Origin of the sequence: Vibrio sp. Of7-15 (genome assembly GCF_022347565.1) — a bacterium.
Classification (GTDB): Bacteria; Pseudomonadota; Gammaproteobacteria; order Enterobacterales; family Vibrionaceae; genus NORP241.
Map to the genome: position 1 here is coordinate 1 of NZ_JAKRGH010000009.1, position 57,671 is coordinate 57,671.

The following is a 57,671-nucleotide window of genomic DNA, read 5'->3' on the forward strand; positions in this document are numbered from 1 at the left end:
TCCATCTTCATCTACTTTTTTTTCTAAAAGAGCTTCGTACACTTTTATATCGTAGCCAAGAAAATTATTCATATCTTTAAGAACATCTTGATGTACAACGAGCTTAGGTAAATGAAGAAGATCTAATAATATGTCAGGTTGTAAATCAGATATTATCTTTTCTTTTTTATTTTTTATAATATATTCATTAACATTAGTATACATTTATATTTCCTAGTTATCTTGTAACACACCAGTAATCCCAAGTTGACACTGGAACAAACCTCACTCCACTTATACCTAATTCTTCTATTCTCTCAGAGATAGAATGATGAATAGCAATTACCGGGCTATAGCCAACTCTAAAAATCAACCTTTCTTTTAGTGGTATATTATTTAATTCATCTAAAAATGATAGCGTCTCTACACTCACAACTTTACCATTTTCTTCTTTTAATTTAGATTTGCTTTTATCAATATAATCTATGTAATTTGCGACTCTTATCGAGTAATATTTACCCGTATAACCTAAAATTGAAGATAAAGAAAAATCTAGATAATTAAGCTTCAAGCCTAGAAAAAAATCATATAACTTCTCGCTAATTATCATATTTGGTTGATATATAACATCAGGAAGTTCTTTAGTATCGTCACCATAGTTAAGCTCAAATTTCAATGAGCTTTTATTTATTACTGTACTGCGTTTAAGTAATACATCTTCCGAGTACTCATCTAAAGCATCTAATAATCCATGATTATTTTCTGCAACCCAAATATAATATTCATCATTTATCATCAGTGACCAACCTTAAGTTTTCCTTTTTTAAATATCTTTCTATTTTTGTCGTGAAGGTGTGTTAAGTTATGACCATTACCTACTATATCCAACTTTCTATGCTTACAAGATATAACTGGCATTTTATCTTTTTCTGATTCATTTTTTACTACATTACGGCACCCAGGCTTCCCTTTATCATAATCAGTGCCTTTAGACGATATACTACATCTAAAACTATCGATTTTAGATAATATCTCTTTACTTTTATTATCAATTTTTATCACTATTTCTGACAAATCATCATCGCAGAGATCATCATTTGAGATACCTTCACTAATTTGCATCAATTCATTTCTGACCCCAAAAACATAATTCAAGTTACCTAGCCTTCCAGCATTATGTGGACCAGAATGTATCTGTACACCCAATTGGCATGCCAGCTTTGGTTGCATTGGAAGTACAGATAAATTACGCCAATGATTAATGTTATAACCTGTCACTTTGGCTATTTTTCCCCAACGTATCGATTTTTCCATGCATTCAACTGGAATAATATGATGAGCAGCTAAAGCACCAGAACCATAATACCAAGGATGATTTGTTTTATTTCTAGCACCATTAGTTGTATTGTGATAGGTAGTATTATGCTTATAAATGCTATCCCATGCATCACTATTACGTTGATTATCTCCTTTTTCAGGAGTACCTCTTTTCTTCTTTAAGCTTGCCGACGATATACCCATTAATGCCTACCTCTACAGAATTTTCGATCACCTTTAGGTGCATTTTTTTTCAAAATTCTTTTACACAGCTTACATTTTCTCTCTTTTTGCTCTTTCTGCTCATTAACTTTATCGTCATTCTTTCCATGTTGAGATGACTTACCTGTGTTATATTTTGTTTTTGCTGGAAATACTTTATCTGGTTTACCCAATACACGAGCAAATAAATCATCGAACTCTTTCATGGCTTGCTGAAGCTTATCTGACCCCATTTTGTCAAAGATCTTCAATTCATCTTGTAAACGAATAAAGTATTTAGATAATTCATCCGCTCCCATTCGATCAGCATAAGAAGCAAGCTCTGTAGCGACTTCCATACAAGGCTTTAAAACATCTGAGAGTATTTGGCTTGTTTGTTTTGCGTAATCGGCCCAATCCAGTGTACGCAAGAACTTTTCCGGATCGCCCTTACCTAAACCACGTAAAACTGCCAGCAACTCATCTTTTGGAGTATCTTTGCCAGCTTTCAATACAACCTTACAGGTACCTTTCATGGCACTACCAAAAGTTGGAATGCAACCGATTAGAGTCAGAGCCAAAGCAAGCCAGTTTTCCGACTTTTCTCTTTCTTTTTCATCCAATAATTTAAGAATATTGGCCGTTAAGTCTCGAACGTCTGCGGCTTGGTCTACCACTGGGATCATGGTTAATGCTGTATTGGCGATGATTTGCTCTACTGACGCATCATCATTAAAATCGCCCAGTACTACCCCCCAAATCCAGCTTGCAACGCCCGACATACGCTCCCATGCATTTTCCCAAAAACCGACTTCGCCGCGCTTTGCTTCTTCAATGATCGCTTGAGCATCCGCTTGGGGGTTAAATTTGGGGTTAGCCTGAGTTGGGTTATTAGGCGTGAACTCGCGAGTATCTTCCCCATATTCAATATGGAACTCACCCGGTGCAACACCGCCTACCGATGCTTTACCATCATTACCCAGGCTGCCTGAGAATTTTGCCCCGGTTTGATCCACCAGCTCATACGTTGCGCCTTGTACTGGATCACCATCAGAATAGGAAAGGAAGATATCTACCGTGTAAGTGCCTTCTTCATCTGCCGTAACAGAAACGGAAGGGTTTTGAGCGCCCCCCATACACATGGTATTGGCTTTGTTCATGGTCATTTGATCGGAAAGACGACAAACCCCTTTGCCTTCCATTTTTACGGTTGGAGAAGCTGAAATGAACTCTGCTTCAGCTTCAATGGTGCCTGACGCAACGCCTTTTTTATCACCACCCGCATCGCCTGTGCTTTTAGCAAATTTACTTCCTTTAATGGCAATGCTGTTACCACCATCAGCCGTAACCGTTGCGGTTCCATCGGCTAAATCGGCAGACTTTGCATTGTTACCATACGGAATAGGGACAACAGGAGGCCCCATAGTGGTAAGACATACATCCGGTAGCGTCGCATTTGCTTCCCCACCCGAACCTTGATGGACGATGCTCAGACCGTCCGCGTTGATAGTTACACCCATGGTCATTGCCAAATTCATTGAAAGATTGATGAATTATATCAATCGTTAACAATTGCAATCTCACTGAATAACTAGGTGAAATAACTATTTTTTTAATTTTGAACCACTCGCACAATTACCCTGAAATATCCCATTGTTTCTCTGCGCATCAAAAACCAAAACAGCACAGATAGAAAAGAAATACCGATCCGCACTTGGGGTAGGAAAAAGGGCTCTACCCTACTGCCGTGGTATTTGTATTAATGACCTTGATGGCCTGCTGGGGTTATATGCAGTGGTTAAAAACCATGCCACCAGCACCTCACGCCGCCAGCATGCATTAATAAAACCTTATTTCAGTGTTATTCTAAGCTGATAATATTAATCTTCTTATCCATGACGTATATTTACTTGGCTAAGAAGCTCTATTGCTGCACTGTCAGTCCGTTTCTCTGTTTTTCTTTTCAATACTTGAGTTCTTTCTATGCAAGATCGCGCCAGCCAAATGTTTATTTTCCATACTCTTGTAAACACTGGCAGTTTTACCGCCGCAGCCAAGCTGTTGGGGGTCTCGACTTCTCACGTTAGTAAACAGCTAGGTCAGCTAGAGGCTCAGTTACAAGTAAAATTAGTACAAAGAACCACTCGTAGTTTTACCTTAACTGAAGCAGGCCAACAATTTATGGAGCATTGCCAGCAATTGGTCAATAGTGTTGAATCTGCTGAGTTTGCGATGACAGGCATGCGAGATGAGGTTTCGGGTGTATTAAGGCTAGGCGTATCCCAGTCTTTTGGCACCATGCACATCATCCCGGCTATTGAACAACTTCGGCACCAGTACCCTGATCTGCAAGTGGAAATCAGCCTATTCGATCATAAAGCCAATATGGTGGAAGAAAAACTCGATCTTTGGATCACCAACTTTGAACAAATCCCAGAAGGCTACGTGGCCCAGCGGCTCGCCGATACCCGCTTTATTGTCGTGGCATCCCCAGATTATTTAATGAAACACCCAGCGCCGAGTCACCCGAAGGAGCTATGCCACCACAACTGCTTAACCTACCAAAGCCGACAACGTGATTACAGCAGTTGGTCGTTTAAGAAACGAGAAGACGCATTGATTGTGACCGTAGCCGGAAATTATCGTGTCGATTTAGCCGAGGCGGTTCGAGATGCAGCTATTTCAGGCTGGGGCGTGGCCTATTTAGCCACCTATTTACTCACCGATGAAATTCGAACAGGTAAATTAATCCAACTGTTGCCCGACTGGCAAGCAAACCAAACCATGCCCTTTTATGCCGTATACCCAAGCAGAAAGCACTTGCCCAACAAAATCGCCTCCACAATTGCCTTTTTTAAAAACTACATAGGCACAGAGCCCTATTGGGATAAAGCGCTGCTGCCGTCCGTAAAAATGGCAAAGTAACACCAACGCTTTGCGCTATAATCAAAATACTTTTTCCACATGGAAAATATCTCGCTCAGTAACCAGTTACTCTTTGATATATATGATTATTATTGTTCATGAATACGCCTTACCTCAAGCCATTACATTTTAGCAACATCCTGCTATTGCAGTAAAAAAGTAAGTTCATACAATACGCGCCTTCCTGTTTTTTATAACTTTATAGGTGCCAACCATGACCGCATTAATCGGGGTAATGGCTATTTTTTCGTTTGCTTTTTTGCTCTCAACAGACCGACGTAACATTCCAGTTAAAACAGTTGCTTGGGCTTTTGCATTACAAGTCAGCTTCGCTTTACTCGTGCTTTATGTTCCTACAGGAAAAAGTGCTCTCAATGCCATTTCACAGTCAGTAGCCAGCATTATTGATTATGGCCAAGTTGGGATCTCTTTCTTATTCGGCGGGTTAACCAGCAGCAATATTGGCTTTGTGTTTGCGATTAATGTGTTGTGCATCATTATCTTTTTCTCTGCTCTAATTTCCGGTTTGTATCACCTGGGGATCATGCCAAAAGTGATCAATATTATTGGCGCTGGCTTACAAAAGCTGCTGGGCACTGGTCGTGCAGAATCGTTATCTGCCACCGCCAATATTTTTGTGGGCATGTTAGAAGCACCGTTAGTGATCAAACCTTATTTAAAAAACATGACTGACTCACAATTTTTTGCGGTAATGACGGGTGGCCTAGCGTCGGTGGCTGGCGGTACGTTGGTGGGTTATGCATCGCTTGGTGTTGAGTTGAACTACTTAATTGCAGCGGCCTTTATGTCGGCACCGGCTGGGCTATTAATGGCGAAGATCCTAATGCCTCCTTCAGAAACGGTGATCCATAAAGATGAAATCACGTCGATTGAACTGCCGCGCTCTACCAATGTAGTGGAAGCCATGGCCGATGGTGCTATGTCGGGCTTACGCATTGCCGTTGCTGTTGGTGCTACTTTGCTGGCCTTTATCAGTGTTATCGCCCTTTTAAATGGCTTATTAGGTAAAATAGGAGATTGGATTGGGTTAACCCTGAGCTTTGAACTGATTTTAGGTTATCTGTTTGCTCCGGTGGCTTGGTTACTGGGTATCCCATGGGAAGAAGCCATTGTGGCAGGCTCACTGATTGGTAACAAAGTGGTTGTAAACGAGTTTGTGGCTTTTATTCAACTAATGGATGTACAAGCGCAGTTAAGTGAACAGTCACAGGCTATCGTTACTTTCGCGTTATGTGGTTTTGCCAATGTGTCGACCATGGCGATGCTCATTGCAGGTTTAGGTAGCCTAGCACCAGAGCGCAAAGAGTTTATTTCTCGTCATGGTTTTCGTGCCATTGCCGCAGGGGTACTGGCAAACTTAATGAGCGCTGCCATTGCTGGCTTGGTTTTGTCTCTATAATTCTAAGTGACGACAATGACCAATAAGCGTTAAGAATCCGCTTTAGGAACATGATGACTCTACCACTAACGTACCTTAGTAGTAGAGTCATCCAATTATTTATCGACCGTAAGTCGACACAATATATTCCTCAAAATCACTGCACATAGCGTGATCTGATTGGTTATTATGAGCCAACTCTTTCTCACCATCGATAATACGAATGGTCGCATTCAGTGATGCTACTTCAGCACGTTCTCGTGATGCTAAACCAGCGATTTTTTCCAGCTCCGCTTCCCATACTTGCTCAGCCGATAGATTACACTCATCCGCTAAGTATTTGGCGTTAAAGCCTTCACCCGTCAAACTCATAATCGTGGCATTGTGATTCACACTATTACCTGCATGCCAGTAATGCTTCGCCAGTAACGGGCCAATTTCAGGGTTATCCGTTAAGTAACCAAACTTATCCATAAAGAATGCTCTGGTTTGATACACCGCCATGTTCGCCAATAAATAGCCTTGATAAGCACACGCAGACTCATCGGACAGCAGATGCGGGATCGCCATAAGCGGCCTTGGACTGCTGTCTAAACCGAGAATGTTTTTCTCCATATCACGGGCAAGCTTGGTCACCGCCTCTGGCGTCAGCTCATCATCAGCTAACTGATACAATGCACGCTCAAAATACGGCACCACTAAAATGCTTCGTTCACTGTAGGCTCTGAATGGCTGACGGCTATCAATCATGCCTTTGATCACATCATTAGGTACGGCATTGCCTTGTGCATCACGCGCGTACTGTTTTAGCCAATCCGCATCGTTTAATAAGCTGTCACAGAACATGGATTGTGTTTCTGCATACGCCATGGACGTTGGCGCAAACTCTTGTGAAAAACACGGCGCGTTCATTTTTACATTGGCAAAGTGAGCCGCATGCCCCCCTTCATGGAATAAAGTATTGATACCATCAAAGCCACTGCCCACCTGATCAGGCTTTGCGTTACTGGTGAAATTCACTTTCGCTGGTACCCACTCACCTTCATCGTAAAAAGAAGGGGTTGGACCATGGCAGAAACCATTAGGGTATTTACCTTTACGATCCAGTAAATCCAACGTCAGCTCTGCGCCAGAGTAATCAATGTTCAAGCGACCAAATGACTCTACCCAACGGCGCAGTGATTGTGAAAATGGCACATACGGATCCAAATCACGAATCGAGTCTCCCGCAAATGAAAACACAAAGTTATGGCCTTCCACAGCCTGTTCGCCCATCTCTGCTGCTAAGTTCTGTATACTTTTAAAGTGGCTCTCTTTGGTTCTTTGCTCAAAATCATCCAAAATGGCAAAAAGATCATTGGTGGTCATTTGCTCCGTTTTCACAATGGAGTAGTCGAAGAAATTATCGTATCCCAGTGATTGAGCAAACTGATTGCGCAGTTTAACCAGCTCTAAAAAGCCATTGCCAAGTAACCATTGCTCTAGATCCAATAAGGCTTGATGCGACGTTTTACGAGTGATTTCGTGCTCACTGGCTCGAACATTAGCACCAAGAACAGGTAACGACCCTTCAGCCTGCTCGCCATTTTCATCCGTAAACGTCATGACGTGCTTTTGCTTTTTTTCAAATAAGTCTGCTTCAAACTTAATCAGCTCAGCTTTTAATGCTTGAGCTTGCTCCGACTCGATAGCGTGAGCCTGGAACGTCGCTAACCACCCTTTTAAACCAATCAATGTCTGATTTTTTTCATCCGAATCATCCAGCAATTGAACCGCTTCAATGTGCTTTTTCACTTCTTTGATTTGAGAAGCGGCACTTAAAAAATTCGCCCACTCTGTTTCCGCTTTAGTAGAACCGTCATGATCGTCACTCAACCCCATGTACGTATCCCAAAAGAAATTCTCTTTAGTTCGATGGATGGATAAGTAATCTTGGTTTAATGAATTCAGGTAATCAGTTGCTGTCATTTTCATCCCTATAAATGTAAAACACGTAGGCTTAAACGCCTAAACTGCATCAACTATCATGATGTACGCTAATAACGATACAGAGAGGCCAATAATATTGCGTTAGACGAAATCACTCTTTCGCCATTCGTAGATGAATATCCAAATAAAAATGGCTCTTCATCTCACTTTTATTACATAAAGTGCTGCTCTTTATTCTGCCCTGTAAACGGCGTATTAGATACTAAAAGTCCTATCGCTCCAAAATATGACACTGCAAAGACTAAATATAGCAGCAAAATTTATGGTGAAATAAGCCACTCTTAATCAAATCCACGCTTCTTTGACTTGGTATTAATTTATATAAACACCAATAACATAAATGACAATCACAGTTATTAATAAATTAATTAATGTGAATTAACGAGCCTGTCCCTTTCAACGTTTTTTCCGATCTTCTATCGTTCGCTCCCTCAAAACTAGGAGCACCTTATGAAAAACACATTACTTGCCTCTGTACTTGCTTTAATCAGCATGGCCTCTTACTCAGTACAAGCCAACCCAGACATCAATTACCTATCTGGTGGCTACCAACTGTCACTATTTGATGAATATATTCCTACCGACATTAATGAGACGAATAACTATCTGTCTGGTTATTATGCTCGTGCAAGCTGGGGCTTTACAGACAATGTTTTCCTAGAAATGCGCCGCGATCACACCGCTAAAAACCGACTTTCTAACACTCATGATGTGATGGGGCTAGGCTACCTGTACCCAATTCACTCTGATGTGTCTCTGTATGCTCTGGCTGGATTTAACCAAATAAGCTTAGAGTTTAGTGCCAGCAGTAACGACACTAACCTACTGCCTTCTAGCTCTGAAGCCTACATTGGCGTAAGAGATCACGCTTTTACCGCTGAGCTTGGTGCAAAGATCAACCTTCTTAGTGAGTGGCAAATAGAACCCGCAGTGCGAATGGCTACTTTTGATAACAACTTATATGAATTACGCTTAGGCAATACTTTCTCACTAACAGAAAGTTTAAAACTAGAAGCGAACATCGCTCACCGCTCTATTGATCAAATCAACCTTACAGAAACCAACTCCCAACTGGGCCTACGCTACGCTTTCTAAACGGTTCTAAAAAAAGCTAAAACTTCTTTTCTATCAATAGATAGACACATTTTCTTACAGGCTTTTTATGAAGGCGTTAATTCATGTGAATTAACGCCTTTTCTTCGTTTTCCTGACAATAAATCTGCTAGCTTTTTGCCACTGATTCGCAATAAGGAAATGACTCATGAAAATCTGGTTATCATCACTTTTACTGCTTTGCTCTACCTCAATATTTGCCCAAGAAGTGACTCTCATTAATCCATTTGTAGTCCCTCAAGAACATGAGCAGGCAGCCATTGAACATTGGGAAAAAGCACGAAATTTTCTTAAGAATCAACCCGGCTATATCTCTACCAACCTGCACCAAGCCATTCAGCCAAACAGTAAGTACTTTTTAATTAATGTCGCGAAGTGGGCATCCCAACAAGATTTTGAAAACGCCACAGCCCGTATGCGCCAAGAAATTCCGCCTCTGAAACTGGACGGTGTTTCTTTTTATCCGGGCCTTTATCAAGTCATTCGTAACTAAAAGTGGAAAATAAAATGAAAATACTAACCACAGCTCTGCTTGCATCTCTTAGTCTTTTTGCCTCACAAGCACACAGTGATGCATTTGGTGTCAGCCTAAAGTGGGCGACCACTAATTCCCAAGCGGTATTTGAAAACTTTGCTAACCAAAAAAGTGAATTTAACAAGCTGATCCAAGAGGGCAGTATCCACGATGTGTACATCAGCCAATCAAAAGTGGAGGGTAAAGACTTTCCGCTGATAAAATTTGTTATTGAAGCCGATAGCCAGCAAGCGGTGTTCGACAAGCTCAATACTCTGCCTTTCTACCAACAAGAACTTGTCGCCGTTGATCAAATTCGGAACATAGGCACTAAGTGGCTAGATAAAGAGCTTGTACAACAAAACTACTCGATGGAGCTGAGTTGGAAGCAACCACAGCAGCACCTAATCGTCGATGAAATATTAGGAAAAGATTTACAGCAAGTGGTAGATTGGAACAGCAAAGGCAAGGTCACCTCTACTTACCTTAATATTCAAGATGTTGGCGATAAAACAGTACGCCCAATCTACTCTATCGCTGTACTGGCCAATAATGTTCAAGAAGTACAACACATGGCACAACAACTGGAAGCCATAAACTCAGGTTATGCCTCCGTTCATATCATGCATTTGGGCTTTAAAATGAACATGAACACCTCTTCTGATACGCCCGTAAACCTCTAACCAAACTAACGAATGGCGCGCTGCTACACCTGCCATTCGTTAGCCACAGCTAAATAAACACAAGAGGTTATCTTCAGCCATAATAAATAAAAGCAGCGATGATATTGATCTTTAGTACACCGTTCAATTAGAATTCACTCAATTTTTGAACGGTAAAGGCAAGAGTATGTTAGAAACGTCCATTGTCATTGGTGGTTTTGAAATCGTACCAACAGAGCAAACTATTACTCGCCTATCCGATCAAAAAACCATCCGATTGTCGAAGTCTGAATGCCTGATTGTACGTACACTGGCCGAGCAGCCTAATACGACCATCAGTAGAGAGTATCTACTAACTAGTTGTTGGTCTGGAAAAGTGGTAACACACAGCTCCTTAACGGTAGCTATTAAACACATTCGTACCGCATTTTCCGACATTGGTGAGCCCAATATCATCATCACTGAACCTAAAAAAGGCTATAGCTTACGAGTACCCAATCAAGCGACCGATTTCACATCACCTTTATCCCCTAGACCTCAGTCACTATCGTCCAATAAGCCAACTCACTCAGTACCTAGATTCGCTTTATGGCAGCGCGATAGTATTACCGCAGCCAAACGCTATGGAGTACAGACTGGCTTTTTTTTCCTCACTTTACTGACTTTGGCTAAATATGGACTGTTTGTTGAAACAACGAACCTAAATGGCATTCCAACACGATACGATGGGATGCCTTTACCCCATCAAATCATCCAATCGATCACTGAATTAGATCTCAATGCCACCGAATTAATCATCTACCCACTTGGAGGGCTATGTTCTTCTTATCAAGTGCTCAGTGTATCCGAACAACACATCCAAGATTGGACTGCCTCTATCCCTCAAAGGGACTGTAAATAATGAACCACGCTATCCGAAAAGCCATCACTGGCATTATAGTCGCTTTGTTGTTTACGCTCAGCGTTGGGGTTGGCTCGGCACTCTTTACAAACCACGCATACGATTTTCGCAGTGAGTATGAGCAATTAGGGCGAGAAACACTGTTGGCTTCATTTAAAAGTGGCCGTACTAAACTTCAGTTTTATGCTTACAACAGCGATGAAAAGTTGATCATTTCAAAGCAATTTTTTGGCTATTTTCTTCGTTTTGGGTCTCATTACTTTATTATGGCAAGCGAGCAAGATACGGCGGATGAGCAACAGCAGCTCACCACCCGTAGCTTTTTTATTCGCACTTACGGTGACAATGCCTACATGATCTCCGATCAACGAGGCATTTTCATTACCAAAGATGGAAAACCGCTGCATTTAAACAGCGTGTTGATAGGTAGAAAGCGTTAACCTTTTAAACGCTGTCTACGATGGAACCCCATTAACCCAACTATGCCTATCCCCAGTAAAGCCATGCTACCTGGCTCAGGTACAATACTCGGTGGCAATACAGAGCCATTACGCACTTGGAACACATAACGACCATCAGTGGTTAAACCATTAGAATCAATAGCCAGTAAACTATCCAGTTCATGATTAAACAAAGAGAGAGGCCCAGGCGTCACAGAAGGAAAACCTGAGTCGAGAAAAGACCCACACACCCCCGATCCTTCTAGCTCAAAGCTATTACTGGAGCCATTTGACCACCCCGCTCGTGCACAAGAGCCATTACGACCATTTGCGTCTCCCCCACTAGCGGTGCCAGACTCCCACTGAATTTGATCGTAATTAAACTCAAAATCAAAGTCTCCGGCATTAATATCTGAACGGTCAATCATCACCAGCTGAAAAGAGTTAAAATTATCATGAGCCGCATTACTGCTAAAGTAATCCACATCCAGCCAGTTGACGCCAAACGCCGCCTGACCACCAATCTCACCTTGTCCATACGTAACAGGGCTTCCAGCAGAGCGTGTGTCTACATCACCAAAAAATGGCGCTAGGATCTCATTTCCTGTTGTCACCAAATTAAAAGGCGTGAATGTCGACAAAGCGTTATCCATGGTTAAGTTACCATTATTATTAATGTAACCACCATCTCGAGTATTACCAAAAAAGTTCACCGAAAAACCAAAAGGCACAAAACCTGTCGAGCTGTCATCATTGGGGGATAACGTCGATGTTAAAAAATCGGGGTTTGAACGAATAGCTCCAGCGTAAGCTTCGGCAGTGATAACGGTGCAACATAGCGCCAGTGCCGCCAGTGCCGCCAGTGTGTAGTTAGGCTTAAATATCTTGCTAGGTGTTAACAATGTTTCTCTCCAAAAGTAATTTCCTTTCCTCCCTGACATAAATAACAACCCTGCTGTCATGCAGCGATATTTAGACCACTCATTGGGATACGACTGAAGGTATCAAATGACAATCAAACCCCACTTAAAGCACGAATAATGCCACTCGCTCGTAAACCAATAAGTAACTAAGCTCTTGCTGTAATTTAGAGGCCATCACTAGAGAAATAAACGCCTTATGTAAAAGATAATGACAACCAAACTGGCACTACCTAACTGAAAACCAAGAAAAGTAGAGATTGAAAACAACATAATGTGGGATAAAGGTGTAAAAAATAGTGACAGTAGAATCACTCATACTGCCTATATTTCTTCACATTGAACATAAAAAACAATGAGGCGCTAGACAATATAAGGGCCACAAAGAATTCACCGCAAATCAAGACGGTGTAAAAAAGTCTGACACTTTCGAAGAAAAATGGCGTGGGTAATTATTGCATTATATATCAATAACCTAAAAACAGCTTAATGTAATAAACCGTTCTGTCATCTGTATCACCGGGCAACGCAAGGTAGCCAAATAGAAGTGAAGTATGACTGTTAGGTTATCTACCTAATAACACTTATGAAGATCAAAAAGCGATATCAGCCATGGCCCATAACTCGCTTTTAGAAAAGTTTATCCAAAAGTGTTTTGTCCATGGCTCAGTTATTTTATTACAAACCTATCTTATCGCAGTAAAGCAATGGCCGCTTCGATTTCAGAGTGAAGCTCAGCGTTTGTTAGTTTGCCTTCAGCAACATCAAAATTATCATAAAAACTTGGTACAGAAACCGCTGCTTTTACATCACCTGCAAAATACGGCGCAGAGCCTTTTGCGGCTGCCAATACAGATCCTGCACCACCAGAGCCTGGAGACGTTGCCAAAAGCACCATCGGCTTATCTTGGTACACTTTCATGTCAATGCGTGATGCCCAATCAAACAGGTTTTTAAACGCCACACTGTACGATCCGTTATGCTCTGCATAAGAAATCAATACCGCATCTGCCTCACCGATCTTCTGAAAAAAGCGCTTTGCTGGCTCTGGGTGGCCTAACTCTTTTTCTTTATCTTCGCTGAAAATTGGCATTTCATAGTCATTCAAATCCAAAACTTCAACGTCGGCATTACCAATTAAATTAGCAGCATAAGTCACCAGCTGTTTATTAATAGACGTTTTACTGCTACTTGCCGCTAAAGCTAATACTTTCATCATTGTCTCCGAGATTATTTATCCACATTTTAATTAAAGCAGCCACTCATTTAAAAAGCGCTATATCCTGCTCTGCTAACTAAGCAAGTACCGCGTTAGCGTCTGTAATTTCATAGCCACATGAGTGTAACCTGTCTATTTTTTGTCAACACCCATTAAAATCTTAAGGTTATTTGTTTGATTTATCTTCAAAATAACGCAGAAATGTAAGCTTGGCGGGTGCTCAATGATAGTCAGCCCCCCAGAATAGTTCGCTCCAATGATGTCTTTACACCCCAACTTACCGTAAAAACTTCGAGCTATCTCAAAATAACTTAGTCACAAACCATCAGGGGAAATCAATGTCGTTTGTATAATCAAGTAGCAAATGATGGAATACTCCACAAACAATCAGACAAAAGAATAAAATTCAGACAGACGTAACATTTTGCGTAATGACTGAACCTACTCACTTCCCCCTACGAAACGCCAAATCATTCACACTATTTATAAAATCATCATTACCATTTAAGAGGAAAGTCACAATATATAAACAAAACACTGCTCATCTTAGCTGTTTATAAAATAATCTATCGGCATTCCAATAACATATAAGAATATAATTATGCCAAAGAGCACTTTTACCAAATCCATAACAAAATCACTTCTTGCTACTTCCGTTGTTGTAAGCTTATTGCCTGCCTACGCACAGGCCGACACTATCTTGCATGCCTTTAACTGGAAATACAGCGACATTATCCACCAAGCAGAGCAAATTGCGCAAGCTGGTTATAAAAAAGTACTGATTTCACCGCCGCTGAAGTCCACAGGCCCACAATGGTGGGCACGTTACCAACCACAGGACATTCGAGTGATTGACTCCCCTGTCGGCAACAAGCAAGATTTACAAGCCCTCATTGCAGCCTTAAAGGCACAAGGCGTTGAAGTATACGCAGACATCGTACTCAACCACATGGCCAACGAAAGCTGGAAACGAGACGATCTGAACTACCCGGGAAGTGATTTACTTACCCAATACAGCCAAAATATGGCTTACATGAACCAGCAAAAATTGTTTGGAGATTTAGAGCAAAATCAGTTCTCTGCCAATGATTTTCACCCGGCTGGCTGCATTACTGATTGGAGTAACCCGGGGCATGTTCAATACTGGCGCTTATGTGGTGGTAATGGCGACACTGGGTTACCTGATCTTGATCCTAACTCGTGGGTGATCGATCAACAAAAACGTTATTTACGTGCTTTGAAAGACATGGGAATAAAGGGCTTCCGAGTTGATGCGGTAAAACACATGAGCGATTACCAAATCAACCAAGTGTTTACGCCAGACATCATCGCAGGCTTACATGTATTTGGTGAAGTGATCACCAGTGGTGGCAAGGGCAGCAATGACTACCACTCTTTTCTGGAACCGTATTTAAATAACACCAATCACGCCGCGTATGACTTCCCGCTATTTGCCTCTATCCGAAATGCATTTAGTTATCATGGCAGCTTGTCTCAATTACATGATCCACAAGCTTACGGGCAAGCACTTCCTAACGACAGAGCCATTACTTTCACCATCACTCACGACATTCCAACCAATGATGGTTTCCGTTACCAAATCATGGATCCAACCAGTGAAAAACTCGCGTACGCGTACATTCTAGGCAAAGATGGGGGTAGCCCACTTATCTATAGCGATGCTTTAGACCCAAGTGAAGATAAAGATAATGGCCGCTGGCGTGATGTATGGAACCAAGAATACATGGTTAACATGATCAGCTTCCACAACAAGGTGCAAGGTAAAAGCATGGAGGTCATGTACAGCGATCAATGCTTGCTGGTCTTTAAACGTGAAAAACAAGGCTTAGTCGGTATTAATAAGTGCGCTGAAAGCCGTACCTACACCATAGATACCCATCGTTTTGAATTTAACTGGTACCAACCGTACAACGACACATTAAGCCAGCACAGCGAGACCTTTAGCAGCCGTTATCATGCTCTGACCATTCCGGCGCAAACAGCACGAATGTTGGCGCTATAACGACTCATCTTCTTACAAACTCAATGACATGAAGAGCGAGCCACCACTCGCTCTTTCAGGTAGGATATCCCTTCCATATTGGTCATTGGTGTATTGTGATGAAAAAAAGATTCCTGCCTATTCCTTTAATTCTATTAATTCCCATTTTATTGCTGATAACCGTGATTATTGCGGGCGTGTATCGGTTCAGCCTCACCGATGAAGAAATATACCAAAAGCAAGGCCGAGCAATCCCAACCGCAGTAAAAGAAGCACCATCTTTGCCAGAAAAAAGCGTCATGAGGCAGCTATTTTCATTAAAAAGTGCTCAACCATGGCACATCCAATTACCAGATACAGACATCATGGTAGAGCTCAATGATTTCGACGGAAAACACGAAAATAAAAGAGCTATTGGAAGTTACGTAAATGGCGTAGAAAAAGGCCAACTTGCTGTAAATTACTTTAAACTTCTTCCTATTAATATTGGCGATCCTAGCCAACAGATGACCTTTACTGTGCCATACACTGTCAGCAACCAAGGTTCAGGTGTTTTTCACTACGTCGGCTTATTTCGATTACACCACATTTCAAAGCACATCGAACAACTAGACAGCCTTTTCCTAGGAGATCGGATTAAGTTAGACAACATTGAAATCGATGCACCTTTTGATGTGACTGGCAGTATCATTGCGCACTACCACACTCACACAACAGAACAAGCCATGAGTGAACAACCAAACCAAGCTATCTCACTAACGATTAAAGTGGAAAACGACCAGCTTAATGCTTATTGATACACCACATTAAATCGCTCTAATACCAGAGCCATCTGCTCCGATGGCTCAATACCAATTTCAGCACATTCTTTAGAAAAAAAGTTCCAGTGTGCTTTTCGCCACCAAGCCAGTGTTCTGTCACCTTCTCCTTCTTGAGCGGCAAACTCTTCCGTTACCTCTGAAAACAAGCACTCTTGCACTTCCGTGATCTCAATGATTGACGTTGGCTTCCCTTGCCAATTTAGCACTACTTGTAAATGCCCAACTTGAGGCATAGGCTCTTCGCCTGAGTCATACCAATGTTTCATGCTACAAGTCGCTGTTTTAATGCCTTGCTGAATTAACTCAGCGCATGCATTCGCATTGTACTCATCAGCACAAAAATAATCGGCACTAAACGAAGTGTATTGCGCGCGCTTTTCTTCTGGTAAAGAATCCAAATAACCCTGTAAATATTGCTTTGATTGATTATCCATAATCACATAACTCTTTCATTTTTAAGTAATCAAATAACGCTGAAGTCTATCGTAGATAAAGTCTAAAAACACACGAAGTTTCGGAGTTGCGCCACGATGACTTGGGTAAACCGCAGAAAAATCCACCGCCAAACAGCGCCACTGCGGTAAAACCCGTGGTAAACAATTGGCTTCGTCTTGGCATAAGTAATGAGGAAGCAGCGCAATACCAGTACCACTGGCGGCTAAGTGATGCAGAGTTTGAAAATCATTCACCCGACAATAAGGGATGACAGTCAGCTTCTTTGGCTCTTTATCCTGCTCTGTGATCACCGACAGTTCGTTATGGGCGTTTAGCATATCACTCATAATTAGTAGTCGATGTGACGCTAAGTCTTCCAGTGTTTGTACAGGGCCATGTTGCTTCAGATACGAATCACTGGCATAAAAATAATGTTGGCTTTTCCCTAAGCGCCGGGAAACCAATCGAGAATCAGACAGTGCTCCGACTCGAATAGCCACATCCATCCCCTCTTCAATTAAGTCCACCCGACGGTTAGACAGCTCCAAATCCAGCTGAATATGAGGATAACGAGACAAAAACTCTGGCAAGATAGGCGCTAATAGCTGCTGCCCTGTAGCCACCGAGGCACTGACTCTTAATACGCCTCTAGGCTCTGCCAACATGGTTTGCACCGACAAATCCGCGTGTTCAGATTCTTCAATGATCCGCAAACAGTGCTGATAATAAATACGACCAATCTCAGTGACCCGGATCTTGCGTGTGGTTCTCTCCAGCAATCGAATTCCTAAGCTTTCCTCCAATCGCGCGACACGACGACTCACCTTCGATTTCGGTAAACCCAATACATCAGCTGCAGAGGTAAATCCACCAGCGTTCACCACCTTGGCAAAAATCACCATGTCATTTAAATCCTGCACATTTTCTCCTTACTCGGCACGGCAAGCCAACATTTACATTGTTCTATTTTTAGAACAGTAATTATCATTTTAACGTATTTATCAAAATTTAATAACAACCTAATATTTATTTCAACGGCAACAATAACGATGGGAAGGCGAAGAATGATGGATATTTTACAACGTGACACATTAGTGGAAGGTGGCTTTGCTGGATTACGCGAACACCGATTAGTTAAGTCACCACAAGCTTTTGGGCCACACGCTAACCTTGATGGCAGCTGGGCAGGTATTGGTAACTTTGTCTATTTAGCCGATGCCCGCTTTATGCCAAAAGGCGAAACCCGAATGCATGAACATTTAGAAGTGGATGTGATTTCCGTGATGGCCGATGGTCGAATTGCCCACCAGGGATCTTTAGGCCACGGGCAAGATTTAAACACCCATGATGTGCAGGTTCAACGCGCTGGTGGAGAAGGGTTTGCCCATAACGAAGTCAATCCAGATGACACTGAAAATCGCATGATCCAATTATGGTTTTTACCTGAAACCGCAGGTCAGCACGCGGATTATAAGGTATACCAGCCCAAAGTTGGGGAAAACACACGGATTTACGGCGGCACATCTGACGCTGATTTTCCGGCCAAGACACTACTGAATGTCGCCAGATTACAACGCAATGAGAAGTTAACACATGAAGGGCCATTTTTAGCTTATCTCGTAACAGGTACAGGCTCTGCCAATGGCAATACCATCACCGAAGGCACGCTCATTCGCGACACTCAGTTAACGTTTGAAGCAAACAGCGAGACTCAACTTATTCTTATTCACACTCAATAATAATAAAAAAATCAAACTACTAGGAGAACCATAATGAGCAAGGTATTTGCAGAAAGACTGACCCCAGAGAACGCGGTTGTCGCCATGATCGATCACCAAACCGGACTATTAGTGAGCTGTCGAGACCAAGATCCACATTTAATGAAAGCGAACATTCGTGGTTTAAGCCAACTGGCCAAAACACTGGAGCTTCCTTCTGTCATCACGGCCAGCATGCCGGAGGGTCCAAATGGCCCTATCATGCCCGATATTTTGGAAATTCTTGGTGATACAGTGATTGAGCGCCCGGGAGAAATTAATGCTTGGGACAACGCTGACTTTAAAGGTGCGATTGAGGCAACAGGTCGCAAAAAGATCATTATGGCGGGTATTGTTACTGATGTTTGCTTAATGTTCCCCGCTATTTCCGCCGTAGCAGAGGGCTATGATGTCTATGCGGTGGTAGATGCCTCCGGGACTTGGAACGACACAGTGCGTGATGCCGCCATGATGCGAATGACACAGGCTGGCGTCAAGGTGACCACTTGGGCGGCAGTGCTGGCAGAGCTCATGCATGATTGGCGGAGTGAAAAGGGCCTAGAATTAGGAGGCGTCTTGGCAGAACACACCTCCTATCAATGGGTTTATGACAGCTTCCTTGCTAGCCAAAATACCAAATAACCTGAAAATAGAGATAAGAAAGATAGAAAAAGTTTCTCTATTTCCCCTCAAGCACCTTTTCAGGCTCGTTGTTTGAAAGGGTGCTTGATTTCACTAAAGTCATTGTCATTGGCACAAGCAAATACAACCCAAACGCACATAATACAGAGACCAATAAGTCGTTATGCCAATGCATGCCGAGCCAAATGCGGCTCCAACCGACACCACAACCCCATGCGATCAGCACAGCCGCTAATACATAGTGTTTCTCGCGCAATAAAAAACCGCCCCAAAACGCCACACAAAGCGCAGCAAACAGAGTGTGCCCAGAAGGCAATGAATAGTTTGTTTCACCGAACCAGTGACCTAAGCGCCACTTGCTCACTTTGTCGCTAACCTGCTGTACCGCAGACGCTTTTTCTTGTGTGGATAAACGATAAAAAGCCTCTGTAGAATCAACCACACCTAGATCCTGTAACTGGTACACATAAGGACGTGCGACTTCGGAAACCTGTTTTAATCCGGTTTTTGTTGCAAAGCTCAACCCCAGTAATACTGCAAACGGCACAACCAATACACACCAAGAAGCCGGTTTGTATTTCATCACCAAAGGCAGGACACACAATAAAGACGTGGTGATCAAAAAGTACGGATTACCTGCCGATTCCGATAACACGGTGAATACCTGACCAAGAAGTTCATGATCTTGACTTAATAGATCAGGCTTAGGGTTAAGTAAGATACCAAGAAATAAAAGAAACGAGAATATAGTAAGTGCTAACAAACCATGACGTTTATCAGCAAAAAATAATGAATACAACATGAAGGAATAACCAACCTTTACACCCAGAGGGACACTACAAGCAATAAAAAATTGAAGATAACAACACCACCGAAGAAGAATGTCAGCGCTGTGTAGAAAAAATGGCGAAGACGTGAAGAGAATAAAGACCCGATGAAAAAGTGTGCGTTTTTCGTAACTTGAAAGGAAATCGTAGATTCTAACGCGGTAATTGTGTGCCTCATGCCACAAGAATAACGCGAGCCTTGCCAACAAAGAAAATCTGCACCACAATCATTACACGCATATGCGCGCTTTGCTTAGCCATAGTTCCTCGTGACTTGACATTAATAACAGTTTTATCAAATAACGCATTCTAAATTGTCGAACTCTTGTAATATATGACAAGCTAAATTAATTCGGTTCCACGCCGATAATATCACTAAAGCCTAACTGTAACAGAAGATGATGCCACAAGAAGATTACCAATCAATTGTTGAACAGCTGATCCCAGCCTACAGTTCTGAAGATTTCGAGCTTGTTCTGTCACACGTGACGGACGGACAACCAGCCTCTGTACGACTGTTAGTGAAAATGGAATTAAAGCGGATCATGTCACCATGCAACAAAGCCATCGATTTACGAGGCCGAGTGCGTGGTGAGTGTCGTGAATACAAACTTGAAGGCTTCACTCACTGGTTTGATGATGTTGCCATCAATACCTATCACAAAAGCATTAATAAGTACGGCAGCTATACAATGGGAGTGTGGGAAGAACTGACTCATACTCGCAATAACTTCAAAGTATTGCACCAACAAGAACAGCTACGTGGCTTACAAGATGCAGAAGAAGACCACCCATTTGAAGTGGATCTTATCCGTTTTGGTCACTACTTAACCCGCAGTGAAAACCGCCTACAAATGGCAACACAAGTCGAGATCACGCTGCCAAACCACCAAGAAATTCATGGTATCAGTAGTGATCTATCAAGCTCAGGGGCCAAATTTAAAGTACCATCTGCCTTTAATTATGGTTTGGGGCAAATCCTACGAGCGCGTTTTCCAAGGTTAGCTAAAGACACTGACATCAACGAACTTAACGACGACTTCGAATACCGTATTTTAGGTGTAGATGATAACGAAGATAACGACAGTTTTAAGTGGTTACGACTGAAACTGGAAACCGAAACAAACGTTATCCATCAAGCTATTGATGTAAAACTCAATAATGCTCATCGTCGCGCCCGCCATGATAATCAAGATCAGATCTTACGAGCACGAACCCGAGGCTACGAACACTGCTTTTTAAAACACAGCGCAAACTTACCCCTATTCTTTTCTGGCAATGAGCTCAAGTACGCCCTATTAACTGAGCACAACCAGGAACAATGGCACTATTGGCATGATGAAAAAAATCAGCCAATGATCAACCATCTGTTCAATAAAGAAAGAATGGAAGGTTTAACTAAGCCGGGCTTAAAAATCAGCCGAAGCCATCTCTACAGCTTTAGCCACGAGCATGAAGACAAAACTCACTTTTACTCAATGGCACTCACCGAGGCGACCCGAGAAGAAAGACAGCTATTTTGGCATTTAGGGGCACGGCGAGCAAGCTGGAAAGTCACTCGCTTATCAATGTTTGAATTGGACGTCGAGGATATTGAACGTCTGTTATCTGTGGCCCCAGAAATGGAGCACTTACTGACGTCATTAACTCACATTGGCATTTTGCAAGAGATCAGTGTGCCTGAAACGCGCCGGGACTTTTTACTGACTGAAAAACCGCAATTGGCAACTAAAGCACTCAACAGTTTTAAGCACCCGCGTAACCCAATTTGTAAGGCCCAAGCTCTTTATTTTGATCCTAAGCCTCGTCGCAGTGAACCACGCTTTAATTACGAAACACCGATCGAACTGCATTACCCCGGTCACGAGAGCATCATAGGTAAAACCATTGACTTCTCAACCCGAGGGCTAAATCTATTGCTGGCAGAGCCCCTCCCACTCAAGAGTAATGAAGACGTTCGGATCACTTTCACGGAGCTGCAAAAATTGGACGCTTCTGCACCACTGAGCAAGATGTCTTATAAAGTGGTACGTTTAAGCCCAAGTAGCCAGAATATCCAACTTATCGCCAATCTTGATCAAGATGAGCATCATAGATCTGAGCATTTCTTACGTCGATTGATTAACCACAATCTTGATAAGTTACATGAAGACAGCGAACCGCTCCCTTCTGCCAACTTACTTAAAGCGATGCATCAACTGCTGCTTGGCCGCTTGATCAGCACCCCTTACTTTGTTGAAAAAAACAACCACCGCATGATGCCACGAGTGATCGGGGTGAATTTCCCGCTCAATCCATTGCAAAAATTATTTCAACGCTTAGGGCATGGACGTCACTTTTCGGTAGAAACCATTTTCAAAACTCGAATGCAGCAACTTCTAACTGGCCCAATGCGCCCAATCGAAGTGAAAAATCCTTTCTATCATGAGTTGTATATCGCAGCTCAAATCAAAGATGGCGAGATCTCTGCAGTACGATCAAAAATGCTCAATGAGTTCGAGTCATTAAATGAACGTATTAACTTCATTACCAAAGCTCAGGAACAAGGGGAGTTCTATGCGGTGCGCATTTCAGGTGTGCCAGTACATAATCCGCTAACAACATTACTGGGTGAGGAGTTAGGCGAACTCGCCCAAACCACCATTCATCATGCGCGAGCACTTGAAGAAGAGTTCACGAGTTTGGTCGGCTGTGGTGAGCTTTATGACATCACCGATGAAGTCCTCATTCGTTTAGAGCTCGGTTAACCACACTGGTTTATTCATAAAAGTTGATATTAATAAAAAAGGGAGCACATACCATGCTCCCTTTTTCAATCTTTTGTCTGTTCCGCCCTGAAATGCTAACAAACCTAAACTATGGTTTCGCTTTCCAGCTTATTTTTTGTTGGCACAGTAATGATGCCGATAAAATACACAATACCGAGCCTAAATTACCGTACTTAACGGCAACAGAAGCTTGCTGTTGTACCTTAGGCTTTGCATGGTAAGCCACACCCAACCCGGCAGCCCCCATCATGACTAAATCGTTCGCACCATCACCAACAGCCACTGTGTTATGCAAATCAATATCGTGCTCTTCAGCTAAACGAACCAGAATATCGGCTTTGGTTTCAGCACTCACGATCTCACCAGTGACGTTACCTGTTAATTTACCATCGGTGATCTCAAGAGTATTAGACTGCGCATAATCTAGATTCAGTACTTCCTTGAGGTAGTCTGAAAAATAGGTAAAACCACCTGAAGCAATCGCTGTTTTCCATCCCAGTTTCTGTAAAGTCAGAACAAGATTTTCCAATTCAGGCATAAAAGGAAGCGCTTCCCTAACTTGAGCTAAAATGGACTCATCAGCACCTTTCAGTGCTCCTACTCGCTGACGCAAGCTCTCAGAGAAGTCCAGTTCTCCTTGCATGGCCCGTTCAGTTACTTCTGCAACCTGCTCACCCACACCCGCTAATTTAGCAATTTCATCAATACACTCGATTTGAATCGCCGTTGAATCCATATCCATCACAATTAAGCCTGGCTGAGACAGATCAGGCAAATCTTGCGCACTGGCGTAATCTAATTCAAGAGCATCTAAGATGCTGGTGTGTCGCTCGGTCAGCTCACCGGCAACATAAGCAACTTCGTAGTCACCCACTTTCCAGCAATCGATAACGTCACATTCGTAACCAAGAAAGGTTTGAATATCTTCAAAATGACGAGGGGATAAATGGTAACCATACACAATCCAACCCGCTTGTTGCCTGCGGTAATTAGGTTGGTTACCAGTCGATGGAAAACGCTTAAGTAGTGAAGCGTGTTTCTTAATAGAAAATGTTTTTATCGCATCCATGGCTATAATCCTTCATAAAACTACTTGCAACTTACCCTATTGCAATTTATCAGGGCAAGCATCAATATGTCGAAATAGACCTTTTTTGAGCCCTTATTGAAAAAGAAGTACAAAAAACGCAATAAATCCACTCTTTGTGTTGGCCTACCAGCAGACATAAAGACAAAACGATGTAAAAGTGACCAATTACAATGAAATCAAAACTACTGTCGTGGAAGTTTTTATTGAAGATGCTAGTGGCTACGATCACCATAGGGTGTTTGATCGCAACACTGCGTAACAGCACACTGATAAGCCAAGGCAACGAAAAGATTCAGAACAAACAAATTCATTCTTTAAGCCGAACTATGATCCGCCAAGCTGCGTTAGCCGCCGCCGATAGCATTATTGCCGAAGATCAGGAAGCCCTACTGACACTGGCTCATGACTGGGCAAAAGAGTCCCTCATTTTAGACGCAACCATTTATGATGTTGAAGGGGTCAAACTCGCCTCCAGTGAAGGAGCGGTATCTGTTAACCAGATTGTCGGTTTAAATACCCCACTTTCTGTAGCAAGCATCGGCAGACAGCAGCTAATTGAACCCGTTTTAGATGGGGGCAACATGATTGGTTTTATTCGTTTGACATTAGAAAAGAGTAAACTGACGGCGTATGCCGATCACCACTATCGAAAAAGTGATCGCTTGATGTACAGCATGCTACTGATGACATTTATTGCAGGTATTGGCGTTGCGGTATTATTCCGCCGCAAAGAGAAAACCCCACCAGTCACATTAATGCTGGGCGGAAATAAATCTTAAGCTTTAGAAGTTCGATATGAGGCGACTTATCTATCATGATACGTCGCCTCATTTCACCGACTCGATGATCTTGCATAACAAGAAGTTCGATTCCCTTCACTCTTAAACTCCGTTAAGACCTCATAGTGTTATTTTAAACAACAAGCTGGCTTTGAATTCTAGAAAGTGTACTGAGCACCTAGGTAATAAGAAGTAGACATACCGTAAGTTACTTTATCAGAGCCAAATGTAAATTCGTTACCAAATTGCTGATTAAGACGAAGACCCGTCTCCAGTGAGAAGTTCTTAGTAAAAGCGTAACCTAAGCCTGCATTCACACCAAGTTCAACACCCGTATTATCTTTTGTCTGTGATGGAACTCCAAACTGGGAAACAGTGAACTCTGAGTTATACAGGCCGATATTACCACCCGCTAATGCATAAAAGTTGTCCGTAATAGGGAACAAGTAATCTGCCCCTGCACCTAAGCTATAAGTACTACGTTCATATTTAATCGCTGAAAATCCGAAAGCCCCGTAAGTTACCTCAAGTGAATCACCTTTCAAATAAGCATAGGCACGAACATCATCATTTAAATATTTACCTACAAGTAATGTGATATTACCAGCATCATCCAAATCGCTTTCAAGCTCCCCAGCACCAGAAGCATTGGGGCCTGTTAGTTTCGTATCGTAAGAACCACCACCAAACTCAATGCCCATGTAAGTGCGGTCATCTTTACTGTCCACATCAGTAGCAAAAGCCTGAGTAGAAGCAATAAGAGCCAATCCAGAAGCAAGAAGAATTTTTTTCATGTTTAAACCTATTGTTATTTATCGTGATGTCCAACCACAGTGGTAGTGAACGCAGCGCATCCTAATAAATCCACCAACTCCATAACAAATAACAACTTCAAACAAAAGTTTATAAATTCTTAATCATTACTTAAAAAACTGATTATAAAAAGAAACAATCACCAGATTAAGATGAGATAAAGAAGATTTCAGGGATAGATTCGAGGGCTGACAAATACAAAAAAGGAGAGTTCAACACTCTCCTTTTACTATAAATAGCATAAAAATAGGCTTATTCAGAGTCGCCCAATAGTACCGACTCTAAAGCAATTTCAATCATCTCATTGAACGTGGTTTGACGTTCATCCGATGTAGTTTGCTCACCGGTTTTAATATGATCAGACACAGTACAAATGGTCAGTGCTTTGGCACCAAACTCTGCTGCGACACCATAAATACCCGCCGCTTCCATCTCTACACCAAGCACACCGTACTTATCCATTAAATCAAACATGTCTGGATCTGGTGTGTAGAACAACTCAGCAGAGAATAAGTTACCAATACGTACTGGAATGTTTTTCGCTTTTGCAGCCAGCTCAGCATTACGAACCATGCCGTAATCCGCAATAGCAGCAAAATCGTGATCTTTAAAACGAATGCGGTTTACTTTTGAATCAGTGCTCGCACCCATACCAATCACAACATCACGTAATTTCACATCATTACGCACTGCACCACAACTGCCAACACGGATCAGTTTTTTTACACCGAAATCCTTAACCAGTTCTGTAGCATAAATAGAGCAAGAAGGAATCCCCATCCCATGCCCCATCACTGAGATTTTACGGCCTTTGTACGTGCCCGTGTAACCAAACATATTGCGAACATTACACACTTCTACAACATCGCTAAGAAACGTTTCTGCAATGTATTTTGCTCGAAGTGGATCACCCGGCATCAGAACAACGTCTGCAAAATCACCCATTTCAGCATTAATATGTGGAGTTGCCATTCTTTAATCCTTTATTTTTACTGCGCTCTTAAGCTTAACTTGAGGCATCACTCTTTTAGCATGATGCCATCAAGTATAGGCACTTTCCGTTGAAGATAACGGACGATAAGATCTCTGTTATAAGAAAGATTTACCGTAATCCATTGCGGAAGTCTCAAAGTAACCCGCTAAGCTTTGACCAATATCTGCAAACGTCTCTCGGCGACCTAATGAGCCCGCTGGTAGTTTTTTACCGTAGGCTAAAACTGGGATGTGCTCACGTGTGTGATCCGTACCCGGCCACGTTGGATCACAACCATGATCGGCAGTGATAATTAGAATGTCGTCTTCTTGCAAGATATCTAAAATCTCTGGTAGACGACCATCAAAATACTCAAGCGCCGCAGCATAACCTGCAACGTCACGACGGTGGCCATAAGCAGAGTCAAAATCTACAAAGTTAGTGAAGACAATCGATTGATCACCCGCTTCTTTGATTTGTTCAACCGTTGCTTCAAACAGAGCAGGAATGCCCGTCGCTTTCACTTTTTTGGTGATACCACAACCCGCATAGATGTCTGAAATCTTACCGATGGAGATAACATCACCACCTTTTTCATCCACTAATTTTTGTAATACTGTGGTCGCTGGTGGCTCTAGAGATAAATCACGACGGTTACCTGTACGCTCAAACTCGCCCGACTTAGGTCCTTTGAATGGACGCGCAATAACACGGCCAATGTTATAACCTTCCAGCTCTTCACGCGCAATTTGGCAAAGCTCTAACAGATTATCTAAACCAAACGTCTCTTCGTGACAAGCAATCTGGAATACCGAGTCTGCTGAAGTATAGAAAATAGGCATGCCTGTTTTCATGTGCTCTTCACCCAGGTCATCAAGAACCTGAGTACCTGAAGCGTGGCAGTTACCTAAGAAGCCAGGTAAATTCGCACGCTCAAGAATGCGATCAGTAAGCTCTTTCGGGAAGCTGTTTTCTTTATCCGTAAAGTAACCCCAATCAAATAACACAGGTACACCAGCAATTTCCCAGTGACCAGAAGGCGTGTCTTTGCCTGAAGACAACTCAGCCGCATGGCCATAAGCACCAATGATCTCAGCATCCACATCCATGCCTGGCGCAAAATGTCCTGTTGACTCTTTATGAGTCATGGCCAAACCCAGTTTAGAGAGATTCGGTAGTGACAGTGGTCCTTGACGATCACCATTGTTTGCTAAACCTTTGTCACACTGCTCAGCAATATGGCCTAAGGTATCAGAACCCACATCACCAAATTTTTCTGCGTCTGCGGTTGCGCCTACACCAAATGAATCTAAAACTAAAATAATTGCACGTTTCATACTTTCCTCCATCAGATGTCTTCAAGACGGATCTGACGATAAACTTCTGGGGTTGCTTCTGGTTTGGTATCACTGATCACAATGGCTGCTTTAAGCGCATCTGCCGCTTGTTGCCATTGCTCTTCGTTGCGGGCATGAATCACAGCCAATGGTTTTTCGCTGTTTGCTTCTTCACCAAGCTGGATCATGTCGCTAAAACCAACAGCGTAATCGATCACATCGCTAGCAACACGACGGCCACCGCCCATGCCAACAACAGCCATGCCAATAGCACGGGTATCCATCGCGTACGCATAACCTGCGTTGTCAGCGTAAACAGGCTTAATAATGTCTGCGGCTTCTAAATGATTATCATAGTTTTCAATAAAATCAGCTGGGCCACCTAAACCTGCGACCATTTTGCCAAAGCATTCAGCCGCTTTACCATTGTCTAGTACGGTTTGTAACTTATCACGTGCATCAGCAGAGTCAGCGGCAAGATCACCCAGCACCAACATTTCCGCACATAGCGCCATGGTAACTTCAAACAAACGTGGGTTACGGTATTCGCCCGTTAAAAACTGTACCGCTTCACGTACTTCTAACGCATTACCCGCAGTCGATGCCAACACTTGGTTCATGTCTGTCAGTAACGCAGTGGTTTTTGTACCCGCACCGTTCGCTACTGCAACAATAGATTTAGCTAACTCTTCAGACGCTTCATACGTTGGCATGAAAGCACCAGAGCCGACTTTGACATCCATTACTAATGAATCAAGACCAGCCGCTAATTTTTTAGATAGGATAGAGGCAGTGATCAGAGAAATGTTATCTACGGTTGCAGTCACATCGCGAGTCGCGTACACGCGTTTGTCTGCTGGTGCTAAATCGCCTGTTTGACCGATAATCGCCACACCTGCGTCTTTTGTTACTTCGCCAAAACCTTCATTGGTAGGCGTAATGTTATAACCAGGGATCGCTTCTAGCTTATCGAGCGTGCCACCAGTATGACCAAGGCCACGGCCAGAAATCATAGGAACAAAGCCACCACATGCAGCGACCATTGGGCCAAGCATCAGTGACGTCACATCACCCACACCACCCGTTGAATGTTTATCGACAATCGGACCACCAAAATTCATGTGGCTCCAGTCAATCACCATACCCGAATCACGCATTGCACAGGTTAATGCAGTGCGCTCTGGCATGGTCATGTCGTTAAAGAAAATCGCCATTGCAAACGCTGCAATTTGGCCTTCAGATACGGTATTTTTAGCAACGCCTTGGATGAAGAAGTTAATTTCTTCTGCACTTAATACTTCACCATCACGTTTTTTTCTAATAATTTCTTGAGGTAAGAACATAGGGGTCTCCTCCCGATTCAGGATCAGGCTATCTTAGACAGGTAGGGGTAGAAACAAATAAGGTGACCGAAGCCACCTTATTATTAGAGAAAGTTAGTAGCCGCCTTCCGCTGCTTTTTCACCTTCGCCCAGTGTATGAAGTAGGTTCGCAAGTAAGCTAGATGCACCAAAACGGTAGTGCATGTTATCAGCCCAATCAGCGCCTAGAATGCGATCAGCCATTGCTAGGTACTTATCTGCATCTTCTGCAGTGCGAACACCACCAGCTGGTTTAAAACCAACTGTTTTTTCTACGCCCATGTCTTTGATCACAGTCAGCATAATTTCTGCCGACTCTGGAGTTGCGTTTACAGGCACTTTACCTGTAGAGGTTTTAATGAAGTTTGCACCAGCTTCAATACAAATTTCAGAAGCGCGCTTAATCAGTGCAGGATCTTTTAATTCACCTGTTTCAATAATCACTTTCAGTAAAATATCGCCACACGCTTCTTTACACTGTTTCACCAGTTCAAAACCAACTGTCTCATTACCTGCGATGAATGCACGGTATGGGAATACTACGTCTACTTCATCAGCACCGTATGCAACAGCCGCTTTTGTTTCTGCAACAGCGATTTCAATATCATCGTTACCATGTGGGAAGTTAGTAACAGTTGCAATGCGTACTTCTGGCGTACCTTGCTCACGCAACGCTTTTTTCGCTACCGGAATAAAACGAGGGTAGATACAGATTGCTGCAGTATTACCAACAGCAGTTTTTGCATCTTTACATAACGCGATCACTTTCTCATCAGTGTCGTTATCGTTAAGCGTCGTTAAATCCATTAGTTGTAGTGCGCGTAATGCAGCAGCCTTTAAATCGCTCATTTCTATCTCCAGTTCAGAATTTTTACTAAGATATTTCACTGTTTCTATTTGGGTTAATAACCGATATTGGTAATCCAACGACAAGAAAACAGCTCGATGAGCGGACTTGGTTCCTTGAAGACTTGAGGTAGGTATTTAACAAGTACCATCACCTCAATTGATATCCTTTTCACCGCGCAGTATCACTTCCAGCGTCAATTCATTTGACGATTGATACTGCATCTGACACATCATGAGATACTGTGGTGTCGTCTGAATCACCACCATATTCAAGTTATGTATCAGTAAAATCGTTTACGATAGTGTCCATTGATAATATCAAGACTCATCGGAGGTCACTACCAAAACCATGTTTCCATACGGAGACAATGTGTTTACTATTGGCAATTAAGAGAAGAATCTCTCAACAATCCACTGGTATCCCATACCACCTAAATAAACACCAACAATACCCATAACCCCAGATAATACTGGTGGCGCAGGAATTGGCAGTTTAAGTGCTGAAAACAACACACCCACTACTAACCCAGCAACAACGGATAACATGACTTCATTCATAATGTACTCTCTGTTTTAAGGTTTGTGCTGATACAAACTTTGCCCAGCCAATGCGTCAAACCCTTACTATCTATGGAAATTATATCTTCCTTTTTATTGATAGCTTCATAAAAGGTTCAACGCAATCGGTTTGTATCTCAATAAATCAACATCAAGAGTATAGGTTTGTACAAACAAAAACGCCGCAGCTTAAGCCACGGCGTTTCACTAGAAGGGTAAACTTATCAAATTATAGAGATAAGAATAGACCGGCGATAGTTGCAGACATTAGGTTAGATAATGTACCAGCAGCAACAGCCTTCATACCCATACGAGCGATGTCATGACGACGCTCAGGAGCAAGACCACCTAGGCCACCCAGTAGAATCGCAACAGAAGAAAGGTTCGCGAAACCACACAGAGCAAATGAGATGATCGCTTTCGTCTTCTCAGACATTTCTACACCAGTTTGCGCAACAACAATACCACCCTCAGCAACATCTTTCAGGTACGGTGCAAAGTTTAGGTAAGCAACAAATTCGTTAACAACAATCTTCTGACCGATGAATGAACCTGCAACCATTGCTTCTTCCCATGGCACACCGATTAGGAATGCTAATGGAGAGAATACATAACCAAGAATCAGCTCTAGCGTTAGTTCAGGCATACCGAACCAGTTACCAATGCCACCTAGCATACCATTGATAAGTGCGATCAAACCGATGAAAGCAAGAAGCATTGCACCAACGTTTAGCGCAAGCTGCATGCCCGATGAAGCACCTGCAGCGGCTGCATCAATCACGTTCGCTGGTTTGTCATCGCCTTGTTCAAGCGCATCAAGTTGATCAATTGGCTCATCAGTTTCTGGTTTGATGATTTTAGCAAACAGTAGACCACCAGGAGCTGCCATGAAAGAAGCAGCAATCAGGTACTCAAGAGGAACACCCATTTGTGCATAACCCGCTAACACACCACCCGCAACAGACGCAAGACCACCACACATTACCGCAAACAGCTCAGATTGAGTCATTTTTGGTACAAATGGGCGCACAACTAAAGGCGCTTCAGTTTGACCAACAAAAATATTAGCTGTTGCAGACAGTGATTCCGCACGAGAGGTACCCAATGCTTTTTGTAAAGCACCACCGATGAAGTTGATCACGATTTGCATGATACCGATGTAGTAAAGTACAGCGATTAATGCAGAGAAGAAAACGATAACTGGTAGAACTTTAAGAGCGAAGACAAAACCGCCGCCACCAAAAAGTTCGAACATTTTGTCCGAAGCAAGACCACCGAATAGGAATTCGATACCCTTATTACCATAATTAATTACATTAGAAACTGCTGTCGACATAGTGTAAAGCACATCACGTCCGACTGGAACGTACAGTACAAAAGCACCTAAAGCGAATTGGATGGCAAACGCACCACCGACGGTTCTTAGATTGATAGCTTTACGGTTGTCAGATAAAAGTACTGCAATACCAAGCAGTACAACAATCCCAACCAGGCTCATAAACAGGCTCATAGTTTATGATCTTCCTTTCGTTAATGTTGGCGTGTAACAAAGATGGAGCTCAAATTAGAGGCGAGCATTATACTCACTCAGCCATCAATAAAGTAATGCTGTAGTCACACTTTGATAGGTACTAAACATGTAATTCATCAATATGTGTGAACTGGATCCCGATAGAAGCTAAGGCCCCATCATTTTTTCAACATCAAATTTTGCCTCTAACCACAGAAATCAAACAAACGATTGCTATTTGCTTTCAATTGAGATGCAACCGTTTGCGGTGATTCAGATCGCAATAAACACAGGTGATTAAAAATATTACTCACATGGTAAGGGTGATTAGATTTACCTTGATACCCACTTAAAGGCATATCAGGCGCATCGGTTTCTAGCACTAAAAACTCCAACGGTAAGCTGCCAATCACTTTACGAGTTTTGTTGGCTCTCTCATAAGAAATAGTCCCACCAACCCCAATATAAAAGCCAAGCTTTATAAAACTCTCCGCTTGTTGAAGGCTTCCCGAAAAACCATGAATAACCCCTCCAGATATGGGTTTCTTCTGACGTAGCGTTTTTAACACTTGATCATGAGCTTTACGAGAATGAAGAATTAAAGGAAGTTGGAACTGAATGGCTAAATCACACTGCCCAGAAAATAAGATTTCTTGTTGCGCAAAGTGTTGGGGTTCAATCATTAAATCCAGCCCGCATTCCCCCACAGCAACACAACGGGGACTTCGAGCATTTAACCGCTGCTCTAAATGGTGTAAAGCATCGTCACTGTGTTGATCTAAAAAGTATGGGTGCAGCCCAAGCGCATAATACAATTCAGGGTGACAAGAAGATAAAGATTCGACTCGGTCCCAATTACTTTCGCCAATGGCAGGTAATACGATTTTTTCCACTCCGGCTTCAGTCGCCAGCTGTAACTGCTGCTCAAAATCATGTTGGAATACATCAAAATCAAAATGGCAGTGGGTATCAATAAAAGTGGGATTATTAACATTCATGAGCAAGCATCACTTGATTTTTACCATTATTTTTAGCCTGATAAAGCGCTTTATCCGCTTTGGAGCGTAATAGCTCCGCACTCTCATATTGCCATATTACCGCACCAATACTTAATGTCAGTGATATTACGTTCTCTTGATACTTTATCGGCTCTGAATTTAATGCCACACAGCACGCCATTGCGATCTCCCTAACTTCCTGATCGTTGCTTACCTCTGCTAATAACGCCAGTTCATCACCTCCTACTCTAAATAAACTCGCACTTTCAGGTAAGCGATCTAATAGCCGCTCTTTCACCGTTTGTAAGGCCAAATCTCCAACGGCATGACCGTAAGTATCATTAATAGTTTTAAAATTATCCAAATCAATAAACATTAAACTGTATGGTTGTTTGCTGGCTTCGTATAAGCTCAACTGCCGATCAAACTCACGGCGATTAAGTAACCCAGTCAACGAATCGCGTTTTGCTAAAAAATCGAGTTCTTTAGTTCGCTTATTCAATAAGCCTTCAATTAAGGTTTGCTCATTCACCTGATAGAAGCTCACTCCTGCCAATAAAATACTCGCAAGCCCACCAGCAATGGCTACGACAAACAAGGCCACTTTCTGAGCTGGGGCTAACGCGATATTACTTTTGATTTGTACTGACCATTCACGATTAGGCAACTCCATGCTTTGTTCAAACTGATAATAATGCTCTGCCCCTCTATTACTGCTTTCATAAATAATTTCATTTTCCGCATCAAATCCATCATCGACAACATTAAAATAAAGAGATTTTCTCAGGTTTAGACTACTAACTAACTCTTCCATGTAAGAAGTAACCCGGATCACCCCAATAACAATCCCTTTCAACTCTTGCCTGTTGTGCTCAAAGACCGGGTAATACACCAATAACCCCGTCTTTTTATGCTCTCGGCCTATGCCATCTTGCAGTAATCTCACTTTATCCGACACTGAAGGCAGCCCTGTCAGTATCATGTTATTCACGGCATCCCAAAAACGTGCTTGATAACCAAAAAACCCTAGTAGCTTTAAGTTTTCTGCATTTCTTGGAACAATATCTGTCACCATAAATTTATGATCTTGTGGGCCGACCACATCTGTCGTGCGCTCACGATTTACCACCGTAAACGCTTCAAAAAAAGGAAAGCGCGTTTTTAATTCTGTCGCTCTCATCGGAATCTCAGAATTCGGGATTTTTTCCATCCATTCCAACGCAATTAAAGACTTAGAGCGAGATAAGATTCGCGGGGCAAAATCCACAAACTGCAGCCATTGCTCTTCATTAGTTGAATAATAAAAGTCCGACGCGGCACCAATTAAATTAAGATCTCGCTCTAATAAAGATTCAAAAACATCAAAGTAGTGCTTTGCTTTAATGGCAAATGCTTTGTCATTTTGGCTAAGTTGATTAAGGTGCAATAAGAAAACAAGAAGAACAGTAATTCCAACCCCAAAAAAGAAGACAATAGCAGGGTATCGAAGGCGCTTGGAGGTAAACATAATTCCCTAACTTTTAAGTATGACACATTAACGGCATGTATAAGATGCGCAATACTAATCACCATCATGGCTAAATACCAAACAAAGCTCATAAAAAAGAGAGCTAGCTATCAAAACTTTCTAAACCGACTAAAGAACCAAACAAAACTTATACAATACAACAACTTCCAGCATTGTTTATGAATCAAAATCCGTCCCAAATGTTAGAATCTGAACATAAAAAAAGCGAGGGGCTAACCTCGCTTTTCATTAAAACTAAACCGTTAGATTTTAGTGTTCACGTGTCGCTCTGAATTGAACTTCAGGGAAACGGTCCGACGCTAAACTTAAATTCACCATGGTTGGTGCAATGTACGTCAGGTTATCACCACCATCCAAAGCTAAGTGTGTTTGATTCTTACGCTGGAACTCATCAAACTTCTTCGCATCATCACATTCAACCCAACGGGCTGTTGCAACGTTCACACTTTCATAAATGGCTTCAACGTTGTATTCCGCTTTCAAGCGAGCCACAACCACATCAAACTGAAGCACACCAACCGCACCTACGATAAGATCGTTATTATGCAGTGGACGGAATACCTGAACAGCACCCTCTTCCGAAAGCTGAACCAAACCTTTTAGCAACTGCTTTTGCTTTAGAGGATCACGTAAACGAATACGACGGAATAGCTCTGGGGCAAAGTTTGGAATACCAGCAAACTTCAACTTTTCACCTTGAGTGAACGTATCACCAATTTGAATCGTACCGTGGTTATGCAGACCAATAATGTCACCTGCATACGCATTTTCTGCACGGGAACGATCACCAGCCATGAAAGTTACAGCATCAGAAATGCTTACGTTCTTACCAGTACGAACATGGTTCATCTTCATACCTTGAGAGTAAGTCCCCGATACAATTCGCATAAACGCAATACGGTCACGGTGTTTTGGATCCATGTTTGCCTGGATCTTAAAAACGAAGCCAGAGAACTTCTCTTCCGTCGCTTCAACTTGGCGCTCATTCGCTTCACGAGGTTTTGGCTGCGGAGCCCACTCCGTTAAGCCATCTAGCATATGGTCTACACCAAAGTTACCTAATGCCGTACCAAAGTAAACTGGCGTTAGTTCACCCGCTAGGAACAAGTCGTGATCAAACTCAGGGCATGCGCCAATCACAAGCTCAAGCTCTTCACGTACGCTTTCTGCTAAATCTGAGCCTACCGCAGCATCCAGATCCGGATTATCCAAGCCTTTAATAGTGCGTACTTCTTGAATCTCATGGCCGTGGCCTGATTCGTACAAGATCGTTTCATCACGGTGAATGTGGTAAACACCCTTAAACTCTTTACCACAGCCAATTGGCCATGAAATAGGAGAACAAGCCATACCAAGCTCGCTTTCTACTTCATCCAGCACTTCCATTGGATCACGTACATCACGATCAAGTTTGTTCATGAACGTTACGATAGGCGTGTCACGTAGACGTGTTACTTCCATCAATTTACGTGTGCGATCCTCAACACCTTTTGCGGCATCAATCACCATCAAACAAGAGTCAACGGCTGTTAATGTACGGTAAGTATCTTCCGAGAAATCTTCGTGTCCTGGAGTATCTAGCAGGTTTACCAAGCAATCATTGTATGGGAACTGCATTACCGAGGTAGTAACCGAAATACCACGCTCTTTTTCCATCTCCATCCAGTCAGATTTAGCGTGCTGGTTAGAGCCACGGCCTTTTACCGTACCTGCTTTTTGAATCGCGTTTCCGAATAATAATACTTTTTCAGTAATGGTTGTTTTACCCGCATCCGGGTGAGAAATGATCGCAAACGTTCTGCGTTTACCCACTTCTTGTAGAAAAGACATAAGCGTTGATAATCCTGTTAGAGATTTCATATGAGAGGTGAAAGCACATCTCATGAATAAAGATGGTATCTCCTACGCGTGTAGGGGATCATAAAGTTATTTAAACAAGGTGATCATGCAAAGAATTTACATCGGAGCCTCAATAAAACGCGTAAGAGTAAAATGATGGTGTAACCATTTAAGTGGCGGAATTATACCCAAGCTGTACGCAAAAAACTAAAAAAAGATATAGCTCATGATTAAAGCATCTTCTTTCCCTGATACGGTTGGATAGTAATTATGACGGCGGGTGACTTCATTGAATCCAAGAGACTCGTATAAACTGGCGGCTTTTGTGTTACTCTCTCGCACTTCAAGCCAAGCAGATTCTGCTTTCAGTTGCTCGCATTCACTTAAAAAAGCTTCAGTTAGCTGGCGTCCATACCCTTTTCCTTGCTCTGCTGGATCAACAGCAATGGTTAACAGGGTGACTTCCCCAACAATATTTTGGCTATAAAAATACCCAACCAAGCGATCATCCACCAGCAAACCACAATGATGAGCACCACGGCTATTTAAATCACGGATCATAGATTCCGCCCAAGGGTGTGAATGGGCGACTTGCTCAATGCGCCAGACATCATCAAGATGAGCATCAGTAAGTTTGATTAATTTAACGTTCATAAGTACAGATTTGTTGCCAAAGGTCTCTTCGTGAAGCAGTATCTTGTCGCATTTCTGGTAATGATTTCGAATGTAACACTCGACAACCATCTATCGTATTCACATCACAACCTGCAAACCAACACCACACCAAATGATGCTCTGCCAACTGCGCTACCGCTGATTCAGGTAAATAGAGCGCCTGATCGGGCGTTAGCTTCATACTGGCTAGCACTTTACCAAATAACCACGCTTCATGGCTCTGAGGTATTTCAGGTGCAATTAGCAATAATTTGCAACTTTCTGGTAGAGAAATCAGCTCGGGAGCATGTTCAGGATAGATTTCAGGCTGCTTGATTTGCCACGCTGTGATACCAATTTCCTGTAAATATTGCAAATCACGTTGCATGAGAAATTACCTTTCAAAAGGAAAGCGGTAAGAAAACGGCGATAGTAACAAAAGATATGGGTGAGTCCTAGTCATGAGCATAGCAAGGCACACCATAAAGAAGAGCACCTGTTACCTCCAATATCGAGGTAACAAGTTAATACAATCAGAAATTCGTAAATTCGGTGCTGTATTCAATTAAGCCTTGTTTACCCGTTAGCTCATCACCAATCACACTTTTGATCATAAATGCACTGTCAGGCACAGGCCACTGACAACGAAATTGGTGAGCAGCAGCTGACTCAAAACCAAATCGACGGTAGTAATTAGGCTCACCCAATACCACACAAGCCGGGTAACCAAACTCAGCGAGAGACACTAACCCTTCTTCAACCAATTGTTGAGCAATGCCTTGACGACGGTAATCGGCTTTCACAGCCAATGGCGCTAACCCTTGCCATCCGATGTCACTGCCCTCTAAGCTGACAGGACTAAACAAAATATGTCCAACCACTTCGCCTTCGTCAGTGCATGCTACCAGCGCCAAGGTTAACTTGCCGTTTTCACGTAAACTCATAACAAGGTTGGCTTCAGCTTCCGTTTCAAAGGTTTCTTTCAATAATTGATCAACAACCAATATGTCAGCTGGAGCCTCAGTTCTAATGAGCATTAATAACCTCTTGTTTTTCCGGTAACGGCTGCATTCCTTCTTGCACAAAAGCGGCTAAACGCTGCAGTAGCTGACTTAAAACAGTGGGTAGCCCATCTAAATCGACGCTATCCATCAAGTTTTTTACTTCAAGTCCAAGCTCAGTATCCCCTTCAATTTTTAATCGACGTTGAAAAAATAACGTATCAGGGTCTTCTTTCCTTCCTGCGATTAATATCAAATCGTTAAGGCCAGCGCTAAAGCTCACGTCTTCTTGCTCTGAATTGGGCAATACAACCAATTGTTCATTTTGATAGCTAATATACCAGCATAGGTTCACATCTGTTACCGATACTTTTAAACAGCGTCCTTCTAAGAATTCAAAATCACCATCTTCTAGCGCTTCTTTAAACACCAATTTTAAAGCCTCTAACAAGGTTTTCTTTTGCAAAACAAAAGGTGTTATTTGGGCTGGAAGTCTCAAAAATGAGGGTGTTTTTAGCACTAGCTGTCTATGGATCTTCTTAATCACACTACTTTCCGTTAATAATGAGGACTCTATGGCCTATAATTGTAGAATAAGAAATCAAGCCCAATCCTGTTTATAATCAAAAAAGCAGCAACTGAGGGTGGCATACTAGCAATTATTCTCAGTTACGGGTTATAGTTAGCAGACGCTTATAAAAATAAATACATCATCCATAAACAACCGGTCCAGCGGTGAATATATAAATGCCTACTGAGCAACTACAGCATTGGTTTCCTCTCTTAACTGACAATAGCCCCTTCTTATTTGCAGTTTTAGATAAAAACCACAAATATATTGTCGTCAATAATCGTTATTGTGAGATCAGTGGATTAGAACGAGACGCACTCGTTGGCTGCTCCGATCCTGACGTCTTAGGCGAAATTTTTTACGATTCACTGAAAGGGTACTACCAACGGGCACTAGACGGAGAAACCATCGAAGGTGAAATCACACTCGATGATCACCGCTTTGAGACCAGCCTTCACTTCAGTTTGTCACCGCTGCACAACAACGACAGTATTGAAGGGATCATTTTCCACGCCGCCGACACCTCTGAACGTCAAATTCTCGTAAACTCCCTTGAAGAGTCCGAATCCAAATACACCAAGCTCAGTGGTTTACTAACCGATGGTCTCTTCCTGGTTGAAAGCGATCTGATTATTTCAGCCAATGCGGCGTCTGCACAATTACTTGGTTTCGACAAGCTTAACGAGCTATTAGGCGAAGAATTAGGTCGATTACTCATTGATGAAAATACCAAACAGGTATTGGGTGATCGTATTGAACAGCTCAATAACGAAGATGCTATTTTCTGTTTAACTGGCCCACGCTGTGGCGTTGAGCGCCGTTTAAAGATCACGACAGAACAAACAGAACTGCTTGGCTCACCAGCCAAATTGGTGTTAATCAAAGACGCCAATCAAGCTCAGGTTCAGTCCCAGCAGACAGAACAAACTCTCCACCTCGATCAGCTCACGGGGTTATATAACCGACATGGCTTCAGCCGCCGATTAGAATATCTGATCCAAAATGAAACCCCGTTGGTAATGCTTTATTTGGACATTGATAACTTCAAGAACATCAATGACTCCCTCGGCCACCACATTGGTGATCGCGTTTTAAAAGAAATTTCTTTACGCTTACAACGTTTATTACCTGAGCATTCTATTCTCGGCCATTTAGGCGGTGATGAATTCGGGATTATTTTTCCTGAACCAGAACATGAACGTAGCGGTGAGCTTCTCGCAGAACAAATCATCGCACTGATTAACCAACCTTTTGATCTACACCACTTCAGTAAGCACCTTGCTTGTTCCATTGGTACTGTAAAATACCCGGGAGACGGCTCAGACGCACGTATTCTGCTACAAAATGCCGATACAGCCATGTACGAAGCCAAAGAGCGTGGCCGTAATCGCTTGGTTAAATTTCATGATCAAATGAACAAAGAAGCACGTATGCGACTTTGGTTAGAAATTGAACTTCAAAAAGCCTTACAACAAAATGGCTTAGAGGTTTGGTATCAGCCGAAAGTGAGTGCTCGGGATTTTAGAATTAACGGCGCAGAAGCACTCGTTCGCTGGAAACACCCTGTTGAAGGTTACATTAGCCCTGCTCAGTTCATCCCGGTGGCAGAGCGCTCAGGTTTAATCGAACAACTTGGCCGTGTTGTCATGCGCGAGGTGTTCAACACCGTAAAACGTTGGAAACTACAAGGTATTCTACCGGGCCGTGTTGCAATCAACCTGTCTCCACAACAATTTGGTAACCCGCACCTTATTGACTATATGGAGAAACTATTACGCACCACAAATGTGGATCCTGCTTGCATCACGTTTGAGTTAACAGAAAGCGCCGTAATGAGCGATGGTGAACACGCCATTCAAATGCTTAATGCTATAAAAAAATTAGGCTTTGCGCTCTCTATTGATGACTTTGGCACTGGCTACTCTTCTCTGTCTTATCTCGCTCGATTCCCATTGGATGAAATTAAGATTGACCGTGGCTTTATCAGCGAAATCGACATTCTACCTAAACAAATCACCATCATCGAAAACATCATCAGTTTGGGCAAATCATTAAGTATGATCGTAGTGGCTGAAGGGGTTGAAACTCGCCAACAAGCGACTCTGCTTTCCAACTTAAATTGCGATACGATTCAAGGGTTCCATTTTTACCGCCCATTACCAAAACACGAAGTGGAAGCCATCTTATTACAGAATACTCGCCGTAAAAGCTAACTTTTCATCGGTCGTTGTCCTCTAATCCATAAAAAACTGCCTTATATCAAATTAGGGAGCCACAAAGCTCCCTACAATCGCTGGTTACTCTAAAAATAAATAGGTAACTCACAGCATGGAACTTCTTTGCCCTGCCGGTAATTTACCCGCCTTAAAAACAGCCATCGACTGTGGTGCAGATGCTGTTTATATCGGCTTTAAAGACGACACCAACGCTCGTCATTTTGCAGGCCTGAACTTTACTGGAAAAAAACTAGAAAGAGCCGTTCAATACGTTAGAGATCACAACCGTAAGTTGCATGTTGCGTTAAATACCTTCGCACACCCTGACGGTTTTGAACGCTGGACAAAAGCCGTAGATAACGCTGCAAGTATGGGCGTTGATGCACTTATCATTGCTGATATTGCGGTACTAGAATACGCTGCCACACGCTACCCAGATCTGGAACTGCACTTATCTGTTCAAGCATCAGCAACCAATGTTGCAGGTATTGATTTTTATAAGAAAAACTTCAATATTAAACGAGTTGTGTTGCCTCGTGTTCTGTCTATCCATCAAGTGAAGCAACTCTCACGCAATATCACCTCAGACGTAGAACTCGAAGTATTTGCCTTTGGTAGCCTGTGCATTATGGCGGAAGGGCGCTGCTATCTATCTTCTTACATGACTGGAGAGTCCCCTAATACAGTAGGGGCTTGCTCTCCGGCTAAATATGTTCGCTGGCAAGAAACAGAGTCCGGGCTTGAATCTCGCCTTAATAACATTTTGATTGACCGCTACAACACCGGCGAAAATGCTGGCTACCCCACCTTATGCAAGGGTCGCTTTGAAGTGGCTGGTAAACGCTATCACGCGCTTGAAGAGCCAACCAGCTTAAACACCCTCTCCATGTTGCCAGAACTATTTTCAGCTAATGTTGCTTCGGTAAAAATCGAAGGTCGTCAACGTAGCCCAGCCTATGTAGAGCAAGTCACACGAACTTGGCGTTCAGCCATTGATAGCTACCTCGCAAACCCTGACGCTTATCAGGTGCAACCATCATGGAACGCATGCTTAGATAATGTATCTGAAGGCTCCCAAACCACACTTGGTGCTTATCACCGTAAATGGCAATAGAGAACACACTATGAAATATGCCCTTGGACCTCTACTGTATTTCTGGCCTCAGCAAGAAGTTGAACAGTTTTACCAACAAGCCCAATCATGCTCTGCCGACATCATTTACTTAGGCGAGACGGTTTGCTCTAAGCGCCGAGAAATGAAACCCAAACACTGGTTTGAAATAGCGAAAGAGCTATCAAATTCAGGCAAACAAGTAGTCCTATCCACCATGGCTCTTCTAGAGGCTCCTAGCGAAGTCAATGTAATGAAAAAGTACATTGAGAACGGAGACATCATTATTGAAGCTAATGACGTCTCTGCTATTCAGCTGGCTTCTGAAAGCAAAGTGCCTTTTGTGGTTGGCCCTGCCGTGAATGCTTATAACGCCCACACTTTAAACCTCTTCCTAAAACAAGGAATGATTCGCTGGTGTATGCCTGTGGAACTCTCACGTGATTGGCTTATTAAGATCATGAGTCAATGTGACGAGCTTGGTATTCGAGATAAATTCGAAACAGAAGTCTTTAGTTATGGTTATTTACCACTGGCGTACTCTGCTCGCTGTTTTACTGCACGTGCTGAAAACTTACCCAAAGATGAATGTGAGACGTGCTGTATCAAGTACCCAAACGGGATTACAGTCAACAGCCAAGAAGGCCAAGAGGTCTTTACTCTTAATGGTATACAAACCCAATCAGGCTATTGCTACAACTTAATCAATGATTTACCGACCATGGCTAACCTTGCTGATGTGGTAAGGCTAAGCCCATTAAGCGTCGATACTTTTGCTGAAATTGATAATTTCCGAGCCAATGAAAATGGTCAAACCCACTATAAGCTGCAAGACAGTAAACAGTGTAATGGGTATTGGCACCACGTGGCAGGCCTTAATATCGAGCAATAATCTTCGCCCTGAAATACACAATAAAAAGCCGCAGGCAATCGCTGCGGCTTTTTAACCAATATCTTTTAAAGCAAAGCAACGTTTATTGTGTCACTTTTTTCGCTTGAGCCTCAGCTTGTGCTTGCTGAAAAATCCGGCCTAACTCTAACAACGCATAACGATGCTCAACATATTCATACACATTTCCGGCCATCGCTAATTTGTACAACGAGATAGCGTTAGGAAAATCGCCTTCTGCCTGATAACGCTTACCTAAGTAAAAGTAGGCTTCTGTTAAACGCTCCGCTAATAACGTATTGTTTCTCGTTTGCTTTAAAATTCGTTGGAAAAACTCTTGGTCAGAGTACTCTTCCAAGAACATACCAACCAGCTCCCAACCCCATTCGTCATCACGCTCCGAATAAATATCTTTAAGGTTTTCTTTTGCCACACTTGGAGAGTATTCACTTTCAATCAAGTATAACCAAATAGCACGATAGGGATCGGAAGGCTCATCTTGGAAGTGAGCTTGAATATCAGCATGAGCTAACTCATAGCGGCCGCCGTAATACAAAGCAATAGCACGATTACGAAGCGCAAACTGATTATTTGGCGCTAACTCTAGCGTAGAATCAAACGCTTCATACGCTGCATCGTATTCACGGCTCTGAGTATAATAAACACCTAGGATATTAAATACTTCTGCCTGATCAGGTTTGAGAGCTAAGGATTGGTTGAAGTCTAAACGAGCTAAATCACGCAGGCCCAAACTGTCATTTATCAAGCCACGCTCATAAAACATCTTAGCGCGAATATCATCATCAATATCAGAACGGCGCAAAAGCTGATCAATACGAGCTAACTGAATTTCTTGTTGTAAGCTTGGTTGCAACGGCACTGCCATCGCTGGGTAATGCCAATCACCATTATCAACGACAGGCGATGATGCACACCCTGTCAGTGCTAAAGCTAGCCCTAAACCAGCAAGACGAAACCATTTCACCAAAACTTTTCTCCATAAAATAAAAAGGGAGCGATTAGGCTCCCTTTATAACATGCTTTTTAGTGAAACGCGTTAGCCTTGTGGCTGTTCTTCACTTTTCTCTGCAGTATTGTCACCGTTTAATTCAGCCATTGCTTCTTTAATACTTAGACGAATACGTCCTTGACGGTCAATCTCAAGTACTTTGATCTTAACTTCTTGGCCAAGCTCTAGGTGATCAGCCACTTTCTCGATACGCTGATCAGCGATTTGAGAAATATGTACTAGACCTTCCTTAGGACCAAGAACAGTAACAAATGCACCGAAATCAACGATACGCATTACCTTACCTGTGTAGATCTTACCCACTTCAACTTCAGCCGTTAGCTCTTCAATACGACGGATAGCTTCTTTCGCAGCAATACCTTCAGTAGCCGCTACTTTCACTGTACCGTCGTCTTCGATCTCAATCGTTGTACCCGTTTCTTCAGTTAGTGCACGGATAACTGCACCACCTTTACCGATAACGTCTTTGATCTTCTCAGGACTGATCTTCATTGTGTGGATACGAGGAGCAAATTCAGAGATCTCCTCACGAGCACCAGAGATAGCTTCATCCATAACAGTCAAGATGTGCTTACGTGCACCTTGTGCTTGGTTTAGAGCGATCTGCATGATCTCTTTCGTAATACCTTCGATCTTGATGTCCATTTGAAGTGCAGTGATACCTTCGTTAGTACCTGCTACTTTAAAGTCCATGTCACCTAGGTGGTCTTCATCACCTAGAATGTCAGAAAGAACTACAAAATCATCGCCTTCTTTAACAAGACCCATTGCGATACCTGCAACAGAAGCTTTAATTGGAACACCCGCATCCATAAGAGCCAAAGATGTACCACACACAGAAGCCATTGAAGAAGAACCGTTAGATTCTGTGATTTCCGATACAACACGAACTGTGTATGGGAATTCTTCCACAGAAGGCATTACCGCTTGGATACCACGCTTAGCCAGCTTACCGTGACCAATTTCACGACGCTTAGGAGAACCAACAAAACCAGTTTCACCTACACAGTATGGAGGGAAGTTATAGTGTAGAAGGAAGTGATCTTTCTTCTCACCCATTAGGCTGTCGATGATTTGAGCATCACGTTGTGTACCCAGTGTTGCAGTAACAAGTGCCTGAGTTTCACCACGAGTAAACAGAGAAGAACCGTGAGTACGTGGAAGAACACCAGTACGTACGTCTAGAGCACGAACCATGTCTTTTTCACGACCATCGATACGTGGGTTACCAGCAATAATGCGGCTACGTACTACGTTTTTCTCTAGAGAGCCAAGCATGCCGCGAATTTCACGCTCATCTAACTCTTCGTCTTGTGCAAGCAGAGCTTCAACAACATCATTTTTGATTGCACCAACTTGCTCATAACGAGCCATTTTCTCAGTGATCTGGTAAGCATCCGCTAAACGAGCTTCAGCTAGCTCAGCTACACGCTCTTTCAGCTCAGTGTTTTCTGCTGGAGCAGTCCAATCCCAAGCTGGAGTCGCAACTTCAGCAGCAAATTCATTGATTGCGTTAATTACAACTTGTTGTTGATCATGACCGTAAACAACAGCAGACAGCATTTCTTCTTCTGTTAGGTTATCAGCTTCAGACTCAACCATCAGTACTGCGCCCTCAGTACCAGATACCACTAGATCCAGTTTAGAGTTTTCAAGCTCAGTGTTCGATGGGTTAAGAACAAGCTCACCGTTGATGTGACCAACACGAGCAGCACCGATTGGACCATTAAATGGAACACCAGAAATAGACAGTGCAGCAGACGTTGCGATCATAGTGATCATGTCTGGGTTTACTTCAGGGTTGATAGATACAACCGTTGCAATTACCTGTACTTCGTTTTTGAATGCATCAGGGAAAAGAGGACGGATTGGACGGTCGATTAAGCGAGCCGTTAATGTTTCTGCTTCAGAAGGACGGCCTTCACGCTTGAAGAAACCACCTGGGATTTTACCTGCAGCGTAAGTACGCTCTTGGTAGTTAACTGTTAGAGGGAAGAAATCTTGACCTTCAACAGCGTCTTTTTTAGCAACAACAGATACAAATACAGAAGTATCATCCATGCTAGCCATAACAGCTGCAGTAGCTTGGCGAGCAATAACACCAGTTTCTAGAGTGACAGTGTGGTTACCGTACTGAAACGTTTTTACGATTGGATTCACGTAAATTTCCTTCAAATTATTCAGTGATTTCGCCCTATAGACGTACGACGTCACTGATAACATCAATAAATATGATTCAAAATTTTACCAATCGCGACTAGTACAAACACATTCATAGAATAAACATACATGTTACTTTTACGCACGATGTATTTGTTTGTAATAGTCGCGACCAGGAGGCCGACATCGTAGACTGTAAAACTTTAAATCGTTGCTTTTTCAGTCAAATACATCGAGGGACGAATTTAACAGGCGTAGTATAAACTAAAAAGATAGGAAGCGGTATTTAGGGTACAAAAAAAGGAGCTATAAAAGCTCCTTTTTCCTATACAAACTATCTTAGCGACGTAGGCCTAGACGTTTGATTAGGTCTTGGTAACGAGAAAGGTTTTTGCCTTTCAGGTAATCAAGAAGCTTACGACGGCGAGAAACCATACGTAACAGACCACGACGGCTGTGGTGATCGTGTTTGTGATCAGCGAAGTGACCTTGTAGGTGGTTGATAGAAGCAGTAAGTAGTGCTACTTGTACTTCTGGAGAACCAGTGTCGTTTTCGCCTTGAGCGTATTCAGCAACGATTGCTGCTTTAGTTTCTGCATTCAGAGACATAAATCTCTCCTAAATAAAGAGTGTGTATAAAATGTGTCAGCCAATCTCTGATTCAGCCGACACGCGAAGCGCGAATATTACGCACTTATTAAACGAAGCACAAGCAAAAGATCCAAAGCCCTAGTTAAAGGAAAGAGCTCCTGTCTATTACTCTTGTTCTTCCGTTCTAAAAACAACTAAGCGTTTTGGTGCAACACGACCATCATCATCGATCTGACCAATACCAATAAAGGTACGCTCTTCACCTGAAGTCATGCGAACCTGACCTTCAACAGGAGCACCAAAAATTTGCACAGGCTGACCATGAAGAACCATATCTGCAAGCTCAGGCAGCATATTCACTTCTTGTAGATCTTGTACCGCACTGTCCATTGGTAGTAGCAATGGATCCAACAGCTCACGTGGGGCAATATCTTGCTCACGAGCTTGTTCCAATAACTCTTCCAATTGCTCTAACGTTACCACACGATCCATAGGATAATTTGATACCCCAGTACGACGCAAAGAGGTAACATGAGCACCACAGCCTAGCATTTCACCTAAGTCATCAGTAATCGTACGAATGTAAGTCCCCTTAGAACAATGAACGTCCATTTCAACTTCATCACCTTCAAAGCGAATAAGTTCGATGGAGTACACCGTAATCTTACGAGATTCACGAGGAACTTCGACACCTTCACGAGCATACTCGTAAAGAGGACGACCTTGATACTTTAATGCTGAGAACATAGAAGGGATTTGATCGGTCTCGCCACGGAACTTTGCAATGCAACGCTCAAGTTGGCCACGATCAACTTTCACTTCCCGAGTTTCAACAACTTCACCATCAGAATCAGAGGTATTAGTGCGCTCACCGAGCTTAGCAATAACGCGGTAGCGTTTATCTGAATCCAATAAGAACTGTGAAAATTTAGTCGCTTCACCAAGACAAATCGGTAGCATTCCGGTTGCTAATGGATCAAGCGCTCCGGTATGACCTGCTTTTTCTGCAAAGTAAATTCGTTTTACTTTTTGTAAGGCATCGTTAGATGTAATGCCAGTTGGTTTATCTAATAGGATAACCCCATCAACTGGACGACCGCGACGACGACGAGCCATTATTCTTCACCCTCATCATCAGAACGACCAGACTCACCGCGACGACGAGCATCTTCATTAACCACGTTAGACACTAGGTTAGAAATACGCATACCTTCTACTAACGTGTTGTCGTATACGAAAATCACTTCAGGTGTTAAACGGTGGCGAATACGCTTACCTAAAAGCTGACGCACAATATATTCTTGCTCTTTTAATGCAGCTAAACAGCTTTCAGGTGTTTGCTCACCAATGCAAAGGAAAGTAACAAATACTTTTGCGTAGGCCAGATCACGGGAAACTTCTACATCAGAAATAGTGACCATTCCGATGCGAGAATCACGGATTTCACGTTGTAAAATAAGGGCAATTTCTTTTTGTAATTGCTGAGACACTCGTTGAGTGCGGCTAAATTCTTTTGACATACTCTTAATCTCTATAAAAATGGGGGGCTCTAGTGGCCCCCCATGGTGTATTCAAACAACCTTTTGCTTTTTAAGGCAAATTTTGCAATTAGTCGAGTGTACGTTTCACTTCAACAACTTCGAATACTTCAATTTGGTCACCAACGCGTACATCGTTGTAGTTCTTAACACCGATACCACACTCATAACCATTTTTAACTTCTGCAACGTCATCTTTAAAGCGACGTAGAGATTCAAGCTCACCTTCGTAGATTACAACGTTATCACGTAGAACGCGAATAGGGTTATTACGCTTAATAACACCTTCAGTAACCATACAACCAGCGATAGCACCAAGCTTAGGCGACTTAAATACGTCACGTACTTGAGCAAGACCGATGATCTCTTGCTTGAATTCAGGAGCTAGCATACCGCCCATTGCTTGCTTCACTTCGTCAATCAGTGCGTAGATTACTGAGTAGTAACGAAGATCTAGGCTTTCCGCTTCAATTGTACGACGAGCAGATGCATCAGCACGAACGTTAAAACCAAGAACGATAGCGTTAGAAGCCGCAGCCAGTACCGCATCAGTCTCAGTAATACCACCCACACCAGAACCTACAATCTTAACTTTCACTTCATCAGTTGAAAGTTTCAGTAGAGAATCTGCAATCGCTTCAACAGAACCTTGAACATCCGCTTTAAGAACAACGTTAAGCTCAGCCACTTCACCTTCAGTCATGTTAGAGAACATGTTCTCTAGTTTAGACTTCTGCTGACGTGCTAGTTTAACATCACGGAATTTGCCTTGACGGTACAGAGCAACTTCACGAGCTTTACGCTCATCACGAACAACGGTAGCTTCATCACCAGATGTTGGAACACCTGATAGACCCAGAATTTCTACTGGGATAGATGGGCCCGCTTCTGTAATTTCACGACCATTTTCGTCACGCATTGCACGTACACGACCATGCTCAAGACCACATAGAACGATGTCACCTTTACGTAGTGTACCTTCTTGAACAAGAATAGTAGCAACTGGGCCACGGCCTTTATCAAGACGAGATTCAACTACAACACCTTTCGCCATACCTTCTTTAACAGCAGTTAGTTCAAGAACTTCTGACTGAAGAAGAATAGACTCAAGTAGTTCATCAATGTTTAGACCCTGCTTCGCAGAAACGTGAACAAACATGTTCTCGCCGCCCCACTCTTCAGACATCACGTTATGTTGAGCAAGCTCATTTTTAACGTTGTCTGGGTTAGCGTCTTCTTTATCGATCTTGTTTACAGCAACAATTAGAGGAACATCCGCTGCTTGAGCATGCTGGATCGCTTCAATTGTTTGTGGCATAACGCCATCGTCTGCTGCAACAACAAGAACAACGATATCTGTCGCTTGAGCACCACGAGCACGCATAGAAGTAAACGCTGCGTGTCCAGGAGTATCAAGGAAAGTGATCATACCGTTGTCAGTTTCAACGTGGTATGCACCAATGTGCTGCGTAATACCACCTGCTTCGCCTGAAGCAACGTGAGCTTTACGAATGTAATCAAGTAATGATGTTTTACCATGGTCAACGTGACCCATGATTGTCACAACAGGAGCACGAGGTACTGCTGCTGCTTGCTCATCACGATCTGATAGTACTGACTCTTCAAGATCATTATCGTTACGTAGGATAACTTTATGACCCATTTGTTCAGCTACGATCTGAGCAGTTTCTTGGTCAATCACTTGGTTGATTGTAACCATTGCGCCCATTTTCATCATCACTTTGATGACTTCGGTCGCTTTCACTGCCATTTTGTTAGCTAATTCAGAAACAACAATGGTTTCACCGATAACTACGTCTGCTTTTGCTACAGTTGCAGTTTTATCGAAACCGTGTTGCATTGAAGTAGGCTTAGCCATTTGGTTTTTCTTACCACGCTGATTGCGGCCGCCACGGGCGTTTTTATCAGCATTTGCAGGCTTCTTCTTACGTCGACGGCGAGGTTGCTCCTCACGGCGATCTGCGTCATCTTCTGCTGCACGAGCGTGAGCTGAAGTGGTTACATGGTAATCTGTATCTTCCATCTTACTCTTTTTCTGCTCGTCCGCAGACCAGCGTTCTTGGTTAACTTCTGCCATTTTGCGTGCCTCTTCTAGCTGTCGCTGACTTTCTTGTTCAGCTTTACGCTTGGCTTCCTCTTCCTGACGACGTTTAAGTTCGTCGGCTTCTTGCTTAGCTTTTGCATCCGCTTTTGCCTGTTCAGCAGCCGCTTTTTGCTCAGCTTCATCCATTTCTTTGCGTTTAGCTTTTTCTTCAGCGTCACGTTTCGCTTTTTCTTCAGCGTCACGTTTCGATTTTTCTTCCGCTTCACGTTTCGCTAATTCTTCAGCTTCTCGTTTTGCGACTGCTTCAGCCTCACGTTTAGCTGCTTCTTCTGCTTCACGCGCGGCTTTCTTTTCCTGCTCATGAAGTGCTTGTTCAGCTAAACGCTGCTCTTCTTCAAGAGCGCTGCGTTTGACATAAGTTCGTTTTTTTCGAACTTCTACTTGTACATTTTTACTCTTACCGCCACTTCCTGCAACACTTAATGTACTGCGGGTTTTTCGTTGTAATGTTAAGCGAGTAGGCTCTCCCCCCTCGCTATTATCACCGTGTGACTTTTTTAAGTGAGTAAGTAGTGCTTGCTTTTCATTTTCAGAAACAGAGTCGCCATCTTTCTTGGTGATGCCCGCGTCAGCAAATTGCTGAACTAAACGGTCGACAGGAGTTCCGATCTCCTCACCTAATGCTTTAACTGTAAGCTTTGTCATGCTACTCCTCCTTGTTGAAATTAAGCCTCGTCGCTAAACCAACAGATATTGCGAGCAGCCATGATCAATTCGCCAGCACGCTCTTCGGTTAATCCTTCAATATCAGATAGTTCATCGATGCCTTGGTCTGCAAGATCTTCAAGCGTAACGACTTTTTTCGCCGCTAACTTGAATGCCATCTCGCGCTCTAATCCTTCAAGACCAAGTAGATCTTCTGCTGGCTCAACACCATCAAATGATTCTTCTTGAGCTAGTGCAATTGTTGTTAACGCTTCTTTTGCACGGCTACGCAGCACATCCACAGTTTCTTCGTTAAGGTCTTCAATTTCTAGCAACTCGTTAACTGGAACATAAGCAACTTCTTCCAGTGTAGTAAAGCCTTCTTCAATAAGAAGTTTTGCAAAATCTTCATCAATATCTAAGTATTTAACGAAGTTATCAATTGAACCTTGTGCTTCTTCTTGATGTTTCTTCTCAAGATCAGCAACTGTCATTACGTTAAGCTCCCAACCAGTTAATTGAGAAGCTAAGCGGATGTTTTGACCACTACGGCCAATTGCCTGTGCTAGGTTATCTGCTTCAACCGCGATATCCATAGTGTGGTTATCTTCATCAACAATGATAGAAGCCACTTCTGCTGGAGCCATTGCATTGATCACAAACTGTGCTGGGTTATCATCCCAAAGCACGATATCAATACGCTCACCACCTAAATCGCTAGACACTGCCTGTACACGAGCACCGCGCATACCAACACACGCACCAACTGGATCAATACGCTTGTCATTTGTTTTTACTGCGATTTTAGCACGAGAGCCTGGATCACGTGCAGCACCTTTTAATTCAATCAGTTCTTCACCGATCTCTGGCACTTCAATACGGAATAGCTCTGTAAGCATTTCAGGCTTAGAGCGTGTCATGAACAACTGGAAACCGCGAGCTTCAGGACGAACCGCATACAAAAGACCGCGAACTCGGTCGCCAGAACGGAAGTTTTCACGTGGTAGTTGATCTTCACGCAAAATAACCGCTTCAGCGTTATTACCAAGATCTACGATAACCGCATCACGATTAACTTTCTTAACAATACCAGCAACTAACTCACCTTCATTGTCGATAAACTGTTCCACAATGATGGCACGCTCAGCTTCACGTACCTTTTGTACGATAACTTGCTTCGCTGTTTGTGTTGTAATACGGTCAAACGTTACCGATTCGATATCGTCTTCGATAAAACCACCAAGCTCAATAGTTTCATCTTCTAATTTTGCCGCTTCCAAAGAGATTTCAAGCGTTGGATTCTCCACTTCTTCTACCGCTACCCAGCGACGGAATGTGTCAAAATCGCCAGTTTTACGATCGATTTCTACACGGACTTCGATCTCTAACGCGTGCTTTTTCTTTGTTGCTGTAGCTAGGGCAATTTCCAACGCTTCAAAAATTCTTTCACGAGGGACAGCTTTTTCGTTGGATACAGCCTCAACGACAGCCAAGATTTCTTTGTTCATGCTCTAAGCCTCATTAGCCTTTAGAATTTAGGAACCAGGTTGGCCTTTGAAATATTGCTAAGTGCAAAGTGTTCTTCATTTCCATCTACGATAAGTGTGATTGTGTCACCCTCAACGTTTTGGATAATACCTTTCCACTTACGACGATTACCCATCGCCATTTTCAATACAAGGCTGACCTCGTGACTAATAAATTGTTGATAGTGTGCTGCAGTAAATAGTGGTCGCTCAAGCCCTGGAGATGAAACCTCCAAGTTATAAGCAACAGTAATTGGATCTTCAACATCCATTACTGCACTTACTTGACGACTTACTTCTGCGCAAGCATCAACATTAATGCCATTTTCATGGTCAATAAAAATACGTAGAGTTGAGTGCTCACCAGCACGGATAAACTCCAAGCCAACCAATTCATACCCTAAAGCGTCAACGGGCGCTTCAAGCATTTCAGTTAGTTGTTTCTCTAAACCAGTCATTACAACCCCCGGAAACAAAAAAAGGGCCTAAAAGCCCAGTTACATACCCGAATGGTCTATTTCAGATAACAAAAAACCCCGAAAATCGGGGTTTTTTGTTACTGGACCCTGAGTGCTACTTTCGTAGCTCATAACTGATTCTTTACAAAGACATCAATTATGAATATTTGGTTGCGGGGGCCGGATTTGAACCGACGACCTTCGGGTTATGAGCCCGACGAGCTACCAAGCTGCTCCACCCCGCGTCCGAAATTCTGCGAGAAATTATATTCCTCACAAACTACTTTTACAAGTAGTAAATAATGGTGCCGAGAGGGGGACTTGAACCCCCACACCCTAAGGCACTAGCACCTCATGCTAGCGTGTCTACCAATTTCACCATCTCGGCTTTATCTTTTACTTACTGTGGAATATCGCTGTTTTCAGAAACAGGAACATCACCCACTACATCGCCAGCTTGTTCAATAACTTGACCTTGGCTTGGATCAACCCAAGAAGATTCTTCTTTTTTAGTTGATAAGTTACCCAACACTAAGCTAACAACAAAAAATACTGTTGCAAAAATTGCAGTCATTCGGGTTAGAAAATTGCCAGAGCCACCAGCACCAAACACTGTGTTTGATGAACCAGCACCGAATGAGGCTCCCATATCTGCGCCTTTACCTTGCTGAACTAACACTAGACCAATTACACCAAGTGCCGCCACCAGATAAATCACAAGTAGAACTGAATACATTTTTCCACCTATGTTTTAAAATCATTAAGCAACTGAGCCTAATCAAGCAGGCCAGCGCATCCTCTCTTGAAGAGGCCGATGAATACTAGCGAAACATAAATAAGGTTACAAGCAAAAAAGTAAAAAAAATCAATTCCGAAGGCTGAGTGGTGAATATTTCGCCAAATAAAATAGAATTTACTTTTTTGAGTGTAAATAAACACTCGAACATTAAACTGAATATTTAAAATCCGAGTGTTTCAAAAGTATTTAACCTAACAACTTTGCTTCACTGCTTCAGCAATATCCAATGCGTATTGTTGAACTTCTTCAGCATTTTCACCTTCAACCATAACCCTAAGCAGTGGCTCAGTACCCGACTTACGTAATAACACTCGACCATTACCTGCCAATTTGGCTTCTACTGCCGCTTGAGCTGCAATAACAGCTTCTGATTCTAGAGGGTTACTATCACCGCTAAAACGAACATTTTCTAGAACTTGAGGGAACATAGTCATTCCATCACACAGCTCTTTCAAACTCATCCCACTGTCCACAATAGAAGCAATGACTTGCAACCCTGCAACAATAGCATCCCCCGTCGTTACTTTATCAAGTAAAATAACATGCCCTGAGTTTTCCGCACCTATCAACCAGTTGTTTTCGATCAACTTCTCCATGACGTAACGATCACCAACCGCAGAACGTACAAATGGAATACCTAAGTTTTTAAGCGCTACTTCCATACCCATGTTGGTCATTAACGTACCAACAACGCCACCTTTTAACTCACCACGGCGTAATGCATCACGCGCAATAATATAAGCAATTTGATCACCATCAACCTTATTACCCAATTCGTCAACCATGATGACACGATCACCATCACCATCAAATGCGATACCAAAATCCGCTTTTTCTTCAATTACTTTCGCTTGTAGAGCTCGAACATCTGTCGCACCAACTTCCGCATTGATATTAATGCCATTTGGCTCACAACCAATAGCGATAACTTCAGCACCTAACTCTTTAAACACACTTGGTGCAATGTGGTAAGTCGCGCCGTGTGCACAATCAATGACAATCTTAAGGCTAGATAAGTTAAGGCGATGAGGAAAAGTACTTTTACAAAATTCAATATAACGACCAGCGGCATCATTTAATCGAACGGCTTTACCCAGCTCTGCAGACTCAACACAGCTAATTGGCTTATCAAGCTCTGCTTCAATGGCTAGTTCAACATCGTCTGGTAATTTTGTGCCTTCTGAAGAGAAAAATTTAATGCCATTGTCGTAATAAGGGTTGTGCGATGCAGATATTACAATACCGGCTTCTGCACGAAACGTTTGAGTTAAATAAGCAACAGCAGGTGTTGGCATAGGTCCTGTGAAGGTCGCCTGTAAGCCTGCGGCAGCTAGGCCGGCTTCCAATGCAGATTCAAGCATATAGCCAGAAATACGTGTATCTTTACCAATGATGACTTTTTTGGTGCCTTGTTTTGCTAAAACTTTACCAGCTGCCCAGCCTAATTTTAAAACAAAATCCGGGGTGATCGTTGACTCACCAACCTTACCTCTTACCCCATCGGTACCAAAATATTTACGTTCAGCCATCTGTTACTCCTATCTTTATATTCTTATTCCTAACCTACTATTGATGTGTTAGGTAATCATCCATCAATAATTCTATTTCTTAGCTAACGGCATCTAAAGTTGCTCGGCATATTTTAACAACATCGCAAGTCTGAGATACATCATGAACTCGAATTATTTGTGCACCTTTCATTGCCGCAATCGTTGCGCACGCTAAGCTGCCAGACATACATTCTGCTGGCTCCTTTTCCAATAATTTGAAGATCATCGATTTTCGTGACATTCCCGCCAATAACGGTAAGCCTAAATCATGAAAACGCTCCAATTGAGCCAACAACTGATAATTGTGCTCTAAAGTTTTACCGAAACCAAAACCAGGATCTAAGATTAACTGACTTTTATTAATGCCTGCTTCTGAACAAGTTAAAATACGCTCTTCCAAAAAGTCAGCAACGTCTTGATACAAGTTCTGATACTGAGGGTTTGCTTGCATGGTTCTAGGCTGCCCTTGCATGTGCATTAAGCAAACCGGTACATTAGCCTCAGCTGCAACCTTTAGTACACCTGGTTCACGCAGAGCACGTACATCATTGATAAGATCGGCACCAGCAGCCACAGACTCCTTCATTACTTGTGCTTTACTGGTATCAATAGAGATCCAAGTATCAAAGCGAGCATTCACAGCCTCAATAATAGGGATCACACGGTCTAGCTCTTGTTGTAGAGATACATCTGGAGCCCCAGGACGGGTAGACTCTCCACCAATATCAATAAAAGATACTCCAGCCTCTACCATTTTTTCTGCATGGTATAGCGCGGAATCTAAAGAATTAAATTTACCACCGTCAGAGAAAGAATCAGGGGTAACGTTTAAAATCCCCATCACGTGAGGGCGATCTAGAATTAATTGTTTTGATTTACTGGTTAGTACCATCTCAGCATTCTCACTTTGCTATAAACAAAAAAACCCGAGTCAAGCTCGGGTTTTTTATTAGATAGATAACTTACTTATCTTGGGATTGATCTTGTGTGTTCACACCATCAGAAGATTTTTCCGCCTTAGTAGACACTTCGGTTTCAGCGCTTTCTTCAGCTTCTACTGGCTCTGATTTTTTTGTCTCAGTTTTTTCCTGAGGTTTAGAATCAGAATCAGCACTCCAACCTTGAGGCTCGCGAATAACATCACTGCGTTCCATTAGGTCATCAATTTGCCCTGCATCAATGGTTTCATACTTCATTAAAGCATCTTTCATTGCATGCATGATATCCATGTTTTCTTCTAGGATCTGCTTAGCTCTAGCGTAATTTCGATCGATAATTTGGCGTACTTCATCATCAATCAACTTAGCCGTGTCATCTGACATGTGCTTAGTTTGTGTCACACTACGACCTAAGAAGACTTCACCTTCTTCTTCTGCATATAGAAGAGGACCTAGTTTCTCAGAGAAGCCCCACTGCGTAACCATTTTACGAGCAATATCTGTAGCACGTTCGATGTCATTCGAAGCACCTGTCGATACTTTATCAGCACCATAAATCAGCTCTTCAGCTAAACGACCACCGTATAAGCTTGATACCATCGACTCTAAATGCTGACGAGACATACTGACGCGATCTTGTTCAGGCAGGTACATGGTTACACCTAAAGCACGACCACGAGGAATGATGGATACCTTATACACTGGATCATGTTCAGGCACTAGACGACCAACAATAGCATGGCCAGCTTCATGGTAAGCCGTTGACTCTTTAATATCTTCAGACATAACCATAGATTTACGCTCAGCGCCCATCATGATTTTATCTTTGGCTAATTCAAACTCAACCATAGAGACAACACGCTTATTACCACGTGCAGCAAAGAGAGCCGCTTCATTAACTAAGTTAGCTAAATCGGCACCAGAGAAGCCCGGTGTACCACGTGCAATCAATGCAGGCTCAACATCACCAGCCAATGGTACTTTGCGCATGTGAACTTTTAGAATTTGCTCACGACCACGAACATCAGGTAAACCAACAACAACTTGGCGGTCAAAACGACCAGGGCGCAACAATGCAGGGTCTAATACATCTGGACGGTTAGTTGCGGCAATCACGATAATGCCTTCATTACCTTCAAAACCATCCATTTCTACTAGCATTTGGTTCAATGTCTGCTCACGCTCATCGTGACCACCACCAACACCAGCACCACGCTGACGGCCTACTGCATCAATCTCATCAATGAAGATGATACAAGGTGCCGCTTTTTTCGCCTGTTCAAACATGTCACGTACACGAGATGCACCAACACCTACGAACATTTCAACAAAGTCAGAACCTGAAATTGTGAAGAAAGGTACTTTTGCTTCACCTGCGATGGCTTTTGCTAATAACGTTTTAC

At 42.7% G+C, this 57,671-nt stretch carries 53 protein-coding genes and 2 tRNA genes (1 of these 55 running past the window's edge); 16 read left to right on the top strand and 39 right to left on the bottom strand.

Annotation, left to right across the window (positions count from 1 at the left end):
* The 4 genes from MHO82_RS11590 to MHO82_RS11605 form a co-directional block, all read right to left on the bottom strand.
* On the bottom strand, positions 1–204 hold a 204-nt coding region (locus tag MHO82_RS11590; protein ID WP_239184110.1), incomplete at its 3' end, for a hypothetical protein.
* A 13-nt stretch (positions 205–217) separates the two neighbouring features.
* Positions 218–775, bottom strand: a complete 558-nt coding sequence (locus MHO82_RS11595; RefSeq protein WP_239184111.1) for a hypothetical protein — start codon at positions 773–775, stop codon at positions 218–220.
* Positions 775–1,500 carry an AHH domain-containing protein gene (locus tag MHO82_RS11600; protein ID WP_239184112.1) on the bottom strand — a complete coding sequence of 242 codons (726 nt, stop codon included), beginning with the start codon at positions 1,498–1,500 and terminating at the stop codon, positions 775–777. Before MHO82_RS11600 ends, MHO82_RS11595 begins: the two co-directional genes overlap by 1 nt.
* Positions 1,500–3,017, bottom strand: a complete 1,518-nt coding sequence (locus tag MHO82_RS11605) for a PAAR-like domain-containing protein (protein ID WP_239184113.1) — start codon at positions 3,015–3,017, stop codon at positions 1,500–1,502. The genes MHO82_RS11600 and MHO82_RS11605 overlap by 1 nt, the downstream gene beginning before the upstream one ends.
* A 463-nt stretch (positions 3,018–3,480) precedes the next feature.
* On the opposite strand from MHO82_RS11605, the gene MHO82_RS11610 reads away from it, so the two are divergent.
* Together MHO82_RS11610 and MHO82_RS11615 are read left to right on the top strand one after the other, a co-directional pair.
* Positions 3,481–4,422 carry a LysR family transcriptional regulator gene (locus MHO82_RS11610; RefSeq protein ID WP_239184114.1) on the top strand — a complete coding sequence of 314 codons (942 nt, stop codon included), beginning with the start codon at positions 3,481–3,483 and terminating at the stop codon, positions 4,420–4,422.
* Between the two features lie 214 nt (positions 4,423–4,636).
* Positions 4,637–5,842, top strand: a complete 1,206-nt coding sequence (locus MHO82_RS11615) for a NupC/NupG family nucleoside CNT transporter (RefSeq protein WP_239184115.1) — start codon at positions 4,637–4,639, stop codon at positions 5,840–5,842.
* A 99-nt stretch (positions 5,843–5,941) separates the two neighbouring features.
* Here the strand turns inward: MHO82_RS11615 and MHO82_RS11620 are convergent, their stop codons facing one another.
* Positions 5,942–7,789, bottom strand: a complete 1,848-nt coding sequence (locus MHO82_RS11620; protein ID WP_239184116.1) for a M3 family metallopeptidase — start codon at positions 7,787–7,789, stop codon at positions 5,942–5,944.
* Positions 7,790–8,260: 471 nt separating this feature from the next.
* Between MHO82_RS11620 and MHO82_RS11625 the strand changes: the two genes are divergently transcribed.
* The 5 genes from MHO82_RS11625 (at position 8,261) to MHO82_RS11645 (ending at position 11,440) form a co-directional block, all read left to right on the top strand.
* Positions 8,261–8,905 (top strand): outer membrane beta-barrel protein, encoded by a 645-nt coding sequence (locus MHO82_RS11625; protein ID WP_239184117.1) that lies wholly within the window; start codon positions 8,261–8,263, stop codon positions 8,903–8,905.
* Positions 8,906–9,071: 166 nt separating this feature from the next.
* The gene (locus tag MHO82_RS11630; RefSeq protein ID WP_239184118.1) at positions 9,072–9,416 is read left to right on the top strand and encodes an antibiotic biosynthesis monooxygenase family protein; all 345 of its coding nucleotides are present in this window, start codon (positions 9,072–9,074) and stop codon (positions 9,414–9,416) included.
* Between the two features lie 14 nt (positions 9,417–9,430).
* Positions 9,431–10,120, top strand: a complete 690-nt coding sequence (locus MHO82_RS11635) for a hypothetical protein (protein WP_239184119.1) — start codon at positions 9,431–9,433, stop codon at positions 10,118–10,120.
* 166 nt (positions 10,121–10,286) lie between these two features.
* The gene (locus MHO82_RS11640; RefSeq protein WP_239184120.1) at positions 10,287–11,000 is read left to right on the top strand and encodes a winged helix-turn-helix domain-containing protein; all 714 of its coding nucleotides are present in this window, start codon (positions 10,287–10,289) and stop codon (positions 10,998–11,000) included.
* Positions 11,000–11,440 (top strand): hypothetical protein, encoded by a 441-nt coding sequence (locus MHO82_RS11645; RefSeq protein WP_239184121.1) that lies wholly within the window; start codon positions 11,000–11,002, stop codon positions 11,438–11,440. Before MHO82_RS11640 ends, MHO82_RS11645 begins: the two co-directional genes overlap by 1 nt.
* On the opposite strand, the gene MHO82_RS11650 is transcribed toward MHO82_RS11645, so the two are convergent.
* Both MHO82_RS11650 and MHO82_RS11655 read right to left on the bottom strand, forming a co-directional pair.
* The gene (locus MHO82_RS11650) at positions 11,437–12,342 is read right to left on the bottom strand and encodes a nidogen-like domain-containing protein (RefSeq protein ID WP_239184122.1); all 906 of its coding nucleotides are present in this window, start codon (positions 12,340–12,342) and stop codon (positions 11,437–11,439) included. The genes MHO82_RS11645 and MHO82_RS11650 overlap by 4 nt on opposite strands.
* A 709-nt stretch (positions 12,343–13,051) precedes the next feature.
* Positions 13,052–13,576 carry an NAD(P)H-dependent oxidoreductase gene (locus MHO82_RS11655; protein WP_239184257.1) on the bottom strand — a complete coding sequence of 175 codons (525 nt, stop codon included), beginning with the start codon at positions 13,574–13,576 and terminating at the stop codon, positions 13,052–13,054.
* 604 nt (positions 13,577–14,180) lie between these two features.
* Here MHO82_RS11655 and MHO82_RS11660 point away from each other — a divergent pair.
* Both MHO82_RS11660 and MHO82_RS11665 read left to right on the top strand, forming a co-directional pair.
* Positions 14,181–15,602 carry an alpha-amylase family protein gene (locus tag MHO82_RS11660; protein ID WP_239184123.1) on the top strand — a complete coding sequence of 474 codons (1,422 nt, stop codon included), beginning with the start codon at positions 14,181–14,183 and terminating at the stop codon, positions 15,600–15,602.
* Positions 15,603–15,700: 98 nt separating this feature from the next.
* On the top strand, positions 15,701–16,378 hold the full coding sequence (locus MHO82_RS11665) for a hypothetical protein (protein WP_239184124.1): 678 nt from the start codon (positions 15,701–15,703) through the stop codon (positions 16,376–16,378).
* Here the strand turns inward: MHO82_RS11665 and MHO82_RS11670 are convergent.
* Both MHO82_RS11670 and MHO82_RS11675 read right to left on the bottom strand, forming a co-directional pair.
* A complete protein-coding gene (locus MHO82_RS11670) occupies positions 16,372–16,836 on the bottom strand; it encodes an ASCH domain-containing protein (RefSeq protein ID WP_239184125.1) in 465 nt (154 codons plus the stop codon). The genes MHO82_RS11665 and MHO82_RS11670 overlap by 7 nt on opposite strands.
* A 21-nt stretch (positions 16,837–16,857) precedes the next feature.
* The gene (locus tag MHO82_RS11675; protein ID WP_239184126.1) at positions 16,858–17,757 is read right to left on the bottom strand and encodes a LysR family transcriptional regulator; all 900 of its coding nucleotides are present in this window, start codon (positions 17,755–17,757) and stop codon (positions 16,858–16,860) included.
* 144 nt (positions 17,758–17,901) lie between these two features.
* Here MHO82_RS11675 and MHO82_RS11680 point away from each other — a divergent pair, with 144 nt between their 5' ends.
* Together MHO82_RS11680 and MHO82_RS11685 are read left to right on the top strand one after the other, a co-directional pair.
* Positions 17,902–18,576, top strand: coding sequence for a pirin family protein (locus MHO82_RS11680; RefSeq protein ID WP_239184127.1), 675 nt, complete (start codon positions 17,902–17,904; stop codon positions 18,574–18,576).
* A gap of 84 nt (positions 18,577–18,660) precedes the next feature.
* Positions 18,661–19,236 carry an isochorismatase family protein gene (locus MHO82_RS11685; protein ID WP_275440599.1) on the top strand — a complete coding sequence of 192 codons (576 nt, stop codon included), beginning with the start codon at positions 18,661–18,663 and terminating at the stop codon, positions 19,234–19,236.
* A gap of 37 nt (positions 19,237–19,273) precedes the next feature.
* On the opposite strand, the gene MHO82_RS11690 is transcribed toward MHO82_RS11685, so the two are convergent.
* Entirely contained in the window at positions 19,274–20,038 is a 765-nt protein-coding gene (locus MHO82_RS11690; RefSeq protein WP_239184129.1) for a phosphatase PAP2 family protein, read from the bottom strand.
* A 426-nt stretch (positions 20,039–20,464) separates the two neighbouring features.
* On the opposite strand from MHO82_RS11690, the gene MHO82_RS11695 reads away from it, so the two are divergent.
* Entirely contained in the window at positions 20,465–22,810 is a 2,346-nt protein-coding gene (locus MHO82_RS11695) for a PilZ domain-containing protein (protein WP_239184258.1), read from the top strand.
* 109 nt (positions 22,811–22,919) lie between these two features.
* On the opposite strand, the gene serB is transcribed toward MHO82_RS11695, so the two are convergent.
* Positions 22,920–23,900 (bottom strand): phosphoserine phosphatase, encoded by a 981-nt coding sequence (serB, locus tag MHO82_RS11700; RefSeq protein WP_239184130.1) that lies wholly within the window; start codon positions 23,898–23,900, stop codon positions 22,920–22,922.
* Between the two features lie 191 nt (positions 23,901–24,091).
* Between serB and MHO82_RS11705 the strand changes: the two genes are divergently transcribed.
* A complete protein-coding gene (locus MHO82_RS11705) occupies positions 24,092–24,700 on the top strand; it encodes an AhpA/YtjB family protein (protein ID WP_239184131.1) in 609 nt (202 codons plus the stop codon).
* A gap of 158 nt (positions 24,701–24,858) precedes the next feature.
* On the opposite strand, the gene MHO82_RS11710 is transcribed toward MHO82_RS11705, so the two are convergent.
* The 14 genes from MHO82_RS11710 to MHO82_RS11775 form a co-directional block, all read right to left on the bottom strand.
* The gene (locus MHO82_RS11710; protein WP_239184132.1) at positions 24,859–25,494 is read right to left on the bottom strand and encodes an outer membrane beta-barrel protein; all 636 of its coding nucleotides are present in this window, start codon (positions 25,492–25,494) and stop codon (positions 24,859–24,861) included.
* Between the two features lie 271 nt (positions 25,495–25,765).
* Positions 25,766–26,485 carry a purine-nucleoside phosphorylase gene (gene deoD, locus MHO82_RS11715; RefSeq protein ID WP_239184133.1) on the bottom strand — a complete coding sequence of 240 codons (720 nt, stop codon included), beginning with the start codon at positions 26,483–26,485 and terminating at the stop codon, positions 25,766–25,768.
* Positions 26,486–26,602: 117 nt separating this feature from the next.
* Positions 26,603–27,823, bottom strand: coding sequence for a phosphopentomutase (locus MHO82_RS11720; protein ID WP_239184134.1), 1,221 nt, complete (start codon positions 27,821–27,823; stop codon positions 26,603–26,605).
* Positions 27,824–27,834: 11 nt separating this feature from the next.
* The gene (gene deoA / locus MHO82_RS11725) at positions 27,835–29,166 is read right to left on the bottom strand and encodes a thymidine phosphorylase (RefSeq protein WP_239184135.1); all 1,332 of its coding nucleotides are present in this window, start codon (positions 29,164–29,166) and stop codon (positions 27,835–27,837) included.
* Positions 29,167–29,259: 93 nt separating this feature from the next.
* Entirely contained in the window at positions 29,260–30,033 is a 774-nt protein-coding gene (deoC, locus tag MHO82_RS11730) for a deoxyribose-phosphate aldolase (protein ID WP_239184136.1), read from the bottom strand.
* A gap of 387 nt (positions 30,034–30,420) precedes the next feature.
* A complete protein-coding gene (locus MHO82_RS11735) occupies positions 30,421–30,591 on the bottom strand; it encodes a DUF1427 family protein (RefSeq protein ID WP_239184137.1) in 171 nt (56 codons plus the stop codon).
* Positions 30,592–30,820: 229 nt separating this feature from the next.
* A complete protein-coding gene (locus tag MHO82_RS11740) occupies positions 30,821–32,101 on the bottom strand; it encodes a NupC/NupG family nucleoside CNT transporter (protein WP_239184138.1) in 1,281 nt (426 codons plus the stop codon).
* A gap of 206 nt (positions 32,102–32,307) precedes the next feature.
* Positions 32,308–33,099: a TatD family hydrolase gene (locus MHO82_RS11745; protein ID WP_239184139.1), complete on the bottom strand. Its 792-nt coding sequence runs from the start codon at positions 33,097–33,099 to the stop codon at positions 32,308–32,310.
* Positions 33,089–34,606: a sensor domain-containing diguanylate cyclase gene (locus MHO82_RS11750; protein WP_239184140.1), complete on the bottom strand. Its 1,518-nt coding sequence runs from the start codon at positions 34,604–34,606 to the stop codon at positions 33,089–33,091. Before MHO82_RS11750 ends, MHO82_RS11745 begins: the two co-directional genes overlap by 11 nt.
* Before the next feature lie 270 nt (positions 34,607–34,876).
* The gene (gene prfC / locus MHO82_RS11755) at positions 34,877–36,457 is read right to left on the bottom strand and encodes a peptide chain release factor 3 (RefSeq protein WP_239184141.1); all 1,581 of its coding nucleotides are present in this window, start codon (positions 36,455–36,457) and stop codon (positions 34,877–34,879) included.
* Between the two features lie 216 nt (positions 36,458–36,673).
* A complete protein-coding gene (gene rimI, locus MHO82_RS11760; RefSeq protein WP_239184142.1) occupies positions 36,674–37,120 on the bottom strand; it encodes a ribosomal protein S18-alanine N-acetyltransferase in 447 nt (148 codons plus the stop codon).
* Positions 37,110–37,508 carry a DNA polymerase III subunit psi gene (locus MHO82_RS11765; RefSeq protein WP_239184143.1) on the bottom strand — a complete coding sequence of 133 codons (399 nt, stop codon included), beginning with the start codon at positions 37,506–37,508 and terminating at the stop codon, positions 37,110–37,112. The genes rimI and MHO82_RS11765 overlap by 11 nt, the downstream gene beginning before the upstream one ends.
* Before the next feature lie 145 nt (positions 37,509–37,653).
* Positions 37,654–38,157, bottom strand: a complete 504-nt coding sequence (locus tag MHO82_RS11770; RefSeq protein ID WP_239184144.1) for an N-acetyltransferase — start codon at positions 38,155–38,157, stop codon at positions 37,654–37,656.
* A complete protein-coding gene (locus tag MHO82_RS11775; protein ID WP_239184259.1) occupies positions 38,147–38,641 on the bottom strand; it encodes an SCP2 domain-containing protein in 495 nt (164 codons plus the stop codon). The genes MHO82_RS11770 and MHO82_RS11775 overlap by 11 nt, the downstream gene beginning before the upstream one ends.
* 227 nt (positions 38,642–38,868) lie before the next feature.
* On the opposite strand from MHO82_RS11775, the gene MHO82_RS11780 reads away from it, so the two are divergent.
* The 3 genes from MHO82_RS11780 to MHO82_RS11790 all read left to right on the top strand — a co-directional run bounded on the left by MHO82_RS11780 (position 38,869) and on the right by MHO82_RS11790 (position 42,911).
* On the top strand, positions 38,869–40,905 hold the full coding sequence (locus tag MHO82_RS11780; RefSeq protein ID WP_239184145.1) for a GGDEF and EAL domain-containing protein: 2,037 nt from the start codon (positions 38,869–38,871) through the stop codon (positions 40,903–40,905).
* Positions 40,906–41,020: 115 nt separating this feature from the next.
* Positions 41,021–42,022, top strand: a complete 1,002-nt coding sequence (locus MHO82_RS11785) for a peptidase U32 family protein (protein WP_239184146.1) — start codon at positions 41,021–41,023, stop codon at positions 42,020–42,022.
* Between the two features lie 10 nt (positions 42,023–42,032).
* Complete coding sequence (locus tag MHO82_RS11790; protein WP_239184147.1) at positions 42,033–42,911, top strand: U32 family peptidase; 879 nt, start codon at positions 42,033–42,035, stop codon at positions 42,909–42,911.
* Between the two features lie 82 nt (positions 42,912–42,993).
* On the opposite strand, the gene nlpI is transcribed toward MHO82_RS11790, so the two are convergent.
* The 14 genes from nlpI to ftsH form a co-directional block, all read right to left on the bottom strand.
* Complete coding sequence (gene nlpI, locus MHO82_RS11795) at positions 42,994–43,893, bottom strand: lipoprotein NlpI (RefSeq protein ID WP_239184260.1); 900 nt, start codon at positions 43,891–43,893, stop codon at positions 42,994–42,996.
* Between the two features lie 72 nt (positions 43,894–43,965).
* On the bottom strand, positions 43,966–46,104 hold the full coding sequence (pnp, locus tag MHO82_RS11800) for a polyribonucleotide nucleotidyltransferase (RefSeq protein ID WP_239184261.1): 2,139 nt from the start codon (positions 46,102–46,104) through the stop codon (positions 43,966–43,968).
* Positions 46,105–46,437: 333 nt separating this feature from the next.
* Positions 46,438–46,707: a 30S ribosomal protein S15 gene (gene rpsO, locus MHO82_RS11805; RefSeq protein WP_239184148.1), complete on the bottom strand. Its 270-nt coding sequence runs from the start codon at positions 46,705–46,707 to the stop codon at positions 46,438–46,440.
* Between the two features lie 147 nt (positions 46,708–46,854).
* Positions 46,855–47,805 carry a tRNA pseudouridine(55) synthase TruB gene (truB, locus tag MHO82_RS11810; RefSeq protein WP_239184149.1) on the bottom strand — a complete coding sequence of 317 codons (951 nt, stop codon included), beginning with the start codon at positions 47,803–47,805 and terminating at the stop codon, positions 46,855–46,857.
* Positions 47,805–48,209, bottom strand: a complete 405-nt coding sequence (gene rbfA, locus MHO82_RS11815) for a 30S ribosome-binding factor RbfA (protein ID WP_239184150.1) — start codon at positions 48,207–48,209, stop codon at positions 47,805–47,807. Before rbfA ends, truB begins: the two co-directional genes overlap by 1 nt.
* A gap of 88 nt (positions 48,210–48,297) precedes the next feature.
* On the bottom strand, positions 48,298–50,997 hold the full coding sequence (infB, locus tag MHO82_RS11820; RefSeq protein ID WP_239184151.1) for a translation initiation factor IF-2: 2,700 nt from the start codon (positions 50,995–50,997) through the stop codon (positions 48,298–48,300).
* Positions 50,998–51,017: 20 nt separating this feature from the next.
* Complete coding sequence (nusA, locus tag MHO82_RS11825; protein WP_239184152.1) at positions 51,018–52,505, bottom strand: transcription termination factor NusA; 1,488 nt, start codon at positions 52,503–52,505, stop codon at positions 51,018–51,020.
* Between the two features lie 20 nt (positions 52,506–52,525).
* Positions 52,526–52,981 (bottom strand): ribosome maturation factor RimP, encoded by a 456-nt coding sequence (rimP, locus tag MHO82_RS11830; RefSeq protein WP_239184153.1) that lies wholly within the window; start codon positions 52,979–52,981, stop codon positions 52,526–52,528.
* A 168-nt stretch (positions 52,982–53,149) separates the two neighbouring features.
* A tRNA-Met gene (locus MHO82_RS11835) sits at positions 53,150–53,226 on the bottom strand.
* Positions 53,227–53,284: 58 nt separating this feature from the next.
* Positions 53,285–53,369, bottom strand: a tRNA-Leu gene (locus MHO82_RS11840).
* Positions 53,370–53,381: 12 nt separating this feature from the next.
* Positions 53,382–53,717, bottom strand: coding sequence for a preprotein translocase subunit SecG (secG, locus tag MHO82_RS11845; protein ID WP_239184154.1), 336 nt, complete (start codon positions 53,715–53,717; stop codon positions 53,382–53,384).
* A 254-nt stretch (positions 53,718–53,971) separates the two neighbouring features.
* Entirely contained in the window at positions 53,972–55,309 is a 1,338-nt protein-coding gene (gene glmM, locus MHO82_RS11850) for a phosphoglucosamine mutase (RefSeq protein ID WP_239184155.1), read from the bottom strand.
* Between the two features lie 79 nt (positions 55,310–55,388).
* A complete protein-coding gene (gene folP / locus MHO82_RS11855; RefSeq protein ID WP_239184156.1) occupies positions 55,389–56,222 on the bottom strand; it encodes a dihydropteroate synthase in 834 nt (277 codons plus the stop codon).
* A 70-nt stretch (positions 56,223–56,292) separates the two neighbouring features.
* Positions 56,293–57,671: the 3' portion of an ATP-dependent zinc metalloprotease FtsH gene (gene ftsH / locus MHO82_RS11860; RefSeq protein WP_239184157.1), read on the bottom strand. Its footprint extends 592 nt past the window's final position; 1,379 of the gene's 1,971 nt are visible here — the last part of the coding sequence; the start codon falls outside the window, past its right edge; the stop codon is at positions 56,293–56,295.

Excerpts from the sequence above, each read along its gene's own strand:
- MHO82_RS11595 (WP_239184111.1), bottom strand. The coding sequence starts at position 775 with ATGATAAATGATGAATATTATATTTGGGTTGCAGAAAATAATCATGGA.
- MHO82_RS11600 (WP_239184112.1), bottom strand. The coding sequence starts at position 1,500 with ATGGGTATATCGTCGGCAAGCTTAAAGAAGAAAAGAGGTACTCCTGAA.
- MHO82_RS11605 (WP_239184113.1), bottom strand. The coding sequence starts at position 3,017 with ATGGGTGTAACTATCAACGCGGACGGTCTGAGCATCGTCCATCAAGGT.
- MHO82_RS11610 (WP_239184114.1), top strand. The coding sequence starts at position 3,481 with ATGCAAGATCGCGCCAGCCAAATGTTTATTTTCCATACTCTTGTAAAC.
- MHO82_RS11615 (WP_239184115.1), top strand. The coding sequence starts at position 4,637 with ATGACCGCATTAATCGGGGTAATGGCTATTTTTTCGTTTGCTTTTTTG.
- MHO82_RS11620 (WP_239184116.1), bottom strand. The coding sequence starts at position 7,789 with ATGACAGCAACTGATTACCTGAATTCATTAAACCAAGATTACTTATCC.
- MHO82_RS11625 (WP_239184117.1), top strand. The coding sequence starts at position 8,261 with ATGAAAAACACATTACTTGCCTCTGTACTTGCTTTAATCAGCATGGCC.
- MHO82_RS11630 (WP_239184118.1), top strand. The coding sequence starts at position 9,072 with ATGAAAATCTGGTTATCATCACTTTTACTGCTTTGCTCTACCTCAATA.
- MHO82_RS11635 (WP_239184119.1), top strand. The coding sequence starts at position 9,431 with ATGAAAATACTAACCACAGCTCTGCTTGCATCTCTTAGTCTTTTTGCC.
- MHO82_RS11640 (WP_239184120.1), top strand. The coding sequence starts at position 10,287 with ATGTTAGAAACGTCCATTGTCATTGGTGGTTTTGAAATCGTACCAACA.
- MHO82_RS11645 (WP_239184121.1), top strand. The coding sequence starts at position 11,000 with ATGAACCACGCTATCCGAAAAGCCATCACTGGCATTATAGTCGCTTTG.
- MHO82_RS11655 (WP_239184257.1), bottom strand. The coding sequence starts at position 13,576 with ATGAAAGTATTAGCTTTAGCGGCAAGTAGCAGTAAAACGTCTATTAAT.
- MHO82_RS11660 (WP_239184123.1), top strand. The coding sequence starts at position 14,181 with ATGCCAAAGAGCACTTTTACCAAATCCATAACAAAATCACTTCTTGCT.
- MHO82_RS11665 (WP_239184124.1), top strand. The coding sequence starts at position 15,701 with ATGAAAAAAAGATTCCTGCCTATTCCTTTAATTCTATTAATTCCCATT.
- MHO82_RS11670 (WP_239184125.1), bottom strand. The coding sequence starts at position 16,836 with ATGGATAATCAATCAAAGCAATATTTACAGGGTTATTTGGATTCTTTA.
- MHO82_RS11680 (WP_239184127.1), top strand. The coding sequence starts at position 17,902 with ATGATGGATATTTTACAACGTGACACATTAGTGGAAGGTGGCTTTGCT.
- MHO82_RS11685 (WP_275440599.1), top strand. The coding sequence starts at position 18,661 with ATGATCGATCACCAAACCGGACTATTAGTGAGCTGTCGAGACCAAGAT.
- MHO82_RS11690 (WP_239184129.1), bottom strand. The coding sequence starts at position 20,038 with ATGTTGTATTCATTATTTTTTGCTGATAAACGTCATGGTTTGTTAGCA.
- MHO82_RS11695 (WP_239184258.1), top strand. The coding sequence starts at position 20,465 with ATGCCACAAGAAGATTACCAATCAATTGTTGAACAGCTGATCCCAGCC.
- serB (WP_239184130.1), bottom strand. The coding sequence starts at position 23,900 with ATGGATGCGATAAAAACATTTTCTATTAAGAAACACGCTTCACTACTT.
- MHO82_RS11705 (WP_239184131.1), top strand. The coding sequence starts at position 24,092 with ATGAAATCAAAACTACTGTCGTGGAAGTTTTTATTGAAGATGCTAGTG.
- MHO82_RS11710 (WP_239184132.1), bottom strand. The coding sequence starts at position 25,494 with ATGAAAAAAATTCTTCTTGCTTCTGGATTGGCTCTTATTGCTTCTACT.
- deoD (WP_239184133.1), bottom strand. The coding sequence starts at position 26,485 with ATGGCAACTCCACATATTAATGCTGAAATGGGTGATTTTGCAGACGTT.
- MHO82_RS11720 (WP_239184134.1), bottom strand. The coding sequence starts at position 27,823 with ATGAAACGTGCAATTATTTTAGTTTTAGATTCATTTGGTGTAGGCGCA.
- deoA (WP_239184135.1), bottom strand. The coding sequence starts at position 29,166 with ATGTTCTTACCTCAAGAAATTATTAGAAAAAAACGTGATGGTGAAGTA.
- deoC (WP_239184136.1), bottom strand. The coding sequence starts at position 30,033 with ATGAGCGATTTAAAGGCTGCTGCATTACGCGCACTACAACTAATGGAT.
- MHO82_RS11735 (WP_239184137.1), bottom strand. The coding sequence starts at position 30,591 with ATGAATGAAGTCATGTTATCCGTTGTTGCTGGGTTAGTAGTGGGTGTG.
- MHO82_RS11740 (WP_239184138.1), bottom strand. The coding sequence starts at position 32,101 with ATGAGCCTGTTTATGAGCCTGGTTGGGATTGTTGTACTGCTTGGTATT.
- MHO82_RS11745 (WP_239184139.1), bottom strand. The coding sequence starts at position 33,099 with ATGAATGTTAATAATCCCACTTTTATTGATACCCACTGCCATTTTGAT.
- MHO82_RS11750 (WP_239184140.1), bottom strand. The coding sequence starts at position 34,606 with ATGTTTACCTCCAAGCGCCTTCGATACCCTGCTATTGTCTTCTTTTTT.
- prfC (WP_239184141.1), bottom strand. The coding sequence starts at position 36,457 with ATGTCTTTTCTACAAGAAGTGGGTAAACGCAGAACGTTTGCGATCATT.
- rimI (WP_239184142.1), bottom strand. The coding sequence starts at position 37,120 with ATGAACGTTAAATTAATCAAACTTACTGATGCTCATCTTGATGATGTC.
- MHO82_RS11765 (WP_239184143.1), bottom strand. The coding sequence starts at position 37,508 with ATGCAACGTGATTTGCAATATTTACAGGAAATTGGTATCACAGCGTGG.
- MHO82_RS11770 (WP_239184144.1), bottom strand. The coding sequence starts at position 38,157 with ATGCTCATTAGAACTGAGGCTCCAGCTGACATATTGGTTGTTGATCAA.
- MHO82_RS11780 (WP_239184145.1), top strand. The coding sequence starts at position 38,869 with ATGCCTACTGAGCAACTACAGCATTGGTTTCCTCTCTTAACTGACAAT.
- MHO82_RS11785 (WP_239184146.1), top strand. The coding sequence starts at position 41,021 with ATGGAACTTCTTTGCCCTGCCGGTAATTTACCCGCCTTAAAAACAGCC.
- MHO82_RS11790 (WP_239184147.1), top strand. The coding sequence starts at position 42,033 with ATGAAATATGCCCTTGGACCTCTACTGTATTTCTGGCCTCAGCAAGAA.
- rpsO (WP_239184148.1), bottom strand. The coding sequence starts at position 46,707 with ATGTCTCTGAATGCAGAAACTAAAGCAGCAATCGTTGCTGAATACGCT.
- truB (WP_239184149.1), bottom strand. The coding sequence starts at position 47,805 with ATGGCTCGTCGTCGTCGCGGTCGTCCAGTTGATGGGGTTATCCTATTA.
- rbfA (WP_239184150.1), bottom strand. The coding sequence starts at position 48,209 with ATGTCAAAAGAATTTAGCCGCACTCAACGAGTGTCTCAGCAATTACAA.
- infB (WP_239184151.1), bottom strand. The coding sequence starts at position 50,997 with ATGACAAAGCTTACAGTTAAAGCATTAGGTGAGGAGATCGGAACTCCT.
- nusA (WP_239184152.1), bottom strand. The coding sequence starts at position 52,505 with ATGAACAAAGAAATCTTGGCTGTCGTTGAGGCTGTATCCAACGAAAAA.
- rimP (WP_239184153.1), bottom strand. The coding sequence starts at position 52,981 with ATGACTGGTTTAGAGAAACAACTAACTGAAATGCTTGAAGCGCCCGTT.
- secG (WP_239184154.1), bottom strand. The coding sequence starts at position 53,717 with ATGTATTCAGTTCTACTTGTGATTTATCTGGTGGCGGCACTTGGTGTA.
- glmM (WP_239184155.1), bottom strand. The coding sequence starts at position 55,309 with ATGGCTGAACGTAAATATTTTGGTACCGATGGGGTAAGAGGTAAGGTT.
- folP (WP_239184156.1), bottom strand. The coding sequence starts at position 56,222 with ATGGTACTAACCAGTAAATCAAAACAATTAATTCTAGATCGCCCTCAC.